General features: G+C 70.1%; 46 protein-coding genes and 1 tRNA gene (2 of these 47 only partly in view). 19 read left to right on the top strand and 28 right to left on the bottom strand.

Annotation, left to right across the window (positions count from 1 at the left end; translation table 11 throughout):
* From ACIBKX_RS05765 to ACIBKX_RS05750, 4 genes are all read left to right on the top strand, one after another.
* On the top strand, positions 1-290 hold the 3' portion of the coding sequence (locus tag ACIBKX_RS05765; protein WP_363271873.1) for a response regulator transcription factor. The gene continues 415 nt to the left of window position 1, outside the view; only the last 290 of its 705 coding nucleotides appear in the window; the start codon falls outside the window, past its left edge; its stop codon occupies positions 288-290.
* Positions 287-1,681, top strand: a complete 1,395-nt coding sequence (locus tag ACIBKX_RS05760; RefSeq protein WP_363271872.1) for a HAMP domain-containing sensor histidine kinase — start codon at positions 287-289, stop codon at positions 1,679-1,681. Before ACIBKX_RS05765 ends, ACIBKX_RS05760 begins: the two co-directional genes overlap by 4 nt.
* A 392-nt stretch (positions 1,682-2,073) precedes the next feature.
* Positions 2,074-3,120, top strand: a complete 1,047-nt coding sequence (locus tag ACIBKX_RS05755; protein ID WP_363271871.1) for a chitinase — start codon at positions 2,074-2,076, stop codon at positions 3,118-3,120.
* Between the two features lie 377 nt (positions 3,121-3,497).
* A complete protein-coding gene (locus ACIBKX_RS05750; RefSeq protein WP_363271870.1) occupies positions 3,498-4,049 on the top strand; it encodes a hypothetical protein in 552 nt (183 codons plus the stop codon).
* 150 nt (positions 4,050-4,199) lie between these two features.
* On the opposite strand, the gene ACIBKX_RS05745 is transcribed toward ACIBKX_RS05750, so the two are convergent.
* The 7 genes from ACIBKX_RS05745 to ACIBKX_RS05715 all read right to left on the bottom strand — a co-directional run bounded on the left by ACIBKX_RS05745 (position 4,200) and on the right by ACIBKX_RS05715 (position 14,207).
* Positions 4,200-5,849 carry a bifunctional aspartate transaminase/aspartate 4-decarboxylase gene (locus tag ACIBKX_RS05745; protein ID WP_363271869.1) on the bottom strand — a complete coding sequence of 550 codons (1,650 nt, stop codon included), beginning with the start codon at positions 5,847-5,849 and terminating at the stop codon, positions 4,200-4,202.
* 37 nt (positions 5,850-5,886) lie between these two features.
* On the bottom strand, positions 5,887-7,590 hold the full coding sequence (aspT, locus tag ACIBKX_RS05740; protein WP_363271868.1) for an aspartate-alanine antiporter: 1,704 nt from the start codon (positions 7,588-7,590) through the stop codon (positions 5,887-5,889).
* Between the two features lie 21 nt (positions 7,591-7,611).
* Positions 7,612-9,291, bottom strand: coding sequence for an aspartate-alanine antiporter (aspT, locus tag ACIBKX_RS05735; protein WP_363271867.1), 1,680 nt, complete (start codon positions 9,289-9,291; stop codon positions 7,612-7,614).
* 100 nt (positions 9,292-9,391) lie between these two features.
* Entirely contained in the window at positions 9,392-10,846 is a 1,455-nt protein-coding gene (locus tag ACIBKX_RS05730) for a GH1 family beta-glucosidase (RefSeq protein ID WP_363271866.1), read from the bottom strand.
* A gap of 124 nt (positions 10,847-10,970) precedes the next feature.
* Entirely contained in the window at positions 10,971-11,840 is an 870-nt protein-coding gene (locus ACIBKX_RS05725; protein WP_363271865.1) for a carbohydrate ABC transporter permease, read from the bottom strand.
* A gap of 9 nt (positions 11,841-11,849) precedes the next feature.
* A complete protein-coding gene (locus tag ACIBKX_RS05720; protein WP_363271864.1) occupies positions 11,850-12,866 on the bottom strand; it encodes a sugar ABC transporter permease in 1,017 nt (338 codons plus the stop codon).
* 6 nt (positions 12,867-12,872) lie between these two features.
* Positions 12,873-14,207 carry an ABC transporter substrate-binding protein gene (locus ACIBKX_RS05715; RefSeq protein ID WP_363271863.1) on the bottom strand — a complete coding sequence of 445 codons (1,335 nt, stop codon included), beginning with the start codon at positions 14,205-14,207 and terminating at the stop codon, positions 12,873-12,875.
* A 266-nt stretch (positions 14,208-14,473) separates the two neighbouring features.
* Between ACIBKX_RS05715 and ACIBKX_RS05710 the strand changes: the two genes are divergently transcribed.
* Positions 14,474-15,529: a LacI family DNA-binding transcriptional regulator gene (locus ACIBKX_RS05710; protein WP_363271862.1), complete on the top strand. Its 1,056-nt coding sequence runs from the start codon at positions 14,474-14,476 to the stop codon at positions 15,527-15,529.
* A 40-nt stretch (positions 15,530-15,569) separates the two neighbouring features.
* Positions 15,570-15,758: a hypothetical protein gene (locus ACIBKX_RS05705; protein WP_363271861.1), complete on the top strand. Its 189-nt coding sequence runs from the start codon at positions 15,570-15,572 to the stop codon at positions 15,756-15,758.
* 21 nt (positions 15,759-15,779) lie between these two features.
* Here the strand turns inward: ACIBKX_RS05705 and ACIBKX_RS05700 are convergent, their stop codons facing one another.
* The 5 genes from ACIBKX_RS05700 to ACIBKX_RS05680 form a co-directional block, all read right to left on the bottom strand.
* Positions 15,780-16,037 (bottom strand): chaplin, encoded by a 258-nt coding sequence (locus ACIBKX_RS05700; protein ID WP_363271860.1) that lies wholly within the window; start codon positions 16,035-16,037, stop codon positions 15,780-15,782.
* A gap of 192 nt (positions 16,038-16,229) precedes the next feature.
* Positions 16,230-16,302: transfer RNA gene (locus ACIBKX_RS05695), tRNA-His, on the bottom strand.
* A 133-nt stretch (positions 16,303-16,435) separates the two neighbouring features.
* The gene (gene orn / locus ACIBKX_RS05690; protein ID WP_363271859.1) at positions 16,436-17,038 is read right to left on the bottom strand and encodes an oligoribonuclease; all 603 of its coding nucleotides are present in this window, start codon (positions 17,036-17,038) and stop codon (positions 16,436-16,438) included.
* A gap of 10 nt (positions 17,039-17,048) precedes the next feature.
* Positions 17,049-18,293: a helix-turn-helix domain-containing protein gene (locus tag ACIBKX_RS05685; protein WP_363271858.1), complete on the bottom strand. Its 1,245-nt coding sequence runs from the start codon at positions 18,291-18,293 to the stop codon at positions 17,049-17,051.
* A 432-nt stretch (positions 18,294-18,725) separates the two neighbouring features.
* Positions 18,726-18,998, bottom strand: coding sequence for a hypothetical protein (locus ACIBKX_RS05680; RefSeq protein ID WP_363272048.1), 273 nt, complete (start codon positions 18,996-18,998; stop codon positions 18,726-18,728).
* 533 nt (positions 18,999-19,531) lie between these two features.
* Here ACIBKX_RS05680 and ACIBKX_RS05675 point away from each other — a divergent pair.
* Both ACIBKX_RS05675 and ACIBKX_RS05670 read left to right on the top strand, forming a co-directional pair.
* Positions 19,532-20,056 carry a universal stress protein gene (locus ACIBKX_RS05675; protein ID WP_363271857.1) on the top strand — a complete coding sequence of 175 codons (525 nt, stop codon included), beginning with the start codon at positions 19,532-19,534 and terminating at the stop codon, positions 20,054-20,056.
* A 164-nt stretch (positions 20,057-20,220) separates the two neighbouring features.
* Entirely contained in the window at positions 20,221-20,796 is a 576-nt protein-coding gene (locus tag ACIBKX_RS05670; RefSeq protein ID WP_363271856.1) for a GPR1/FUN34/YaaH family transporter, read from the top strand.
* 107 nt (positions 20,797-20,903) lie between these two features.
* Here ACIBKX_RS05670 and glmS read toward each other — a convergent pair whose 3' ends face one another.
* From glmS to ACIBKX_RS05655, 3 genes are all read right to left on the bottom strand, one after another.
* Positions 20,904-22,721 (bottom strand): glutamine--fructose-6-phosphate transaminase (isomerizing), encoded by a 1,818-nt coding sequence (gene glmS, locus ACIBKX_RS05665; RefSeq protein ID WP_363271855.1) that lies wholly within the window; start codon positions 22,719-22,721, stop codon positions 20,904-20,906.
* A gap of 65 nt (positions 22,722-22,786) precedes the next feature.
* Complete coding sequence (locus ACIBKX_RS05660; protein WP_363271854.1) at positions 22,787-23,044, bottom strand: hypothetical protein; 258 nt, start codon at positions 23,042-23,044, stop codon at positions 22,787-22,789.
* A 151-nt stretch (positions 23,045-23,195) separates the two neighbouring features.
* Positions 23,196-24,095 (bottom strand): DUF4429 domain-containing protein, encoded by a 900-nt coding sequence (locus ACIBKX_RS05655; protein ID WP_363271853.1) that lies wholly within the window; start codon positions 24,093-24,095, stop codon positions 23,196-23,198.
* 92 nt (positions 24,096-24,187) lie between these two features.
* On the opposite strand from ACIBKX_RS05655, the gene ACIBKX_RS05650 reads away from it, so the two are divergent.
* On the top strand, positions 24,188-25,837 hold the full coding sequence (locus ACIBKX_RS05650) for a beta-N-acetylhexosaminidase (protein ID WP_363271852.1): 1,650 nt from the start codon (positions 24,188-24,190) through the stop codon (positions 25,835-25,837).
* A 73-nt stretch (positions 25,838-25,910) separates the two neighbouring features.
* Here the strand turns inward: ACIBKX_RS05650 and ACIBKX_RS05645 are convergent, their stop codons facing one another.
* The 9 genes from ACIBKX_RS05645 to ACIBKX_RS05605 form a co-directional block, all read right to left on the bottom strand.
* Entirely contained in the window at positions 25,911-27,677 is a 1,767-nt protein-coding gene (locus tag ACIBKX_RS05645) for an IucA/IucC family siderophore biosynthesis protein (RefSeq protein WP_363271851.1), read from the bottom strand.
* A complete protein-coding gene (locus ACIBKX_RS05640; protein WP_363271850.1) occupies positions 27,674-28,243 on the bottom strand; it encodes a GNAT family N-acetyltransferase in 570 nt (189 codons plus the stop codon). The genes ACIBKX_RS05645 and ACIBKX_RS05640 overlap by 4 nt, the downstream gene beginning before the upstream one ends.
* Complete coding sequence (locus tag ACIBKX_RS05635; RefSeq protein WP_399375646.1) at positions 28,240-29,529, bottom strand: lysine N(6)-hydroxylase/L-ornithine N(5)-oxygenase family protein; 1,290 nt, start codon at positions 29,527-29,529, stop codon at positions 28,240-28,242. Before ACIBKX_RS05635 ends, ACIBKX_RS05640 begins: the two co-directional genes overlap by 4 nt.
* Positions 29,513-30,961: an aspartate aminotransferase family protein gene (locus tag ACIBKX_RS05630; RefSeq protein ID WP_363271849.1), complete on the bottom strand. Its 1,449-nt coding sequence runs from the start codon at positions 30,959-30,961 to the stop codon at positions 29,513-29,515. The genes ACIBKX_RS05635 and ACIBKX_RS05630 overlap by 17 nt, the downstream gene beginning before the upstream one ends.
* 187 nt (positions 30,962-31,148) lie before the next feature.
* Positions 31,149-32,183 (bottom strand): ABC transporter substrate-binding protein, encoded by a 1,035-nt coding sequence (locus ACIBKX_RS05625; RefSeq protein WP_363271848.1) that lies wholly within the window; start codon positions 32,181-32,183, stop codon positions 31,149-31,151.
* A 118-nt stretch (positions 32,184-32,301) separates the two neighbouring features.
* Positions 32,302-33,456: an acyl-CoA dehydrogenase family protein gene (locus tag ACIBKX_RS05620; protein WP_363271847.1), complete on the bottom strand. Its 1,155-nt coding sequence runs from the start codon at positions 33,454-33,456 to the stop codon at positions 32,302-32,304.
* A gap of 5 nt (positions 33,457-33,461) precedes the next feature.
* Positions 33,462-34,397 carry a hydroxymethylglutaryl-CoA lyase gene (locus ACIBKX_RS05615; protein WP_363272046.1) on the bottom strand — a complete coding sequence of 312 codons (936 nt, stop codon included), beginning with the start codon at positions 34,395-34,397 and terminating at the stop codon, positions 33,462-33,464.
* A 68-nt stretch (positions 34,398-34,465) separates the two neighbouring features.
* Positions 34,466-36,412, bottom strand: a complete 1,947-nt coding sequence (locus ACIBKX_RS05610; RefSeq protein ID WP_363271846.1) for an acetyl/propionyl/methylcrotonyl-CoA carboxylase subunit alpha — start codon at positions 36,410-36,412, stop codon at positions 34,466-34,468.
* A gap of 82 nt (positions 36,413-36,494) precedes the next feature.
* A complete protein-coding gene (locus tag ACIBKX_RS05605) occupies positions 36,495-38,111 on the bottom strand; it encodes a carboxyl transferase domain-containing protein (protein ID WP_363271845.1) in 1,617 nt (538 codons plus the stop codon).
* Positions 38,112-38,198: 87 nt separating this feature from the next.
* Between ACIBKX_RS05605 and ACIBKX_RS05600 the strand changes: the two genes are divergently transcribed.
* The 4 genes from ACIBKX_RS05600 to ACIBKX_RS05585 all read left to right on the top strand — a co-directional run bounded on the left by ACIBKX_RS05600 (position 38,199) and on the right by ACIBKX_RS05585 (position 42,103).
* Positions 38,199-38,789, top strand: coding sequence for a TetR/AcrR family transcriptional regulator (locus ACIBKX_RS05600; protein WP_363271844.1), 591 nt, complete (start codon positions 38,199-38,201; stop codon positions 38,787-38,789).
* A gap of 156 nt (positions 38,790-38,945) precedes the next feature.
* Positions 38,946-40,103, top strand: a complete 1,158-nt coding sequence (locus tag ACIBKX_RS05595; RefSeq protein WP_363271843.1) for an acyl-CoA dehydrogenase family protein — start codon at positions 38,946-38,948, stop codon at positions 40,101-40,103.
* A 54-nt stretch (positions 40,104-40,157) separates the two neighbouring features.
* Complete coding sequence (locus ACIBKX_RS05590; protein ID WP_363271842.1) at positions 40,158-41,057, top strand: acyl-CoA thioesterase II; 900 nt, start codon at positions 40,158-40,160, stop codon at positions 41,055-41,057.
* A 74-nt stretch (positions 41,058-41,131) separates the two neighbouring features.
* Positions 41,132-42,103 (top strand): cation diffusion facilitator family transporter, encoded by a 972-nt coding sequence (locus ACIBKX_RS05585; protein ID WP_363271841.1) that lies wholly within the window; start codon positions 41,132-41,134, stop codon positions 42,101-42,103.
* Here the strand turns inward: ACIBKX_RS05585 and ACIBKX_RS05580 are convergent.
* Complete coding sequence (locus ACIBKX_RS05580) at positions 42,064-42,852, bottom strand: phosphatase (protein WP_363271840.1); 789 nt, start codon at positions 42,850-42,852, stop codon at positions 42,064-42,066. The genes ACIBKX_RS05585 and ACIBKX_RS05580 overlap by 40 nt on opposite strands.
* 80 nt (positions 42,853-42,932) lie before the next feature.
* Positions 42,933-44,390, bottom strand: a complete 1,458-nt coding sequence (locus tag ACIBKX_RS05575) for a PucR family transcriptional regulator (RefSeq protein WP_363271839.1) — start codon at positions 44,388-44,390, stop codon at positions 42,933-42,935.
* A 230-nt stretch (positions 44,391-44,620) separates the two neighbouring features.
* On the opposite strand from ACIBKX_RS05575, the gene ACIBKX_RS05570 reads away from it, so the two are divergent.
* The 6 genes from ACIBKX_RS05570 to ACIBKX_RS05545 all read left to right on the top strand — a co-directional run bounded on the left by ACIBKX_RS05570 (position 44,621) and on the right by ACIBKX_RS05545 (position 55,209).
* Positions 44,621-46,090 (top strand): sodium:solute symporter, encoded by a 1,470-nt coding sequence (locus ACIBKX_RS05570; protein WP_363271838.1) that lies wholly within the window; start codon positions 44,621-44,623, stop codon positions 46,088-46,090.
* Positions 46,091-46,189: 99 nt separating this feature from the next.
* On the top strand, positions 46,190-47,188 hold the full coding sequence (gene speB, locus ACIBKX_RS05565) for an agmatinase (RefSeq protein WP_363271837.1): 999 nt from the start codon (positions 46,190-46,192) through the stop codon (positions 47,186-47,188).
* Positions 47,189-47,260: 72 nt separating this feature from the next.
* Entirely contained in the window at positions 47,261-48,946 is a 1,686-nt protein-coding gene (locus ACIBKX_RS05560; RefSeq protein WP_363271836.1) for a thiamine pyrophosphate-binding protein, read from the top strand.
* A gap of 380 nt (positions 48,947-49,326) precedes the next feature.
* The gene (locus tag ACIBKX_RS05555; protein ID WP_363271835.1) at positions 49,327-53,064 is read left to right on the top strand and encodes an ABC transporter ATP-binding protein; all 3,738 of its coding nucleotides are present in this window, start codon (positions 49,327-49,329) and stop codon (positions 53,062-53,064) included.
* 118 nt (positions 53,065-53,182) lie between these two features.
* Positions 53,183-53,578, top strand: a complete 396-nt coding sequence (locus tag ACIBKX_RS05550; protein ID WP_363271834.1) for a hypothetical protein — start codon at positions 53,183-53,185, stop codon at positions 53,576-53,578.
* Positions 53,579-53,763: 185 nt separating this feature from the next.
* Positions 53,764-55,209, top strand: a complete 1,446-nt coding sequence (locus ACIBKX_RS05545; protein WP_363271833.1) for a S28 family serine protease — start codon at positions 53,764-53,766, stop codon at positions 55,207-55,209.
* Positions 55,210-55,337: 128 nt separating this feature from the next.
* On the opposite strand, the gene ACIBKX_RS05540 is transcribed toward ACIBKX_RS05545, so the two are convergent.
* Together ACIBKX_RS05540 and ACIBKX_RS05535 are read right to left on the bottom strand one after the other, a co-directional pair.
* A complete protein-coding gene (locus ACIBKX_RS05540) occupies positions 55,338-55,973 on the bottom strand; it encodes a hypothetical protein (RefSeq protein ID WP_363271832.1) in 636 nt (211 codons plus the stop codon).
* Between the two features lie 138 nt (positions 55,974-56,111).
* Positions 56,112-57,671: the 3' portion of a glycoside hydrolase family 3 protein gene (locus tag ACIBKX_RS05535; RefSeq protein WP_363271831.1), read on the bottom strand. The gene runs 276 nt beyond the window's last position; 1,560 of the gene's 1,836 nt are visible here — the last part of the coding sequence; the start codon falls outside the window, past its right edge; it ends in the stop codon at positions 56,112-56,114.

Here is a 57,671-nt window from a genome sequence, read left to right as displayed (position 1 = left end):
TCGATCCGCTGCGCCGCCAGGCCGAGCTGGACGGCGCGCGGCTCGATCTGACCCGCCGCGAGTTCGACCTGCTCGCGTTCCTCGCCGGGCGGCCCGGTGTCGTCGTACCGCGCAAGGAGCTGCTCGCCGAGGTGTGGCAGCAGAGTTATGGCGACGACCAGACCATCGACGTCCATCTGTCGTGGCTGCGACGGAAGTTGGGCGAGACGGCGGCGCGGCCGCGCTATCTGCACACGCTGCGGGGCGTCGGCGTCAAGCTGGAGCCGCCGGTGACGGAGCCTCCGCAGTGAGATGGGCCCTGGTCAAGGTGTGCCTGGCCGTCACGACGATGGTCGTGGTGGCCTTCGCGGTTCCGCTCGGGCTCGTCATCCAGGAGATGGCACGGGACCGGGCCTTCTCGAACGCGGAGCGGCACGCGGCCGGCCTCGGCCCCACGCTCTCCATCACCACCGACCGCGACCAGCTGACGCGGGCCGTCGCCACGTCCGAGGCGGGCGGCGAGGGCCGGATGGCCGTCTATGTGCCGCCCGTCGACGAGGCGCCCGCGCTGGAGATCGGCGACGGCCGCGCGGACGCGGTGGCGGTGGAGACCACCCGCAGGGAGGGCCGGGCCCGGACGGCCACGGTCGACGGCGGCTACGCGCTGCTCCAGCCGACGGCGCTCAGCTCCGGCAAGATCGCGGTCGTCGAGATCTTCGTGCCGGAGGGTGCGGTCAGCAACGGCGTGACCACGGCGTGGCTGGTGCTCGCGGGCGTCGGCGTCGCGCTGATCATCGGGTCCGTGGCGGTCGCGGACCGCCTTGGCGTACGTATGGTGCAGCCCGCCAAGCGCCTGGTGGGCGCAGCTCATGACCTCGGCGAGGGAAAGCTCGGCGCGAGGGTGGTGGAGGAGGGCCCGACGGAACTGCGCCTGGCAGCCGTGGCGTTCAACTCCATGGCGGATCAGGTGGTCCAACTCCTCGCGAACGAGCGGGAGTTGGCGGCAGATCTCTCCCACCGCCTGCGCACCCCGCTGACGGTGCTGCGGCTCAACGCGGCGTCGCTCGGCGACGGTCCGGCGGCCGAGCAGACCCGTATCGCGGTGGAGAAGCTGGAGCGCGAGGTCGACACGATCATCCGCACGGCGCGGGACGCCAAGCCGCAGACCGCCACCGTCGGCCCCGGCGCGGGCTGCGACGCCTCCGAGGTGATCCGGGAGCGGATGGCCTTCTGGTCGGCGCTCGCGGAGGACGAGGGGCGCGAGGTGCGCGTCGCCGGGGTGGAGCGGCCGGTGCGGATACCGGTGGCGCGCCCCGAACTGGTCGCCGCGCTCGACGCGTTGCTCGGCAACGTCTTCCGGCACACGCGCGAGGGCGCGGCGTTCGCGGTGGACGTACACAGCGGCGAGGACGCGGTGATCGTCCTCGTCTCGGACGCGGGCGGCGGCATCGCCGACCCCGAGGCGGCGCTGGCCCGCGGCGGCGGCTCCGGCGAGGACGGGTCGACGGGCCTCGGCCTGGACATCGTGCGGCAACTGGCGGAGTCGACGGGCGGGGACGTCCGCATCGGCCGCTCGGTGCTGGGCGGCACGGAGGTCCGCATCTGGATTCAGCTGGACGGCCGACGGGCGTCGGGCGGGGGCCGGGGCCGGGGCCATCGGGGACCGGTACGCCGCCGCAAGCGGACTCCGAGCGTGCGCTAGCGCTGCGCAGGTACTCCCCTCACCTGATCGATGCCGGGCAGACGGGCGGGTGGCTGGGGAAACCCGCGCGGAGCGCGGAAATCCACCCACGACCCGCATCCGCGAGCGAACGCGCGGAAATCCACCCACGACCCGCACCCGCGAGCGAACCCGCGGAAACCCACCCACGACCCGCACCCGCGAGCGAACCCGCGGAAACCCACCCACGACCCGCACGCGGGACCTGCACCCCCCCAGCGAACCCGACGGCAACAATTAACCGCCCCCGATCGCCCCCTTAAGCGCACCCTAAGATCCAGCCGCCCACCCGCTATGCCCCAAATGCCGCGCCCCCACGGGGCTAACGTTCCTGCCGCACCCCAACCCCCCGCACCCCTTAAGGCAGGCACGCCATGAGCACCACACACCGGCGCACGGTCAGCACCAAGGCCAAGGTCATAGGCGGGCTCACGGCCGCCGCCCTGGTCGGCGGCGGCGCCTTCGCCTTCTCCGGTACGGCACTGGCGAGCAAGACCCCCGCGGAGACCACCCCCAGGGCCGAGGCCGCCGCCGGTAAATTCGCCCCCTTCGTCGACACCTCCCTCGCCCCCGCGTACGACCTCGTGGACACGGCGGACAAGACCGGCGTGAAGGAGTTCACCCTCGCGTTCATCACCTCCGGCGGCGGCTGCGAGCCCCTGTGGGGCGGCACCACGGGACTCGACGACGACAAGGTCGCCTCGCAGATCGGCGCCCTGCGGGACAAGGGCGGCGACGTACGCGTGTCCTTCGGCGGCGCGGCGGGCTCGGAGCTGGGCCTCAAGTGCGACACCGCCGACGCGCTGGCGAAGGCGTACGGCAAGGTCATCGACAAGTACAAGCTGACGAAGGTCGACTTCGACATCGAGGGCGCGGCGCTGCCCGACACCGCCGCCAACACCCGCCGCGCACAGGCGATTTCACAGCTCCAGAAGGAACACGAGGGCCTGGACGTCTCGTTCACGCTGCCCGTGATGCCGGAGGGGCTGACGCAGCCGGGCGTGGACCTCGTCGCCGACGCGAAGAAGAACGGCGTACAGATCTCCGCGGTGAACATCATGGCGATGGACTACGGGCCGGCCTACAGCGGCGACATGGGCCAGTACGCCATCGACGCCGCCACGGCCACGCAGAAGCAGATCAAGGGCGCGCTCGACCTGTCCGACGAGGAGGCGTGGAAGACCGTGGCGGTCACGCCGATGATCGGCGTCAACGACGTGACGACCGAGATCTTCAAGGTGGACGACGCCACGCAGCTGGTGAAGTTCGCCGAGGAGAAGGGCATCGGCTGGCTCGCCATGTGGTCCTCGACCCGCGACAAGGCGTGCGAGGGAGGCGCCAACAACGGTGCGCAGCCGACCTGTTCGTCGATAGAGCAGGAGCCGCTGGCCTTCACGAAGGCGTTCGGTACGTACAAGTAGCGCAGCCCCTCGGCCAACCACCACCCCCCACACGGCGCCCCGACCGGCATCCCCCCACCCGGCCGGGGCGCCCGTACGTATGCCCAGGGGCGAGGGGATCTTTCCGACGATCAGTGGGCCGTGCTGTACTGGCGCGGTGGCGGATGTGCCGGGCGCGGACTTCGATGACGGCGGAGAAGCGCGTGCCCCGGTCGACGTCCAGCTGGCTCGGCTCGGCGCCTGCTGGATGCGCGCCTCGACGACCGAATCCACCGACCCCGAACGTGCGGCGGAGGACTGGTCGACGGCCGCGCGGGTACCGTCTCGTCGGCGATCTCGACTCGTTGGACGACACCGTGTCGGCGCTGGCCCGTGGCTTGGCCGCCTCCGTGGACCCCGTGGAATCCGATCACCGGCTGCAGAACCTCGTCAGCTCGCTGGGGGAACGAGTACGCGTAGGCGGCTATGCGCATGAGCTGCTGAACCACATCGTCCTCGTGGAATCGCGCCTCACGCCGTACTCGCTGCCCAAGCTCGCCGGCCGGCTGCTCCTCGACCTGGCGCTCATGGCCTGCCGCCGCGCCCTCAAGAGCGGCTCGGTGTACGACTACCTCCTGGCCGTAGTGCTCCTCGGCCGGTGCGCCCGATTGATCCCGGACGGCACAACGACATTCGACGGCCTGAAGACCCCTTCGGGCAACGCCGTAATCAGCGACGAGTCCGTGCGCTTCGGCTGGACGCTCGACGGTCTCAAAGAAGCCTTCGCCACGACGGGCGCACATGACTCCTACTCCGATGTCCTGAACGGCATCGCCGAGGGCATCGGGGAATATCTGACAAGGGGCACGGCTTCGGTGTCTCGGAGATCGTCACCATCGCCCTCTCCATCGCGGGCAGCGTCGCCTCGGACGCCGTCGCCGCCTCGCTCAAGTCGGCCACCCGCGGCGTGATCCGCCGCGTCCGCTCACGACGGTCGCGCAGCGACGGGAGCACCGACGGAATCGCCGGGCTCATCGACAGGGAACGCCGGGAAGCACCGGAGACCGACTCGGAGTGAGACCCGCGCCGGCCCCAGCGCAACAGCAACCTTTAAAACACCCCTACGCCCTGGACGCCTGCCACTCCGTCGCATAGTCGTTGAAGATCGCCCGCAGATGATGCCCGATCTTCAGGTAGTCGAGATCGTCGAGGTTGGCCAGGGACACCCGTACCGACCACTCGGGGCCCTCGAAGCCGCCGCCGTTCAGGAGTACCACGTGGGTCTGCTCGGCCAGGCGGAACAGTGGGTCGACCGGCTCGTAGTTCTTCTCCAGGAAGTCCGCGAAGTCCTTGCCGTGGACGCGTTCCGCCTCGGCGAGCAGATCTAGCTCGATGTAGTAGCCGGCCCGCTTCGGATCGTCGGCGATCTTCATCTCGGCTCCCTCCAGGAGGAGTTCGAGCCGCTGCCGGACGATCGCGCGGATCCGCCGCTTGTACGCCTGGCCCTCCTCCAGCATGTCGAAGAGCGAGAACAGGACCATGATCACCTGCTGGGGGAGCGAGAGCCCCGAGGTGTGGTTCAGGGCCACCTGGCGCGAGTCCGCGACCAGGCGGTCGATGAACCTGATCTTCTCCGGTTCGAGCGACAACGTCCCGTACCGCCTGGCCAGCCGGTCCTTCTCGGCCTGCGGGAGCGCCGCGATCAGCTCGTCGATGACGTTGTCGTCGTGCAGCCCGATGACGCCGAGCCGCCAGCCGGTGGCGCCGTAGTGCTTGGAGTACGAGTACACGAGCAGCGTGTTGCGCGGCAGGTCGGCGGCGATCGACCGGAAGCCCTCCACGAACGTGCCGTACACGTCGTCCGTGACGATCAGGAGGTTCGGGTTGGACGTGGCGACGATGTCCTTGATCTGGTCCGCGACCCGCTGACTCAGCGCGAGCGAGGGCGGGTTGGAGGGATTGACCAGGCACACCATCTTGATGTCGGGGTCCGCGAGCTTGGCCACCTCCTCCTCCGGGTAGCGCCACTCCCGCACGCCCGCCTCGGCGAACTTGCCGGCCTCGACGTACGTGACGTCGAACTCGTACGTGTCGAGCTCGGGAATCTCGATGTACGGCGTGAACACCGGAACCATCAGGGCGATCTTGTCGCCCTTGTGCAGGACCCCGTTCTTCATGAGCGAGTCGAAGATGTAGCACATCGCGGCCGTGCCGCCCTCGGTGGCGAAGAGGCTCAGGTTGTCGGCGGGGGGCCGGTGGTCGAACATCTCGTCGGCGACGTAGCCGCGCACGATCTGCTCGGCGTGCCTCAACATCCGGTCGGGCACGGGGTAGTTGTCGCCGACCGAGCTGTCCGCCAGCTCATGGACGAAGTCGTCCTTGTCGAAGCCGAACCGCTCGACGGCGTACTCGACGCACCGCTGGAGCAGTTCGATGCCGGGCAGATCGGGGTGCTGTCGTACGAACATGTCGAAGCGGTCGCCCGAGCCGGTCTTCTCCGGCATGCCGCCGAGGTTGTCGGCGGTCCACACCCTTCTCGACTCCGACAGGGCGAAGTAGCCGAGCGCGTAGAACGCCTCGCGGGGTCCGGTGGCGACCCAATTGGGGTTGCCGCGGCCCGCGTTGAGCATCTGGGTGCTCGACTTCTCCTTCTGGCCCGGCTTGTCGGCCTGCACCGCCTGGGCGATCCGGATGAACTTGTCCTTCAGCTCGAAGGGGCTGAGCTGGGCGAACGACTGGATTTCCTCGCGGGTGAAGCTGGTCTTGGGCACGGCTCGTTCCTCACATGGGGATGGGGAGTGGCGGGGTTCAGTGGTGGAGCAGGACGATGACGGCTCCCCAGATGGTCAGGAGCACGTTTCCGACGGCGTACGGAATCGTGTAACCGAGCGTGGGGATCTGGGACTTGGACGATTCGTTGATCGCGCCGATCGCCGCGGTGGTGGTCTGGCCGCCCGCGAGCACGCCCATCAGGATCGGGAAGCGGATCTTCTGGACGTAGTGCCCGAAGACGAAGCCCACGATGAGGGGGATCACCGTGGCGACCGCGCCGAACACGAGCAGACCCCAGCCGGCCGTCGACAGGCCGGAGGTGAAGCTCGGCCCCGCGTTGATGCCGACGACCGCCACGAAGAGGCAGAGCCCGAGCGTGTCCATGAACCACTGGGCGCCGGGCGGCACATTGCCGTACGTCGGGTACTTGCCGCGGATCCAGCCGAAGACCAGGCCCATGATCAGCGCCCCGCCGGACGTGGAGAGCGAGATCGGGACGCCGCCCGCCGTCAGCGCGGGGATGCCGATGCAGCCGCCGAGGAAGATGCCGAGGCCCACCCAGAGCATGTCGGTGGCGAACGACGTCGGGACGGGCTTGCCCAGCTCCTTGCCCGCCGGGTCCACCAGGCGTCTGGGGCCGGTGAGGATCAGGGTGTCGCCGCGCTCCAGTTGCGTGGAGAGCCGGTAGGGGAACTCGGCGCCGGAGCGGTACAGCTTGTCCACGTAGACGCCGACCATGAACGGCTCGCGGCGCAATTCGCCGATGGACTTGCCCAGTTGGGCCTTCTCCGAGACGACGACGTGCAGTGACTCCGTCTGGTAGCCGAGGAGTTCGACGTCGTCGGTCTCGGACCCGATGTGCGTACGGGCGTCGAAGGCGACGAGCGAGTCGCGCAGCGCGCTCAGCGCGACGACATCGCCCTCGCGCAGAGTGGTGCGCTGGTCGTGGTCGAGGATGTTGCCGTCCCTGCGTACGCGGGTGATGTAGACGCGGCGGTCCAGCGTGCGCTGCTGGTTCTCGAAGTCCTCGATGGTGCGGCCCACGAGGTCGGGGCGCTGGATGGTGTAGGCGCGCAGCACGACCTCGTAGTAGCCCTCGGCGAGGTCGGGATTGTCGCCCGGCGTGTCCAACTCCCGTGCGAGGGCAGCCGATTCGGCGGCCAGGTCGCGGCGGTACAGCTTGGGCAGGACATTGGCGAGCAGCATCGCGCAGAGGATGGTGCCGAGCGGGTAGGTCACGGCGTACCCGATGGCGACCAGGTTCGACTCGCTCTTGACCTGCGCGGAGCTGAGCCCCGGAAGGTTGGAGATCGCGTCCCCGGCGACGCCGATGACGGCGGACTGGGTGAGCGCCCCGCCGAGCAGTCCGGCCGAGAGGCCGGGACCGTAGCCGAGCATCGCGGCGAATCCCCAGCAGACGAGCAGCCCGGTCACACAGACCACGACCGCGTTGAGGACCTGCGGAAGGCCGTCCTTCTTCAGGCCGCGGAAGAACTGCGGGCCGACCTTGTAGCCGAGCGCGAAGAGGAACATCGTGAAGAAGAGGTTCTTCACCGTCCCGTCGATCTCGACCTTGAACTGCGCGCCGAGCAGCAGCCCCGCGATGAGACAGCCGGTGACGGCGCCGAGCGCGATGGCCTTGTAGCGGAGCTTTCCGAAGAGGAACCCGATCGCCACGGTGATGAAGACGAGCAGCTCGGGGTGCGGCTGGAAGATGTTCCGGTTCAGGAAATCGATCATGTGCTGGTCTCCGGCCCTTCGCTATGCGCCGAGTACGCCGACGAGGATCGGTCCGGTGAGGGGGAGCAGGAAGTTGGAGAGGGCGTACGTGATCGTGTAGCCGAGCATCGGCACCGAGCTCTGGGCCACTTGGGTGACGGAGGTGATCGCGGGGGTCGAGCACTGCTGTCCGGCGATGGCGCCGATGAGCAGTGGTTTCTCGATCTTCAGGAGCTTGCGGCCGACGACGAGCGAGATCGTCGCGGGTACGAGGACCATCGCGATCCCGGCGAACGGGAGCAGCGCCCCGTACTCCTTGATCAGCGGCCAGGCCTGGGGCCCGGAGACCAGGCCCGTACAGGCGATGAAGACCGCGAGGCCCATGTCCTTGATCGTCCCGGCGGCCTGGGGCGGAAAGGCCCCGAAGGTCTGCTTCCGGGAGCGGAACCAGCCGAAGAGCAGCCCGGAGATCAGACAGCCGCCGCCGGTGCCCAGCGACATCGGGACGTCGCCGAAATTGATGACGACCTGCCCGAGGAGAGAGCCCGCGGCGATGCCGAGACCCAGATAGATGAAGTCGGTGGCGTCGTTCTTGACGACGGCGCCGATCTTCGCGACCACCTTGTTGAGGCCGGAGCGCGCGCCCACGAGCGTGAGCACGTCACCCCGGTGCAGGGTCGTGTCGCCGGTCGCGGGCACGGACTGATCACCGCGGAGTACGTCGGTGACGTACACCCCGTCCTTGACGAACTCGGGGTGGGCCTGCTGCAACTGGTCCACCGTGAGCCCCTCGGAGGACTTCTCGGTGACGGCGACCTGGGTGGTGGCCAGGGGAGTGTCGACGCCGGGGATGCCGGGGGTCTCGGGGCCGAGCAGCCGGCCCGCCTCGATGACATTGGCCCGCCTGCCGACGACCAGGGCCAGGTCGGAGAGGGTCAGGGTGAGGCCGGGCGCGGGCGTGAGGAGCTTGCTGCCGCGTTTGACGGCCTCGACGGTGATCCGGCCGCCCAGCTCGGACTCCAGGTCGCCGACGGTCCTGCCGTCGCCCGCCGTCACCAGGAAGGTGCGGCCGACCATGCCGGGCAGCGCCGCGCGCTCGTCGGACTCCAGGCCGCCGCCACCGCCGCGCATCTTCTCCCACAGCTCGCGCGAGGCGTCCCGCAGATTGATGCGGAGCAGCATCGGCATGATCTGGCTGGTGTAGATCACGATGGTGACCAGGCCGAAGAGGTAGCAGACGGTGTACGCGGTGGCGACGTGCCCCTGGTACTGGGTGATCTGCTCCTGGGTGAGATCGCTGAGCTTGCCGATCGACTCGGTGGCGGTGCCCACGACGGCGGACTCGGTGGCGGCGCCTGCGAGGATGCCGGAGGCCGTGCCGACGTCCAGGTCGAAGGCCTTCGCGAGACCGAAGGCGATGGACAGGACGCAGACCAGCTCGATCCCGCAGAGCGCGAAGAAGCGCAGGCTCTTGCGGTTGAGGTTGGCGAAGAACTGGGGGCCCGCCATATAGCCGAGGGCGAAGATGAACAGGGCGAAGAAGATCGTCTTTACGTCGTCGGAGACGGTGACCTTGGCCCAGGCGCCGAGCAGCAGCGAGACGATCAGGGTGCCGCAGATGCCGCCGAGGGTGATGGGGCCGACGCGCAGCTTGCCCAGGAGGTAGCCGAGGGCGAGGCAGATGAACAGCGCGAATTCGGGGTGATCACGGAGTACGCCCACCGGCGTTCACCGTGCCTTTTCTATGACGTAATGCGCAATAGAGGGCATAGCGGCAACCTAAGGAGCCGAGTGGTGGGGTGCCACTCGGCTCCGGCTGCTCTTAGTCGGCCCGGTACTCGCGCGGTAGCTCGCCGGTCGAGGCGATGCCCGCGTACCAGTGGGCGCTGGACTTCGGGGTGCGGGCCTGCGTCTCGTAGTCGACGTGCACCGCGCCGAACCGCTTGCTGTAGCCGTACGCCCATTCGAAATTGTCGAGCAGCGACCAGAGGAAGTAGCCGCGCACGTCCGCGCCGGCGAGCAGCGCGTGGTGCACGGCCGCGAGGTGGGAGTGCAGATAGCGGATCCGGTCGGGGTCGTGGACCTCGCCGTTCTCGCCGGGCTTGTCGTCGTACGCGGCGCCATTTTCCGTCACGTAGAGCGGAACCCCGGGGGCTTGAGCGGTGTACTCAAGGAGAAGGTCCGTGAGGCCGGTCGGATCCACCGGCCAGTCCATCGCGGTGAGTTCACCGGGCGCCCGATGGAAGGAGACGTGCTGGTCGGCGCCCGGCCAGGGGGAGTGCTCGCTGGCCCCGTGGCCGTCCCTGCGCGGCCCGGCGGCGGTGTCCTCGGTGGCGGCCGAGACGACGGCGGGGGAGTAGTAGTTGATGCCGAGATAGTCGAGGGGGTGGTGGGCGATGCGCAGATCGTCGTCCTGGACGAAGGACCAGTCGGTGAGGTGCGCGGTGTCGGCGATCAGATCGTCGTCGTACGTTCCTCGGAGCATCGGCCCGGTGAAGACGCGGTTGGCCAGCGCGTCGATCCGGCGCCGAGCGTCGAGATCCGCGGCGGACGCGGTGAGCGGGCGCACCGCGCTCGGGTTGAGGCTGACGCCGACGCGCGCGCGGGCCGGCAGCGCCTCGCGCAGCGCCTGGGCGCCGAGGCCGTGCGCGAGGTTGAGGTGGTGAGCCGCGCGCAGGGCGGCCACGGGATCGGTGCGGCCCGGCGCGTGCACCCCCGAGCCGTAGCCGAGAAAGGCGCTGCACCAGGGCTCGTTGAGCGTCGACCACATCTCCACGCGGTCACCGAGCGCCTCGCCCACGATCCCCGCGTACTCGGCGAAGCGGTACGCGGTGTCGCGCTCCGGCCAGCCGCCGCCCGCCGTGGATCCGCTGGGGAAGGCGTCCTCCAGCTCCTGCGGCAGGTCCCAGTGGTAGAGGGTGGCCATCGGGCGGATGCCGTGGCCGAGCAGTTCGTCGACGAGCGCGCGGTAGAAGTCGAGCCCGCGCTGGACGGCGGGCCCGCGCCCGGTGGGCTGCACCCGCGGCCAGGACACCGAGAAGCGGTACGAGGTCAGGCCCAGGTCCGCCATGAGGCGTACGTCGTCGCGCCACCGGTGGTAGTGGTCGACGGCGATGTCGCCGGTGTCCCCGCCGAGCACCTTGCCCGGCGTATGGCTGAACGTGTCCCAGATGGAGGGGGTGCGGCCGTCCTCCCGCGCGGCCCCCTCGATCTGGTACGCGGCGGTCGCGGCGCCCCACAGAAAGCCGGGCGGAAAGCGCAGGGTCTCAAGTGCCATAGGAGCGCTCCCAAGGTTCGTACGGAAAGGGGGAGTTGAGAGGGAGAGTTGAAAGGGAGAGTTGAGAGGGGGAGTCGAGCGGGGCGGTGATGGGCGGGGCGCGAGGGCGGTCGCCCCGGGGTGTTCAACCCTTGACCGCGCCCTGCATGATTCCGCCCACGATCTGCTTGCCGAACAGCACGAAGGCGATCAGCAGCGGCAGCGTGCCGAGCAGGGCGCCCGCCATGATCACGGACTGGTCGGGGATCTGCCCGCGGCCGAGCCCGGCCAGGGCGACCTGGACGGTGGGCTGGCCCTCCTGGGTCAGCGCGATGATCGGCCAGAAGAAGTCGTTCCAGGCCATGACGAACGTCAGCATGCCCAGGACCGCCATCGCCGGGCGCGCTGCCGGGAAGACGACGTGCCAGATGACGCGCAGGCTGCTCGCCCCGTCCACCCGGGCGGCCTCGACGAGTTCGGTGGGCAGCGCCTCCTTGAGGTACTGCCGCATGAAGAACACACCGAAGGCGCTGACGAGCGTGGGAAGGATGACGGACTGCAGCTGGTCGGTCCAGCCGAGATCGGCCACGACCATGAAGAGGGGGACGACGCTGAGCTGGGGCGGCACCATCATCGTGCCGATCACGAGCAGCAGCAGCGTGTTGCGGAACCGGAAGCGGAGCTTGGCGAAGGCGAAGCCCGCCAGGGTGGCGAAGAGCACCGTGCCGATCGTGATGGTGCCCGCCACCACCAGGGTGTTGAGCAGGGCCGTGCCCATGTTGGCGTCGGTCCAGGCGATCTCCAGGTTCTTGAAGAGATTGCCGCCGAACCAGAAGGGAGGTGGGGTCTCGGCGAGCCGGGTGTTGTTGCGGGAGGCCGCGACGGCCGTCCACACCAGGGGGAAGAGCGAGCCGACGGTGAAGAGGATCAGCACGGCGTACGTCAGCTTGCCGCCGTGCAGATGGCGTCCGGCGCCCCGCTTCTTCGTGCCCTTCGCGGGCAGAGTGGTCGTCACGTCATCCCCTCACGCGCTCTTGCGGAGCCGGCGGCTGATGGCCCAGTTGACGAGGCCGATCAGCACAAGAATCAGGAACATGGTCCAGGCGATGGCCGACGATCGGCCCAGGTGCTGGTTGAACCAGCCCTGCTCATAGAGATAGAGGCCAAGGGTCTGGAACTGGTGGTCGGAGCCGCCGGTGGGGCTCGCGCCCTGGCTGAACAGCAGCGGTTCACCGAAGAGTTGGGTCGCCCCGATGGTCGAGACGACACAGGTGAACAGGATCGTGGGCCGCAGCGAGGGGATGGTGACGTGCAGGAACTGCTGCCAGCGGCTCGCGCCGTCCAGCGCCGCCGACTCGTACAGATCGTTCGGGATGGCCTGCATCGCGGCGAGATAGATCAGCGCGTTGTAGCCGGTCCAGCGCCAGATGACGATGGAAGAGACCGCCAACTGGGCCGTCCAGTCACCGTTCTGCCAGTCGACGGCATCGACCCCCACCAGCCCGAGCGCCCAGTTGATCATGCCGTGGTCGGTGCGGCTGAACATCAGGACGAAGACCAGCGTCGCGGCCGCCACCGATGTGGCGTACGGGGTGAGGATCGCGACGCGGAAGAACATGGAGCCGCGCAGGCGGTAGTTGAGGAGGTGGGCGAGGCCAAGCGCCATGAGCAGCTGCGGCACGGTCGAGATGAGGCCGATGGTGAAGGTGTTGCGCAGCGCGTTCCAGAAGAACTCGTCGTCGATGAGGCGCGAGAAGTTGCGCAGCCCCACCCACTCCATGTCGGTGGGCGTCCCCAGCTCCACCCGGTGCAGCGAGGCCCACCCCGTATAGAGCAGCGGGAAGAGCCCGAAGGCGATGAAGAACAGGAAGAACGGGGCGATCAGCGCGTAGGGACTCCACTTGACGTCCCAGCGGTAGCGGCGGCTGCGCCGCGCCCTGCGGCGCTCTTCGGAGGGGTCGGTCAGCGCGACGGCCCGTGCGCGGGGTGCCGCGCCCTCCTCCCGCTCCGAGGGCGCGGCGGCATGTGCGTCACTGGTCATTCCGGCTCACTGGTCCAGTGCGTTGTCGATCGTCTTCACGGCCTTGTCCCAGGCCTTGTCGGGAGAGGTTCCCTTCTGGTCGATGCCGAGCATCCCGGTGTCGGCCAGGTACTGGGAGATGATTCCGTCCTTGGGGCCGATGGGCTGGACCGGCACGCCCTCGGCGGCCTTGGAGAAGATCTGGCCCACGGGGGCGTTGTCGAAGTACGGGTTCTTGGCGTCCTTCACCTCGGGCAGGCTGTACGCAGCCTCGGCGCTGGGGAAGCTGGCGCGCTCGTCGAAGAGCTTGGCGAGCTGCTTGGGCTCGGTCAGCCAGGCGGCGAGCTTGGCCGCCTCCTCCTTGTTCTTGCCCGCCTCGGGCACGGTCAGGAAGGAGCCGCCCCAGTTGCCGGGCTTCGGCGACGCGGCGACGTCCCACTTGTCCTCGCCCTTGGGGCCCGCCTTGTCCTTGATGTAGCCGAGCATCCACGGCGGGCAGGTGATGGTGGCGAAGGCGCCGTTGGAGATCGCCTGGTCCCAACTGGGCTGGAACTGCTGGAGCTTGCTGGTCAGACCGGCCTCGGCGAATTCGGCCGCGATGTCCCAGCCCTCCTTCACCGTCGCGCTGTCCTTGTAGATCAACTCCCCGTCCTTGTCGTAGAACTTCTCCGTGCCGGAGGCGTGCACGGCGGCCATCACACCGGTCGCCCCGTCCACGAAGGACGTCCCCTCGGGGGCCTTCTTCTGGTACCGCTTGCCGACGTCGAGGTACTTGTTCCAGTCGCCCGCCCAGAGCTTGCCCACCGCCTCGCGGTCGCTGGGGAGGCCGGCCTTCTCGAAGAGGTCCTTGCGGTAGCAGATGCCGGTCGGGCCGACGTCGGTGCCGAGGCCGATCGTCTTGCCGTCGTCGGTGGTGCCCTGCTGCCACTTCCAGTCCAGGAAGTCGTTCTTGTCCACACCGGAGACCTTGCCGAGGTCCATCAGCTTGTCGGCGTGGGTGCCGGTCAGCTCGGCGATGTTGCCGACCTCGACGGCCTGGATGTCGGAGAGGCCGCTGCCGCTGCTGAGGTGGGTGAGCAGCGCGGGCCAGTAGTTCTCGTTGCGCTGCACGGAGTTCTGCTTGATCTTGATGTCGGGGTGGAGCTCCTCGTACTCCTTGTAGAGCCCGGCCTCCTGCAGGCCGAAGGCCCCGAACACGCCGACGGTGAGCGTGGTCTTGCCCTCGCCCCCTCCGCCGCCTCCGCCCGAGGAGCCGCCCGGCTCCTCCTTGTCCTCCGCGCAGCCGGCCAGCAGGCCGGCTCCCAGTGCGGTGACGGCCGCGAGGACCACCACTCTGCGGGACGTGCGGGGTGAAAAGCGCATTGCGTCCTCCTCGTGCCCCGACGTGCGGCCGCCCATGGTCAACTGCGCGGTATGGAGAGTGAATCGGGGCGGGGTACGTGCGGGTCGTGTAAGAGCCGGGTACGGTGGGAGCGCTCCCATATGTGATGTCTTGAAGAGTCGCGGCTCGGCCGGGGGGTGTCAAGGCACCGGACGGCGGGAGTTGGCCCGTCCGTGGCGCAACTCGTAGATGTGTGCGACCCGCAACGATGTCCGGCTGTTAGATTGCGCGAGGTGGGGAGGCATTGATGGGGAGTCGTCAGCCCAAGAACCGCAGCGGGGGACGTCCGACACTCGAAGAGGTGGCCGCACGCGCCGGCGTCGGCCGCGGCACGGTGTCCCGCGTCATCAACGGTTCGCCGAGGGTCAGCGAGCAGACGCGCGCCGCCGTCGAGGAGGCGGTCGCCGAGCTGGGCTATGTGCCGAACACGGCGGCCCGAGCGCTCGCCGCCAACCGCACGGACTCGATCGCCGTGGTCGTCCCCGAGCCCGAGTCCCGCTTCTTCGCCGAGCCCTACTTCTCGGACATCATCCACGGAGTGGGCGCGGCCCTCGCCGACACGGAGATGCAGCTCCTGCTGACCTTCGCGAGCGGCGACCGGGAGCGCAGACGCCTGGCCCAGTACCTGGCCGCGCACCGAGTGGACGGCGTACTCCTGGTCTCCGTCCACGCCGACGACCCGCTCCCCGACCTCCTCGAACAACTGGAGATCCCGGCCGTGATCAGCGGCCGCCGCTCGGCCGACGAGACACTGGCCTCGGTCGACTCCGACAACTTCGCGGGCGCCCGCGAGGCGGTGAACCACCTCCTGTCCCGCGGCCGCCGCACCATCGCGACGATCACGGGCCGCCTCGACGTGTACGGCGCCCAGCGCCGCCTCGACGGCTACCGCGACGCCCTGACGGAGGCGGGCCACCCGCCGGACGAGGATCTGATCGCCCCCGCCGACTTCACCGAGGAGGGCGGCCGCCGCGCGATGACCGAGCTGCTCGACCGCAGGCCCGACCTGGACGCGGTCTTCGCGGGCTCTGACGTGATGGCGGCGGGCGCCCGCCAGATCCTGCGCACGGCGGGCCGCCGCATCCCCCAGGACGTGTCCCTGGTGGGCTTCGACGACTCGGCGATCGCCCGGCACATGGACCCGCCGCTGACCAGCGTCCGCCAGCCGATCTCGGAGATGGGCCGCACGATGACGGACGTACTCCTCGCGGAGATATCCGACCGCCGCCCCGCGGCGTCCCGCCGTCTGGACCGCCCCCAGATCATCCTGCCCACGGAACTGGTGCCGCGCGCATCGTCCTGAGGCCGCTTCACGGAAACGTACGGAAAGAGAGACGGGGATCATGACTGTTGTGACGTTGCTCGGCATTCTGGCGCTCGCTGTCGGAGGCTGTGTCTGTGTGGTGTGGGCGGAGCGCGGCGGGCCCCGCTGGGTCCGCGTGGTGGCGGCGCTGACACGCGGCGCGGGCGAGCTGGTGAGCCGCGCTGGGAAGAGCAGCGGCTCCAGCCGGAACAGCGGGGGCGGCGACTAGCCGCGGCCGCGGCTCACGCGGTCACTTGTTCACGCAGAGATTGCCCTCGGCGGGGTTGAGCGCGCCGACGACGGAGACGGTGTTGCCGCAGGCGTGGACCTCGGCGTGCACGGGAGCCTGCACGAGGTTCCCGGTACCGACGCCTGGCTCGTCCGACACGTACCCCTCGGCGAAGGCGCCGTCACCCCCGGGCCCCGGACCGGCGACGGCGGAGGCGGCACCCCCGACGAGGGCGACGGCGGTGAACGCCGCGGCGGCGAAGATCCTGAGCTTGTTCATGGAAGGCCTCCGGGATGGGGGAGAAGGGCGTACACCCCGAAGATTCACCGGTGACCCGCACGACGAAAGATCAGGTAGCCCGGAAGCAGTAACGGAACTGCCCGTTCGGAGCCAGTCCCGGCGGAACCCCGGCCCCGACGGCAACACGAAGAAGGCCCGACCCGCTTTCGCGGATCGGGCCTTCCCCTTCAGGGTGAGTGACGGGACTTGAACCCGCGGCCACCTGGACCACAACCAGGTGCTCTACCAACTGAGCTACACCCACCATGTCCGGTCTTTTGTCGTTCTTCTGACCGGCCGAGAAAAAGTGTACAGGGTCCGAAGGGGTGCTCGCGCACACGTTTTGCGGACGCTCGGGGGAAGCGGCCCGGACCCCGTACACGGGACCCCTGTGCGGGCTACTCCGCAGGCAGCACGTGCTTGGCCGCGATCGACTTCGCGGTGTCCGAGTCCGGGCCGGGCTGGGGCACGAAGATCGCCTCGCGGTAGTAGCGCAGCTCGGCGATGGACTCGCGGATGTCGGCGAGCGCCCGGTGGTTGCCGTTCTTGTCCGGGCTGTTGAAGTACGCCCGGGGGTACCAGCGCCGGGCCAGCTCCTTGATCGAGGAGACGTCCACGATGCGGTAGTGGAGGAACTCCTCCAGCGTCTGCATGTCGCGGAGCAGGAAGCCGCGGTCGGTGCCGACCGAGTTTCCGCAGAGCGGCGCCTTGCGCGGCTCCTTGACGTGCTCACGTACGTACGCCAGGACCTGCTCCTCGGCGTCGGCCAGCGTGGTGCCGCCGGCCAGCTCGTCGAGGAGCCCCGAGGTGGTGTGCATCTTGCGCACCACCTCGGGCATGGTCTCCAGCGCCGCGTCCGGCGGGCGGATCACGATGTCCACACCTTCGCCGAGCACGTTCAGTTCCGAGTCGGTGACCAGCGCGGCCACCTCGATAAGTGCGTCATCCGTCAGCGAGAGCCCGGTCATCTCGCAGTCGATCCACACCATGCGATCGTTCATGCGTCTTACCCTACGGCGCACTCCTCTGGCCGGGCAGAGGTGGACGTCCTGGCGCGTATACATCCGAACTCGGCTTTCCGGGGTCCGCCGACAGCGAGGCCGAGGGACCGAGCGCGCTCGCCGCCGCCGTACGCCGAGTCTGCGACGGGACCGGACCCCCGGTCTCCGGCGCGACCACCGGCGCCGCCTGTACGGGCGGCGGGGTGGCCGCCGCCGCTTCCAGGGACCGGTCGCCCTGCGGCCTGCGGGCGCGGTAGGCGGCCCGGTAGGCGGCGGGGGACGAGCCCAGCTGGCGCCGGAAGTGGCCGCGCAGGGCCACCGGCGAGCGGAAGCCGCAGCGGCCCGCGACCTCGTCGACGGAGTAGTCGGAGGTCTCGAGCAGCCGCTGTGCCTGCAGTACGCGCTGAGTGATCAGCCACTGCAGGGGAGCGCTCCCGGTGAGCGAGCGGAACCTGCGGTCGAAGGTTCGCCTGCTCATGTACGCGCGCGCGGCGAGCGTCTCCACGTCGAACTGTTCGTGTAAATGCTCCAGCGCCCAGGCCACGACCTCGGCCAGCGGATCCGCGCCGATCTCCTCGGGCAGCGACCGGTCGAGGTACCGCTCCTGGCCGCCCGCCCTGCGCGGGGGCACGACGAGCCTGCGGGCGAGCGCGCCCGCCGCCTCGTTGCCGTGGTCCGTGCGCACGATGTGCAGACACAGATCGATTCCGGCTGCGGTTCCGGCGCTCGTCAGGACGTCTCCGTCGTCTACGAACAGTTCACGCGGATCCACATGTACGGACGGATATCGCTTCGCCAGCGTCGGCGCGTACATCCAGTGCGTGGTCGCCGGACGGCCGTCCAGCAGACCGGCCGCCGCGAGCACGAACGCGCCGGTGCACAGGCCCACGATGCGTGCGCCCTCTTCGTGCGCGCGGCGCAGTGCGTCCAGCGCCTCCGGCGGCGGCGGTGATGTGATCGACCGCCAGGCCGGAACGACGACGGTGCCTGCCCGCCCTATCGCTTCCAGGCCGTGCGGTGCGGTGAGTTCGAGCCCGCCGGTCGTACGCAGCGGCCCCTCTTCACCGGCGCAGACCAGCAGCCGGTAACGGGGGACCCCGGCGTCCTGCCGGTCGATGCCGAACACGGAGAGCGGTATGGAGCTCTCGAAGATGGGGCCACCGCTGAACAGCAGCACCGCGACGATCTCCCGGCGCCGCCGTCCGGAGAGTTTCCGAGCTGCGGCTTCTTGCACGGCAGTGGAGTCGTGGCTCATGGCGCTAAGCCCCCCTCGGTCGTCGCGGCTCCCTGTTCTTGGCGCGCTCTGTTTGTTCTACGCGTTCTGCGTTCTCGGCGCTCTTGTCGGACCTGTCGCTCCTGCACGTTTCCCCTCGGTCCTCCACCAGTCCCCCGCCGTAATACAGTCATGATCGAATCTACTGCGTCCCGTGGTGCCGGGGTGACCAGTTAAGGACCCGGCACTATGTCGACATGGCAACTTGGCGTGAAGCATTCGATCACGAAGCGTCGCACTCACGGGCGTTGCTGGGAAGTGCGCCTCGGCTCCGTGGCCGGTCCCCATAGGGTGTTGGCGCCCTTTTCTGGCCTTTCAGCCCTGGTGGGACCGGGGTTGGGTACCCGTTCGGCCAAGGAATGCGTGCTCGCCGGAAGTTGGCTGAAAAGATACGGGAGCGTGTGCGCGAATCAGTCAGTCGCCCGGCGCAGACCCACCAGCATGCCGACCGCCCCTGTGCGCCCCCGCGCCCGTCCGCCCGTGCCGTCCCCGGTGGGCACACCCCTGCTCCGCGAGCACCCGCGCCGCCCCCCGCTCGGACTGCCGGAGCAGCACCCGGCAGACACCCGTCACGGCGGCGAGACCGACGGCCGATCCGGCGGCTCCGGCCAGCGACGTCCCGTACCCGACGAGGACGACGGGCACCAGGACGCAGCTGAACGCCGCCCAGCGGACGACATCGCTCACCGAGTCCTGCGCCGGAGCGGGCGGCGTCTCCTGGGCGCGTGGCGCGGGGACCCCGCCCCGCCGGCGCTCGTGCGCCCCCTCGGATGTGCGGCGGCGGCTCTGTGCGGCGGGCGGGGACGCGGTGGGCGGTCGTGACACGGCGTGCTCCCTGTGGCGGTGGCGTACCGAGGTTCAACGCGTGGTCGCGCGGCCGGTCACTGGCGTGGACCCGGTGGCCGGCGGCGGCCCACACGGGTGGGTGCGCAAACCAGCTGTACGAGGCAGCAACCATTGCCATCCGGGCGCCGCTCATGCATGCTCCGGTGAACGCCGTGAGGCTCCCGCAGGGCCTGTCCCCATCCGTGGACAGGACCTGGGCAGGAGAGGAGTGTCGCCGTACCCTTGGGGGTATGGGGTTGGGAAGATGATTCCCGGACACAGCTCCGGTTTTCGTCGCCGCTCTCTCCAGTCCCTGCCCGTTCTTGCCCCATACAGCGTCGTACGACCCGAACAAAGCCGACCCTCCCACAGAGGACTCCTTCGCCGAGACACCCATGGCCGGTCACGAATTCTTCGAACCCGCGGACCGCAAGCGGCAGGTCGCCGATCCCACAGCGACCCCCCAGGCGGCGGAAGAACCGCGTCACTCCTGCGATCCAGCCTTCCGGCACGGGGTCGTCGTCGGTTTCGACGGCTCGACCTCCAGTGAGCGCGCTCTCTCGTACGCCATCGGGATGGCCCACCGCTCCGGCTCCGGCCTGATCATCGTCCACGTCGCCAACAGACTCCCCACCACGGTGTGGGCGGGCTGTGAGCCGCCGGTCTTCGTCGACGTACCGGACCACCGCACGGAAGTGCTCGGCCTGGAGCTGGCCTGCGCGGACTATCTCTCCGAAGTGCCGTGGATCCTCGTGGAGCGCGGCGGCGACATCTGCCACGAACTCGAAGAGGTGGGCCGCGAGTACTCCGCGGACGCGATCGTCGTCGGATCGACGCACGGGATCGTGGGGCGCATCTTCGGTTCGGTCGCGGGCCGGCTCGCGCGCCGTGCGCAACGGCCCGTCGTTGTCATTCCGTAACGTCCCGTCGTCCCAGGTGAGATGAGGGCGCCGCGGTGCCAACTTCCTCCGGGAATCCCGCCGTTGTAGATAAATCTACTCGTGCGTACAGGTGGTTTGTGCCCTTGTGAAGGGTACGTACAGGTGGCACAACAACTGCACACCGCACCTGAAGGGAGCCCGCCGTGGACAAAGACGTCTCTGCGGGAAGCACCACCTCGACTCTCGGCCATCTCGCCCTGGGGCTCACGCTGTTGGCCTTCGGCATCGGTCACACCGAAGTGATCGACTCGGTGACGGCGGCGGACGCCGCCGCCCTCGCCACGTTCGTCGGCGGCATCGCGCTCTTCGTCGCCGGTCTCTTCGCGTTCCGCGACAGCGACGCGTTCACCGGTACGGCCTTCACCGCGCTCGGCGCGCTCTGGTTCACCTGGGGCGTCTCCGCGGAGGCCGAGGTCTCCGCCAACGCCGCGGGCCTCTTCCTGCTCCTCTTCGCGCTGGTCACGCTCAGCCTGACCCTGGGGGCGTCCGGCGGCGGGACGCTCGCGCGCGGGACGTACGGGCTGCTCTTCGTCGGCCTCGTCCTGATCGCCGTGGCGCTGTTCGGCGACAGCGCGGGGCTCGCGAAGGCGGGCGGCTGGTTCGCCGCGGTCTCTGGCCTACTGGCCTGGTACGGGGCGACGGCGGCCCTGGCCAACTGGCCGACGGCCCTTCCGGGGCGCGGGCGGCCTGCCGGCCAGGGAGTGACGGCTACCGGCTGAGGCAGGCGCGGGTCAGAGGAATGGGCGCCTCTGGCCCCTGAAGAACGACTCCCTGTGCGCTTGGTGGCACGCGCAGGGAGTCGTTCACTTGTTGATGTACGGGGGAACTACTCCACCGTCACCGACTTCGCCAGGTTGCGGGGCTTGTCGATGTCCCGGCCCAGCGCCAACGCCGTGTGGTAGGCGAGAAGTTGGAGCGGGATGCCCATCAGGATCGGGTCCAGCTCGTTCTCGTTCTTCGGGACGACGATCGTCTGGTCGGCCTTCTCCTGCTCCTGGTGCGCGACCGCGAGGATCTTGCCGCTGCGGGCCTTGATCTCCTCCAGGGCGGCGCGGTTCTTCTCCAGGAGGTCGTCGTCCGGGACGATCGCGACCGTGGGGAGCGCGGGCTCGATGAGCGCGAGCGGGCCGTGCTTCAGCTCGGAGGCCGGGTAGGCCTCGGCGTGGATGTACGAGACCTCCTTGAGCTTGAGGGAGGCCTCGCGGGCGACGGGGTAGCCGCGTACGCGACCGATGAAGAGCATCGAGCGGGCGTCCGCGTACTGCTTGGCGATCTTCTTGATCTCGTCCTCCTGCTTGAGGATCTCCGAGATCTGGCCGGGCAGCTTGCGCAGGCCCTCGATGATCCGCTTGCCGTCGGAGACCGACAGGTCACGGATGCGGCCCAGGTGCAGGGCGAGCAGGCCGAAGGCGACCGTGGTGTTCGTGAAGCACTTGGTGGACACGACGCAGACCTCCGGGCCCGCGTGCACGTACACGCCCGCGTCCGCCTCACGGGCGATCGCCGAGCCGACCACGTTCACGACGCCGAGGACGCGGGCGCCCTTGCGCTTCAGCTCCTGGACGGCGGCGAGCACGTCGTACGTCTCACCGGACTGGGAGACGGCGATGTAGAGGGTGTCGGGGTCCACGACCGCGTTGCGGTAGCGGAACTCGGAGGCCGGCTCCGCGTCGGCGGGGATGCGGGCCAGCTCCTCGATCATCTGGGCGCCGATCATGCCCGCGTGGTACGAGGTGCCGCAGCCGAGGATCTTGACGCGGCGCACCTTGCGGGCGTCGTGCGCGTCCAGGTTCAGGCCGCCGAGGTGCACGGTGGAGAAGCGGTCGTCGATGCGGCCGCGCAGCACGCGGTCCACCGCGTCGGGCTGCTCGAAGATCTCCTTGTGCATGTACGTGTCGTGGCCACCCATGTCGTACGACTCGGCCTCCCACTCGACGGTGGTGGGCGAGGCCGTCGTACGCGAGCCCTCGGTCGTGTACGTGCGGTAGTCGTCGGCCTTGATGGTGGCCATCTCGCCGTCGTCGAGCGTGACGACCTGGCGGGTGTGCGAGACGAGCGCGGCGACGTCGGAGGCGACCAGCATCTCCTTCTCGCCGATGCCGAGGACGACGGGGGAGCCGTTGCGGGCGACCACGATGCGGTCGTTGAAGTCGGCGTGCAGGACGGCGATGCCGTACGTGCCCTCGATGTGCCGCAGGGCCTCGCGGACCTTCTCCTCCAGCGTGTCGGCCTGGGAGCGGGCGACGAGGTGGGTGAGGACCTCGGTGTCCGTCTCGGAGAGGAACTCGACGCCGTCGGCGATCAGCTTGGTGCGCAGCTCGGAGGCGTTGTCGATGATGCCGTTGTGTACGACGGCGACTTTGTCGTCACCCGACATGTGCGGGTGGGCGTTCTCGTCGGACGGGGCGCCGTGGGTGGCCCAGCGGGTGTGGGCGATGCCGGTCGTGCCCTTGAAGCGGGCCGGGACCTTGGCCTCCAGGTCGCGGACGCGGCCCTTGGCCTTGACCATCTTCAGGCCGCTGGCCTTGGGGCCGGTGATGACGACGCCCGCGGAGTCGTAGCCGCGGTACTCCAGGCGCTGCAGGCCTTCGAGGAGGAGGGGCGCGACGTCACGCTTGCCGATATAACCGACGATTCCGCACATAGAGGGTGTCCTAGCCGTAGAGGGTTCTGGTACTTCTGGCTTTGGTGCTTCCGGCTTCGGTGCTTCTAGCCGTAGATCATGCGGCGCAGCTGTCTGAGGCTCAGCTCGGGTGGCGCGACCGCGCGGTATTCCAGATCCGCCGAGATCCGTTCGAAGATCGCCGCGTTCAGCAGGCCCTGGCCCTGCAGCTCGCGGTGGCGGCGACGGACGAACTCTTCGGTCGTCTCGTCGAAATAGGCGAGCACGTCCTGGATCACCCGCAGGGCTTCGCCGCGCTGGAGCGGCGTGCTGCGGGTCAGGTGGTCCACCAGGTCGTCGTGCATTCGTTGATCCTGTAGGAAGAGCACCCCGTACGCAACAATCCTGCCCGATTCCGGGCAGGGTCGCGTCGAAAACGAGCCCCGACGGCCAGATGGCAGGGCTCGGACGGCCAGATCGCGGGGCCCGGACGGCCAGATCGCGGGGCCCGGACGGCTACATCCGCTTCAGTACGGCCTGCTTGGCGAGGGAGAACTCCTCGTCCGTGAGTATCCCGCTCTGGTGCAGTTCCCCCAGCTCGCGCAGGCGTCGCAGCAGCGCGTCATGATCGTCCCCGGCCGGTTCGGGCGCCGCCGTGGCCGCGGGCGCGAGGGCCGCCGCCGCGGGCCCGTCCGGGACCCCGGCCGGGACGGGCCCGGACGGATGCGGGAGCCGCACCTGCACGGCGGCGGCCACCAACGCCATCAGCGGGTCCTTCTTGAAACCCCACAGCTCGACCGAGTTCGGGTCGTACTTCGGCGGGGCCTTCGTCGGCGAGTGCCGCACGGTGAAGCGGAGGTAGCCGTTCTCCAGGCCGACGGCAGGCTGCCACTCCACGGCGGCGACATCCGCGAGCGCCAGGGACCGGGTGCCCGAGGCGGACTTCGCCTCCTCCGTCTTCCAGTTCCACTCCAGGCGGATGTGCTCCCCGTCGAAGCTGGCGGTGCCGTCCCCCGCCGAGACCGACAGCGGAACGGAGGGCCCCGGCAGCAGATAGCTCTCGCAGGACGCGGCCGGCACCTGTTCGATGAGCAGCGCGTTGCGCACCTCGTCCACGACGTACTCCGCGACCCCGTAGCGGTCCGGCTCCACCGTCAGCTGATAGGGGTCCGCCGACTCCGCCAGCTTGCCGCCGGTCGCCTGCAGCAGCGGGTCCGCGCCGTCCCGCAGACGCAGCCGGAGACGGCCCGACTTCTTGCCCTGCTCGAACGCGATGCCCGCCAACGCCCGGAGCGGAACGGCCAGTTCGCCCAGCGTCTTGCGCAGCAGCGACACGTTCTTGTCGTGCCCCGGCACAAGGCGCAGCGTCTCTCCGTCGAAGGTCCAGGTTCCGTCGCGCTGGATGATTTCCGCCATGGGACGATTCTTTCATCGGCGGGCCCCAGAAGTGGTCTACACCCTTGACCCGCCACGGGGCGCAAGGTACCCATGGTGACCGTTCGATTGCGATGCACCACAGGGAAGGCCCGTCGAAGGGACCGCTTGTGAGAGAGCACCACAGATCGACCCGTCTGTTCGGCTCGCTGCTGCTCGTCGCGGCGGCCGGCTTCTCGTCGGTGGCCGCCGCGCCGGCCGGTCAGGAGGCAGCCACGAACCCCGCCCCGACCCCGCTCGGCCAGGTGATCCCGGCACCCGCGTCGGCCGTACCGGGCGGACCGGCGTACGAGATCAACGCCAAGACCCGCATCCGGGTCGACGACGACTCCCGCGAGGCACGCAGGATCGGCGGCTATCTGGCGGACGTCCTGCGCCCCTCGACCGGCTTCCCGCTCAAGGTGACCGACGACGAGGGCCGCGACGGCATCCGCCTCAGGCTCACGTCCAAGGACAAGTCGCTCGGCGACGAGGGCTACCGCCTGGAGTCGAGGAGCGGTTCCGTCACCATCACGGCCCGTAAGGCCGCCGGACTCTTCTACGGCGTACAGACGCTGCGTCAGCAACTGCCCGTGGCCGTCGAGAAGAAGACGAAGCAGCCGGGCCCCTGGCTGGTCGCGGGCGGCACCATCGAGGACGAGCCGCGCTATGCCTACCGCAGCGCGATGCTCGACGTGTCGCGGCACTTCTTCTCCGTCGACAAGGTCAAGCGCTACATCGACCAGATGTCGCTCTACAAGGTCAACAAGCTGCATCTGCACCTGAGCGACGACCAGGGCTGGCGCATCGCCATCGACTCCTGGCCCCGGCTCGCCGAGTACGGCGGCTCCACGCAGGTCGGCGGCGGCAAGGGCGGCTACTACACGAAGGCCCAGTACAAGGAGATCGTCGAGTACGCCTCCTCGCGTCAGCTGGAGGTGGTCCCCGAGATCGACATGCCGGGCCACACGAACGCCGCGCTCGCCTCGTACGCCGAGCTGAACTGCAACGGTGTCGCGCCCCCGCTCTACACCGGCACCGAGGTCGGCTTCAGCTCGCTGTGCGTGAAGAAGGACGTGACGTACGACTTCGTGGACGACGTGATCCGTGAGCTCGCCGCCATGACACCCGGCAAGTACATCCACATCGGCGGCGACGAGGCGCACTCCACCAGCCACGAGGACTATGTGGCGTTCATGAACAAGGTGCAGCCGGTGGTCGCCAAGTACGGCAAGACCGTGGTCGGCTGGCACCAGCTCACCGGCGCGACCCCCGCCAAGGGCGCCATCGCGCAGTACTGGGGCTACGACGCCACCAGCGCCGCCGAGCGCGAGCAGGTCGCGAACGCGGCGAAGAACGGCACGAAGCTGGTCCTCTCACCCGCCGACCGCTCCTACCTCGACATGAAGTACAACAAGGACACCCCGCTGGGCCTGGCCTGGGCGGGCTATGTCGAGGTGCAGCGCAGCTACGACTGGGACCCGGGGACGTACCTGGCGGGCGCGCCCGCGGACTCGATCGCGGGTGTCGAGGCGCCGCTGTGGTCGGAGACGATCTGGGAGTCCCAGCACGTCGAGTACATGGCGTTCCCGCGCCTTCCCGGCATCGCCGAGCTCGGCTGGTCGCCCGCGTCGACGCACGACTGGGAGAAGTACAAGGTGCGGCTCGCCGCGCAGGCGCCGCGCTGGGACGCGCTGGGCATGGACTACTACAAGTCGCCTCAGGTGCCTTGGCCCAGCAAGTAGTTTCCCGCGTACGCACATGAGTGGGCTCCTGGGGACCGTCCCAGGAGCCCACTCGGCTTGTGTGCGAACCCGCCTACGCGATCGGGTTCTTCAACGTCCCGACCAGCTGCAGCGCGCCCGCCGGGTCGGCGAGGTCCACCATCTGCTCGTTGTCCCGCAGCTGGAGCCGGTTCAGGCAGGACAGCGCGAACTCGGGGGCGAACAGGTCGTACTGCTTGAACTTGTCGGCCAGTTGGGGCGTGGCCTCCTGGTAGGTGGTCACGCACTCGGCGACCGCCGCCCAGAAGCCCTCCTCGTCGATGAGTCCTTCCGTGACGAGGTTCGCCGACAGGAAGCGGAAGAAGCAGTCGAAGACGTCCGTGAAGATCGACAGGAGCTTCTGGCCCTCGGGGACCTCGACGCGCAGCCGCTCGACCGTCGGCGGGAGCACCGCGTCCGGGTCCATGACGGCGATCTCCTCGGCGATGTCCTTGAAGATCGCCCGCTGGACGACGCCGTCCTTCAGGACCAGGATCACGTTCTCGCCGTGCGGCATGAAGACGAGGTCGTACGCGTAGAAGCTGTGCAGCAGCGGCGTCAGGTACGCGTGCAGATAGCCGCGCAGCCACTCGGCCGGGGTGAGCCCGGAGCGCTCGATCAGGGCGCCCGCGAAGGAGCCGCCGTCCCGGTCGGTGTGCAGCAGCGAGGCCATGGTCGCCAGCTGCTCGCCCTCGGCGAGGGACGGCACGGGGCTCTCGCGCCAGAGGGCGGCGAGCATCTTGCGGTAGGCGGAGTAGCGGTCGGTCGCGGCCTCGTACTCCAGGTGGCGATAGCCGACGGCGGCGCGCTCGCGGATGATCGTCAGGCCGGTGGACTTCAGGGTCTCGTCGGTGTCGATGAGGTTCGCGAGCCAGTCGTTGATCGCCGGGGTCGCCTCCATGTACGCGGCCGAGAGTCCGCGCATGAAGCCCATGTTGATGACGGACAGGGCCGTCTTCACATAGTGCTTGGCGGGCTCGGTGGTGTTGAAGAACGTACGGATCGACTGCTGGGCCAGATACTCGTCGCCGCCCTCGCCCAGGCAGACCAGGCGCCGCTGGGCGACCTCCGCCGCGAACGTCACCGACAGCTTGTTCCACCACTGCCAGGGGTGGGCCGGGATGAGGAGATAGTCGTCCGGGTCCAGGCCCTGGTCACGGAGTTTGCGGTCGAAGCGGGCCAGCGTCTCCTCGCCCAGCTCGGCCCGCAGGAACGACTCGTACTCCAGCCCTGCGCCCGCCGTGAAGGCCGCGCGCTCCTTGCTCGCCGCGAGCCACACCAGGCGCACCGGGCTCGCCGTCTCGGGAGCGTACGAGAGGTACTCGTGCACGCCGAAGCCGAGCCGGCCGTTGTTGGCGACGAAGCAGGGGTGGCCCTCGGTCATGCCCGTCTCGATCTCCTGGAAGCCGGAGCGGGTCAGCTCGGCGGAGGGGATCGCGGGCTTGGTCAGTTTGTAGCAGGTGCCGGAGAGGGTGGAGGAGATCTCCTCCAGGTAGACCGGCAGGATCTCGTCGCTCAGGCCGAGCGCCGTGCGCAGCTCGACGAAGAAGTCGAGCGCGTCCAGCGGGAGTTCGGCGCCGTCGCGGTGCCGGGTGATCGAGTCGGCGTCGACATGCCAGTGGTCGAGGCGGAGCCTGCGCGCGCTGAACCGGTAGCGGGTCAGGGCGTCGTCGCTGCGTACGACGTATTTGTCGTCGCCGAGCGGTTCCGGGGTGAGCAGCCGCTCGTGCGAGAACTCGGCGAGCGCCTTGCGGATGAGGAGACGGCCCGCCTGCTCCCAGCGCTCGGGGGTCAGGTGCGCCACGGCGTCGGACAGGGTCATATCGCCAGTTCCCCTTCGGTACGGCTGTTTCGCTGTGACATCTCAAAGAACTGCTCGCGGGTGCAGAAGCTCAGGAGTGCTTCCTTCTCCGGCTTCTGGATGACGCCGTCGGGGCGGAACCCGACGGCTTCGTTGAGGGCGTGGACCGCCTTGTTGCGTACGTCCGGTTCGACGACGACCCGGTGTGTGGCGGGGTCCGCGAAGAGCGTCGCCATCACCTTGGTGATCACGGCGCGGGTGAAGCCGGGGACGCGGACGTCGGACGGCGCGGTGAGGAAGTGCATGCCCACGTCGCCGGGTTCGGGTTCATAGAGCCCGACGAGTTCGACGTACCGGGGGTCGTAGCGCTCCATCAGGAACGCGGGCTCGCCGTCGCGCAGGCCGAGGAACGCGTCGTGGTGCTCGGCGGCGGCGATGGCCATGTACTCGCGCTCGACGTCGGGCAGCGTGGCGTCCTGCATCATCCAGAACGCGGCTTTGGGGTGGGTGACCCAGCCGTGCAGCAGCTCGGCGTCGGTCAGCGGGTCGAGGGGGCGGAGCGTCAGCTCGCCCGTGGCGGGGGTCATGCGGCGAACTCCTGGAAGGCGATGGACTTCTCGACGGGGTAGTACTCGGAGCCGAGCAGCTCGCCGATGATGTACGCGTTGCGGTAGGGGCCCATGCCCAGGTCCGGGCTGGTGAGCGAGTGGGCGTGCACGGCGCCGTTCTGCAGGAAGATGCCGCGCCCCGTGGTGTCGATGGAGTAGTTGCGGGCGACTTCGTAGCGGCCGCGGCCGTCCCAGCGGATGCGGTCGCGCACCGGCTCCAGGAAGTCCGGGGTGACGTACTGGTAGCCGGTCGCGAGGATCAGTCCCTCGGAGCTCAGCTCGAAGTCCTTGCCCTGCTCGTCCTGGCGCAGCCCGAGCGTGTACGTGCCGTTCTCGTGGCGGGCGCTCTGGAGCGAGGAGTTGGTGAGCAGACGGGTGGGGACCGGGCCGCCGAGGTTCTTCTGGTAGAGCAGGTCGAAGATCTCGTTGATCAGGTCGCCGTCGATGCCCTTGAAAAGGGTCTTCTGCTGGTCCTGGAGGCGGTAGCGGGTCTCTTCGGGGAGGGCGTGGAAGTAGTCGACGTACTCCGGAGACGTCATCTCCAGCGTCAGCTTGGTGTATTCGAGCGGGAAGAAACGCGGGGAGCGCGTGACCCAGTTGAGCTTGTAGCCGTGTACGTCGATCTCGCTCAGCAGGTCGTAGTAGATCTCGGCGGCGGACTGGCCGCTGCCGACGAGCGTGATCGACTCCTTCTTCTGAAGCTCCTGCTTGGACTGCAGATAGCGGGAGTTGTGGATGAAGTCACCGCCGAGGTCCGCGCAGGAGGCGGGGATGTGCGGCGGGGTGCCGGTGCCGAGCACGAGGTGGCGGGCGCGGAAGGTGTCGCCGGCGGTGGTGCGCACTACGTAGAGGTCGTCTTCGTACGTCACCTCGCCCACCGTCGTACCGAAGCGGATGGAGGTGAGTTTCGCGGCGGCCCAGCGGCAGTAGTCGTTGTACTCGACGCGCAGCGGATAGAAGTTCTCGCGGATGTAGAAGGAGTACAGCCGCCCCGACTCCTTCAGGTAGTTGAGGAAGGAGTAGGGGGATGTGGGGTCGGCGAGGGTGACCAGGTCGGACATGAACGGTGTCTGGAGGTGGGCGCCGTCGAGGAACATGCCCGAGTGCCACTCGAAGTCCGGCTTGGACTCCAGGAAGAGGCCGTTCAACTCGTCGATGGGCTCGGTCAGACAGGCGAGGCCGAGGTTGAAGGGGCCGAGCCCGATGCCGATGAAGTCCAGTGCTTCCCGGTGATCGGGAAGCGCGTTTTCAGGAAGCGCGGTCAAGGGTCTCTCCCAGGTACTGCTCGGCGTGGCCGGCGATCAGATCGAGTACGGCGGTGATGTCGTCGGCCGTCGTCTCGGGGTTGAGCAGGGTGAACTTCAGGTACTGGCGGTCGCCCACCTTGGTGCCCGCGACGACGGCGTCACCGGAGGCGAACAGGGCCTTGCGGGCGTACAGGTTGGCCCGGTCGATGGCGGCCGGGTCGCAGATCGCCTCGGGGATGTAGCGGAAGACGAGCGTCGACAGCTGCGGCTCGACGACCACGTCGTAGCGCGGGTCGGCGGCGAGCAGCTTCCAGCCCTCGTCCGCGAGCGCGCAGACCTCGTCGAAGAGGTCGCCGATCGCGTCGGCGCCCATCACGCGCAGCGTCATCCACAGCTTCAGGGCGTCGAAGCGCCGGGTCGTCTGGAGGGACTTGTCGACCTGGTTGGGGATGCGCTCCTGCACCATGCGGCGCGGGTTGAGGTACTCCGCGTGGTACGTGGCGTGGCTCAGCGTCGCGGCGTCCCGGACCAGCACGGCGGAGGAACTCACCGGCTGGAAGAAGGACTTGTGGTAGTCGACCGTGACGGAGTCGGCGCGCTCGATGCCGTCGATGAGGTGCCGGTTCTTGCGTGACGCGAGCAGTCCGCAGCCGTACGCCGCGTCGACGTGCAGCCAGGTCCCGTACTGCTCGCACAGTCCGGCGATCTCGGGCAGCGGGTCGATGGAACCGAAGTCGGTGGTTCCGGCGGTGGCGACGACCGCCATGGGGGAGAGGTCGTCGCGTCGGCAGCGCTCCAGCTCGCGGGCGAGTGCCACGGTCTGCATGCGCTTGTTCTGGTCGGTGGGGATGCAGACGACCGCGTCCTCGCCGAGGCCGAGCAGCGTCGCGGCTTTCTGGACGCTGAAGTGGCCGACCTCGGAGGCGAAGATGCGCAGCCGGTCGAGCGGCTTTCCGGACTTGGCGGCCTCCTCGCGGGCGAGCAGCAGGGCCTGCAGATTGGACTGCGTGCCGCCGCTGGTGAACACGCCGTCCGCGGCCGGGCCGAGCCCGATGCGGTCGGTGGTCCAGTCGATGAGGCGGCGCTCGATGAGCGTGCCGCCCACGGACTGGTCCCAGGTGTCCAGCGAGGAGTTGACCGCGGAGAGCACGGCTTCGCCCAGGACGGCGGGGATGACGACCGGGCAGTTGAGGTGCGCGAGGTAGCGCGGGTGGTGGAAGTACACGGCGTCGCGCAGGTAGAGCTCGTCGAGCTCGTCCAGGGCGGCGATCGTGTCGTGCAGGGGCTCGTCCAGGTCGACGGCCTCGATGCGGGGAGCGAGGTCGTCGACGGAGATCCCGGTGAACGGGCGGGAGGTGGTGGCGATTCTGGCCGCCACCCGCTCGACTCCTTCGGTCACGGAGCTGCGGTAACGCTCCGCGGTGGTGTCGTTGAGCAGGTGCGAGCGCATGAACGGTCCTCTGGGTGAGGGGACTTGGGGAAGTGAGGTAAGCCTAACCTAACTTTCTATGTGGTTGAACCCAGGGGGCCGAAAAAACGGAACTGCCCCCTCCGGTGGGCGGAGGGGGCAGCTCTGGGTGGAACTCCGGGTGTGGGGCGCGGAGTTCAGGGGTGTGGACGTCGATGGGCCGCGGGGGTCAGCTGACCTTCTTGGCCTTCTCCAGCGCGTCGGCGAGGTCCTCGAGGATCGGGGCGCACTTGTCGTACGAGTAGATGGGCTCGGTGACCCGCGGGATGACCTGGCCGGCCTTGACGGCGGGCAGCTTCTTCCAGGTCGGCTTGTCCAGCGTGGCGGGCTGAAGGGCCGAGGTGCGGTTGTCCATCATGATCAGGTCCGCGCCGTGCTTGTCGACGTTCTCCCAGCTCAGGTTCTCGAACCAGCCGCCGCTCTCCTTCTTGGCGGCCTCGGTCGGCTCGACGAAGTTCACGCCGAGGGACTTGAAGTACTCCAGGTCGGCGGAGAGGTTCGTGCCGGAGACGTAGAACAGGTCCTGGCTCGCCGAGCCGACGAGGACCTTGATGTCCTTCTTCTCCTTGGCGACCTTGCGCAGCCGCTCGGCGGCGGCCTCGAAGCGCTTCTTCGCCTTGACGACCTTCTCGGCCTTCACGTCCGCGCCGAGCGACTCGGCGAGCGCGAGCAGACGCTGCAGGGGCTCGGTCATCTTGCGGTCGTAGACGCTGATGCCGACGCTCGGGGCGAGCTTGAGGATCTTGTCCTTGCTCTCGTCCGGGACGTACCAGAGGGTGCCCGCGTCGTCGAACATCGTGGAGATGAGCAGGTCGGGGGCGAGCCCGGCGTACTTCTCGATGTTGAACTTGCCCCACTCGTTGCCGAGGATCGTCAGCTTGCTGATGTCCATGTCGCCGGCCTGGACGTCCGGCTTGTCACCGGCCTTCGTCGGACCGAAGACACCCTTGACCTCGATGCCGTAGTCGAACAGGGCGGCGGCGGCACCGGTGAACGCGACGATGTTCTTCGGCGTGGCCTTGGTCTTGGCCGTCGTGCCGCGGTCGTCCTTGAAGCTCCAGGGGCCGGAGTCCGAAGCGTCGGCCTTGCCCGACCCGCCCTTTTTCTCGTCACCGCAGGCTGCCAGCAGGGCCGTGAGGCCGAGGGCGCCGCCGGCGGCGAGGATGCCGCGACGGGAAGGCTGAGGGAGGCGGGCGTGGGACATGTGGGTCTCTGCTTTCGTGAGGACGACGGCGGGCCACTGGCCGGAACTAGCGCTTAGGTTAACCTAACCTAAGGTTCTGTCCAGTGGCCCCCGGTATCGGTCCTCGCGGCCGCGGGGGTTACCCGGCGAAACCCAGCTCCCGGGCGATCAGCATCCGCTGCACCTCGCTCGTGCCCTCCCCGATCTCCAGGATCTTGGAGTCGCGCCACATCCTGGCCACCGGGTACTCGTTCATGAAGCCGTACCCGCCGTGGATCTGCGTGGCCTCGCGCGCGTTGTCCACCGCGACCGTCGACGAGTACAGCTTCGCGATCGCCGCCTCCTTCTTGAACGGCTCCCCGCTGACCAGCCGCGACGCCGCGTCCCGCCAGCCGATCCGCGCCATGTGCGCCCGCGTCTCCATGTCCGCGATCTTGAACTGGATGGCCTGGTTCGCGCCGATCGGCTTCCCGAAGGCGTGCCGCTCCTTGGCGTACTTCACGGACTCGTCGACACAGCCCTGCGCGAGGCCCGTGGCGAGCGCGGAGATCGCGACCCGGCCCTCGTCCAGGATCCGCAGGAACTGGGCGTAGCCCCGGCCCTCCTCGCCCAGCAGGTTCGCCGCCGGGACCCGGACGTCGGAGAACGACAGCTCACGCGTGTCCGACGCGTTCCAGCCGACCTTCGAGTACGGGGCCGCCACCGTGAACCCGGGCGTACCGGACGGGACGATGATCGCGGAGATCAGCGGGCGGCCGTCCGGCTTCCGGCCGGTGACGGCGGTGACCGTGACCAGACCCGTGATGTCCGTACCGGAGTTGGTGATGAAGCACTTGGAGCCGTTGATCACCCACTCGTCGCCCTCGCGCACCGCCGTGGTCCGCGTGCCGCCCGCGTCCGAACCGCCGTCCGGCTCGGTCAGGCCGAAGGCGCCCAGGAGTTCACCGGAGCAGAGCCGGGGCAGCCACTCCCGCTTCTGCTCCTCCGTACCGAAGAGATGGATCGGCATCGCGCCCAGCGAGACTCCGGCCTCCAGGGTGATCGCCACGGAGGAGTCGACGCGCGCCAGCTCCTCCAGGGCGATACCGAGGGCGAGATAGTCGCCGCCCATCCCGCCGTACTCCTCGGGGAAGGGCAGTCCGAACAGGCCCATGCGGCCCATCTCGCGGACGATCTCGTACGGGAACTCGTGCCGCTCGTAGAGGTCGCCGATCTTCGGGGCGACCACGTCGTGCGCGAACTCCTCTACGGTGCGGCGGAGTTCCTCGTGCTCGGGGGACAGACGGTGGTCCATCGTTTTCACTGCTCCTGGTCGGGCTCTGTCGCTTTCGCGAGTGCGCGGACAGTGCGGGAGGGGCTGGGTCGGCCCAGTTGTGCGGCCATCCACGCGCTGGTGGCGGTGAGACGGCCGAGATCGACGCCGGTCTCGATGCCGAGGCCGTCGAGCATCCACACGAGGTCCTCGGTGGCGAGATTGCCGGTGGCGCTCTTCGCGTACGGGCAGCCGCCCAGGCCGCCCGCCGACGCGTCCACCGTGCGCACCCCGTGCTGGAGGGCGGCGAGGGTGTTGGAGAGCGCCTGGCCGTACGTGTCGTGGAAGTGCACGCCGATGCGGTCGGTCGGCACGCCCTCCTCGTTCAGCTCGGCCAGCAGTGCGAGGACATGGCCGGGGGTGGCCACGCCGATCGTGTCGCCGAGGCTCAGCTCGTCGCAGCCCATGTCGAGCAGCTCCTTGGCCGTGCGGACCACCTGGGCGATCGGCACGGCGCCCTCCCAGGGGTCGCCGAAGCACATGGAGAGATAGCCCCGGACGCGCACCTTCTGCTCGCGGGCGCGGGCCACCACCGGCTCCGACATCGCGAGGGCCTCGGCCATCGTGCGGTTGAGGTTGGCCTTGGCGAAGGACTCCGTGGCGCTCACGAAGACGGCCACGTCACGGGCGCCGAGGTCCAGGGCGCGGTCCAGGCCCCGGTCGTTCGGCACGAGGACCGGGAGCCTGGCGTCGAGGTCGCTCACGAGAGGGAACAGCCGCTCGGCGTCCGCCAGTTGGGGCACCCACTTGGGGTGGACGAAGCTGGTCGCCTCGATGGTGGTGAGCCCCGCGTCCGCGAGGCGGCGGATGAACTCCGCCTTGATCTCCGTGGGGACGACCGACTTCTCGTTCTGCAGGCCGTCGCGGGCGCCGACCTCGTAGACACGGACGCGGGGCGGGAGGTCCTGGGTGGGGACGACCATGGGGAGGCCGCCGGGCTGCCGTGCTTCGGCGGTCACGTCTGCCTCGGTGGTCACCTCTGCTTCGGTGGTCATTTCTCGTCCTCTTCCGCATCGTCGGGGATGACCACGGCAAGGACCTGGTCCATGGCGACGGTCGAGCCCGGGGTGACGTCCAGTTCGGCCACGGTGCCGGCGTGCGGGGCGGAGATGACGTGTTCCATCTTCATGGCCTCCACGACCAGCAGGCTCTGGCCGGCGGTCACCTGGTCGCCGGTGGACACCTTCACGACCGTGACCGTGCCGGGCATGGGGGCGGTGAGTGCGTCGGCCCCGCTGTGCGCGCTGCCGCTGAGGTTCGCCTCCACCGGGTCGTGGTCCTGGACGTGCCAGGCGTGGCCGTCCCGGCCCAGCCAGTCGCCCGCCCGGTGGAAGGTGTGGGTGAGGCCGTCCAGATGGACCGTGACGCGGCCGGGCTCCACGGTGCGCGGGCCCTCGGCGGCCACGCGCGCGACGGGCTCTTGTCCCGGCACGCGCAGCCAGTGCGTCAGCGGCGCCGGGGTGCCGCCCATGCGCCAGTTGCTCGGCACCGAGAACGGGTCCCGCCAGCCTTCACCGCTCGGCTCCAGGGCGGCGGTGCGCACCGCCGCCGCGGCCTCGTAGACCTCGTCCGGCACCCCGTCGGGCACCAGGTCCTCCGCCTCGCGCTCGACGAGCCCCGTGTCCAACTCCCCGGAGACGACCGCCGGGTGGGCGAGGAGATCCCGCAGGAAGCCGGCGTTCGTCGGCACTCCCAGGGTGACCGTCTCGGCGAGGGCCGCCCGCAGCTTGCGCAGGGCGGTCGGCCGGTCCGGGCCGTACGCGATGACCTTCGACAGCATCGGGTCGTACAGGCTCCCGACCTCCGTGCCCTCGCTCAGCCCGGAGTCGGTGCGCACGCCGTCGCCCTGCGGCTCGCGCAGCGCGAGGACCGTGCCGCCGGACGGCAGGAAGCCCCGCGAGGGGTCCTCCGCGCAGATGCGGGCCTCGATCGCGTGACCGGTGAGGCTGATGTCCTTCTGCCCGAAGGGCAGTGGCTCGCCCGCCGCCACCCGCAGCTGCCACTCCACCAGATCCAGGCCCGTGATCAGCTCCGTCACGGGATGCTCCACCTGGAGCCGGGTGTTCATCTCCATGAAGTAGTACGACGACGGGTCCTTGCCCGGGACGATGAACTCCACCGTGCCCGCGCCCGCGTACCCGCAGGAGCGGGCCGCCTGGACGGCCGCCTCGCCCATCGACGCGCGCGTGGCCTCGTCCAGGAGGACGCTCGGCGCCTCTTCGATGATCTTCTGGTGGCGGCGCTGGAGGGAGCACTCGCGCTCGCCGAGGTGGATCACGTTCCCCTGGCCGTCCGCGAGGACCTGGATCTCGATGTGCCGGGGGCGGTCGATCCACCGCTCCACGAGCAGCGTGTCGTCACCGAAGGAGGCGAGGGCCTCGCGGCGGGCGGCCGCGATCTCGTCGGCGAGCAGTGCCTCGTCCCGCACCAGGCGCATGCCCTTGCCGCCGCCGCCCGCGCTCGGCTTGAGCAGCACGGGGGTGCCGATCTCCCGTGCGGCGGCGGCCAGTTGCTCGTCGGTCAGGCCGCTGCCGGAGGAGCCGGGGACGACCGGGACGCCGGCCGCCTGCACCGTCTCCTTGGCGCGGATCTTGTCGCCCATGAGGTCGATCGCCGCCGCGGGCGGGCCGATGAAGGCGAGGCCCGCGTCCGTGCAGGCCCGCGCGAACTCCGCGTTCTCCGCGAGGAATCCATAGCCGGGGTGCACCGCCTGGGCGCCCGTGCGCAGGGCCGCCTCGATCAGCCGCTCGGCCGACAGATAGCTCTCCGCGGCCGGCGCCGGGCCGATCCGCACGGCCGTGTCCGCCTCGCGCACATGCCGCGCGTCCGCGTCCGCGTCGCTGAAGACGGCGACCGAGCGGACGCCGAGCGCGCGCAGCGTACGGATGACGCGGACCGCGATCTCGCCCCGGTTGGCGACGAGCACGGTGTCGAACATGGTCCCTCTCCCCGGTGTGGTCCCTCGCGTGGTCCCCTGCTGGAAGTCACTCATCTGCTGGAAGTCGCCCATCGTCGGCCCCTCACATCCGGAAGACGCCGAAGCCGGGCTCGCCCAACGGGGCCTCGGCGCAGGCGGTCAGGGCGAGTCCGAGGACCTGCCGGGTCTCCATGGGGTCGATCACGCCGTCGTCCCACAGGCGTGCCGTCGCGTAGTAGGCGTTGCCCTGCTGCTCGTACTGCGCGCGGATCGGGTCCTTGAAGGACTCCTCGTCCGCCGCCGACCACTCCTCGCCGCGCGCCTCCAGCTGGTCGCGCTTGACCGTCGCGAGGACGGAGGCGGCCTGCTCGCCGCCCATCACGGAGATCTTGGCGTTCGGCCACATCCACAGGAAGCGGGGGCTGTAGGCACGGCCGCACATCGAGTAGTTCCCCGCGCCGTACGAACCGCCGACCACCACCGTCAGCTTCGGTACGCGCGTGCAGGCGACGGCCGTCACCATCTTCGCGCCGTGCTTGGCGATGCCGCCCGCCTCGTAGTCCCTGCCGACCATGAAGCCGGAGATGTTCTGCAGGAAGACCAGGGGGATGCCGCGCTGGTCGCACAGCTCGATGAAGTGGGCGCCCTTCTGGGCGGATTCGGAGAACAGGATTCCGTTGTTCGCGACGATGCCGACCGGGTGGCCGTGGATATGGGCGAAGCCCGTCACCAGCGTCTGGCCGTACTCCGCCTTGAACTCGGCGAAGCGCGAGCCGTCGACCACGCGCGCGATGACTTCCCGTACGTCATAGGGGGTGCGGGAGTCCGTCGGCACCGCTCCGTAGAGCCCCAGCGGGTCGACCTTGGGCTCTTCCACCGGCTGCACGGACCAGGGCGGTTCGGTGCGCTCGGGGAGCGTGGAGACGATCGTGCGGACGATCCGCAGCGCGTGGGCGTCGTCCTCCGCGAGGTGGTCGGTGACTCCGGAGACGCGGGAGTGGACCTCGCCGCCGCCCAGCTCCTCGGCCGTCACGACCTCGCCGGTCGCGGCCTTCACCAGGGGCGGGCCGCCGAGGAAGATCGTGCCCTGATTGCGGACGATCACCGCCTCGTCGCTCATCGCCGGGACGTACGCGCCGCCCGCCGTGCAGGAGCCGAGGACGGCGGCGATCTGCGGGATCTTCGCCCCCGACATCCGCGCCTGGTTGTAGAAGATCCGCCCGAAGTGCTCGCGGTCCGGGAAGACGTCGTCCTGCATGGGCAGGAAGGCGCCGCCCGAGTCGACGAGGTAGAGGCATGGCAGGCGGTTCTCCAGGGCCACCTCCTGGGCCCGCAGATGCTTCTTCACCGTCATCGGGTAGTACGTCCCGCCCTTGACGGTGGCGTCATTGGCGACGATCACGCATGTGCGCCCGGAGACCCTGCCGATGCCGGCGATGACACCGGCGGCCGGGGCGTCCCCGCCGTAGAGCCCCTCGGCCGCCAGCGGTGCCAGCTCCAGGAAGGGCGAGCCGGGGTCGAGCAGTGCGTCCACCCGGTCGCGGGGCAGCAGCTTGCCGCGCGCCACATGGCGGGCCCGCGCCCGCTCGCCGCCGCCGAGCCTGGCCGCCGCGAGCCTGTCCCGCAGCTCTTCGGCGAGGGCGGTGTGCGCCGCCTCGTTCGCCCGCCATGCCTCGGACGCGGGATCGGCCGCGCTCCCAAGGACTGGTGCCTGCTGCATCCGTCGAGCCCCCTTGCTCGGTTAATGAGCGTTAACGCGTTTCCTTCAGGTTAACGAGCGCTAACCGGGCTGTCTAGAATTAATTCCATGGCCACGAGAACCGACGCCCCCACCCGTCGCGAGCAGATCCTCAAGGAGGCCGCCCGGCTCTTCGCCGAGCGCGGCTTCCATGGAGTCGGAGTGGACGAGATAGGAGCCGCGGTCGGCATCAGCGGCCCCGGTCTCTACCGGCACTTCGCGGGCAAGGACGCGATGCTCGCCGAGTTGCTCGTCGGCATCAGCGGTCAGCTCCTGACGGGCGGCAAGCGGTGCGTGGCCGAGACGGACGGCGAGCCGGAGCGGGTCCTGGACTCGCTCATCGAGGGGCACATCGACTTCGCCCTCGACGACCGCTCCCTCATCACCCTGCACGACCGCGAGCTGGATCGCCTGCGGGACAGCGACCGCAAGCTGGTCCGCCAGCTCCAGCGGCAGTACGTGGAGATCTGGGTCGACGTCGTGCGCAAGGTCTACGCGGACCTCGACGAGAACGCGGCGCGGGTCGCCGTGCACGCCGTCTTCGGGCTGCTGAACTCCACCCCGCACCTGAGCCGCCGCGACGCGCTGCCCAGCCGGACGGCCATGGCGGAGCTGCTGCACCGGCTCGCGCGCGGGGCGTTCGCGTCCGCCGTAGCCTGACGCACGGGGCCCCGGGGCGTGACGGGAGCTACAGCCGTCATCTCTGGACGGTCCGGTGACCGGCGGGTAACGTTGCTCTGAGCAAGCGCTTAGTCGTAGGCAGGCGCTTGGTCACATCGCTTGGCAGAGCCCGGTGCCGTACCGAAGGAGCCCCCTGTGCGCCGTACCGTTTTCAATGAGGACCACGAGGCGTTCCGGGAGACCCTGCGCGCCTTCATCGAGGCCGAGGTCGTCCCGGTCCACGACGAGTGGTTCGCCGCGGGTCAGGTGCCGCGCGAGTTCTACTACAAGCTCGCCGAGCTGGGCCTGTTCGGCATCAACGTGCCCGAGGAGTTCGGCGGCGCCGGCCTGGACACGCACAAGTTCGAGGCCATCCAGTACGAGGAGACCGCCCGCGCGGGCGTCACCTTCGGCGGCTCCGGCGTGCACGTGCTGCTCGCCCTGCCGTACATCAAGATGCTCGCCACCGACGAGCAGAAGAAGCGCTACCTGGAGAAGTTCGTCTCCGCCGAGGAGATGTGGGCCCTCGCGATGACCGAGCCGGGCACCGGCTCCGACCTCGCGGGCATGAAGACCACCGCCAAGCTCTCCGAGGACGGCACCCACTACGTCCTCAACGGCTCCAAGACCTTCATCACCGGCGGCGTGCACGCCGACCGCGTGATCGTCTGCGCCCGCACCGCCGCGCCGACCGCCGAGGACCGCCGCTTCGGCATCTCCCTCTTCGCCGTCGACACCAAGTCCGAGGGCTACTCCATCGGCCGCAAGCTCGACAAGCTCGGCCTGAAGACCTCCGACACCGCCGAGCTGGCGTTCGTCGACGTGAAGGTCCCCGTGGAGGACCTCCTCGGCGAGGAGAACAAGGGCTTCTACTACCTCGGCTCCAACCTGCCCTCCGAGCGCTGGGGCATCGCCTACGGCGCCTACGCGCAGGCCAAGGCCGCCGTCCGGTTCGCCAAGGAGTACGTCCAGGACCGCACGGTCTTCGGCAAGACGGTCGCCTCCTTCCAGAACACCAAGTTCGAGCTGGCCGCCTGCCAGGCCGAGGTGGACGCCGCCGAGGCCGTCGCCGACCGCGCCCTGGAGGCCCTCGACAAGGGCGAGCTGACCGCCGCCGAGGCCGCGTCCGCGAAGCTCTTCAACACCGAGGTCGCGCACCGCGTCATCGACAAGTGCCTCCAGCTGCACGGCGGCTACGGCTTCATGAACGAGTACCCGATCGCCCGCCTGTACGCGGACAACCGCGTCAACCGCATCTACGGCGGCACCAGCGAGATCATGAAGTCGATCATCGCCAAGGACATGGGCCTCTAAAGGGATCTCTAAAGGGACACGGGCCCGTAAAGAGCGCCCTGTAGAACTTGATTCATGAACCAACCACTTGAAGGCCTCCTCGATCTGCTCGACCTGGAGCAGATCGAGGAGGACATCTTCCGGGGCATGAGCCGCTCGGCGCTCGTGCCCCGCGTCTTCGGCGGGCAGGTCGCCGCACAGGCCCTGGTCGCCGCCGGACGCACCGTCCCCGACGACCGTTCCCCAAGCTCTCGGCTCCGCTCGAGCAGGGGAGGCTCCACTGCGCACTCCCTGCACGCGTACTTCCTGCGCGTGGGCGACCCCGGAGCGCCGATCGTCTACACCGTCGACCGGATCCGTGACGGCCGCTCCTTCACCACGCGCCGCGTCGTCGCCGTCCAGCACGGGCAGCCGATCTTCCACCTCTCCGCGTCCTTCCAGACGTACGAGGAGGGCCTGGAGCACCAGTACGGGATGCCGGACGCCCCGGACCCGGAGACGCTGCCCACCGCCGCCGAGATGCTGCCCCGCCATCTGCCGTCGCAGGTCGCCGAGCGGCTCATCGACGCCCGCGCGGCCGTCGACCTGCGGTACGTGGACGCGCCGCCGTGGGCCAGCGTCGGGCAGCCGCGCGAACCGCGCTCCCAGGTGTGGTTCCGCACCAACGGCAAGCTGGTGGACGACCCGCTGCTGCACGTCTGCCTCGCCACGTACGTCTCCGACATGACGCTCCTCGACTCGGTGCTGCTCGCGCACGGCCGGGGCGGCTGGGCCGTCGGCGACGTCGTGGGCGCCTCCCTCGACCACGCCATGTGGTTCCACCGCCCCTTCAGGGCGGACGAATGGCTCCTGTACGACCAGGAGTCGCCCTCCGCGTCCGGCGGGCGCGGTCTCGGCCAGGCGCGGATCTGGACACGGGACGGGCAGCTGGCGGTGACGGTGATTCAGGAAGGCGTGGTCCGGGTTCCGCGCTAGGCGGGCTCTACGGAGAGCGTGCTTTCGCGGTCCGCGTCGAGCGGTCCGGGGCGATCGGACATACCGTCCGATACATGAGTGAGCAGCCGTCGGCGGGCGGCGGCGAGAGCACCTTCACCGTTCTCGTCGCCGCCGTCGCCAACCTCGGGATCGCCCTCGCCAAGGCCGTGGCCGGTGTCATCAGCGGCTCCAGCGCGATGCTCTCCGAAGCCGCGCACTCGGTGGCCGACACGGTCACCGAACTGATGCTGCTCGTCTCCCTCAAGGCCGGCACACGCCCCGCCGACGAGGACCATCCGCTCGGCTACGGAGGGGCCCGCTACATCTGGGCGCTGCTCGCCTCCGTCGCCACCTTCGTCGGCGGCGGCGTCTTCGCCGTCTATGACGGCATCCACGCCCTGACGCACGCCGAGGACCCCGGCGACCCGCTCATCTCTTACATCGTCCTGGGTATCGCCTTCCTCCTGGAGGGCTACTCGCTGCGGACCGGCCTCAAGCAGGCGCGCGGCGAGGCCGACCGCTTCGGAGTGCCCGTCAAGCGCTATCTGCGGCACACGCCCGACACCGCGGTGAAGGCCGTCGTCCTGGAGGACTCGGCGGCGCTGACCGGCCTGCTGCTCGCCGCCGCGGGCCTCCTCGGCGGCCAGCTCACCGGATCGGGCGTGTGGGACGGCGTCGCCTCGCTCTGCATCGGCGTCCTTCTCGTGTACATCGCCTGGGTGCTAGGCCACGCCAACTCGGAACTGCTCATCGGGCGACCGCTCCCCGCGCAGACGCGCGCCGCGGTGCGGGCGGAACTCCTCGCCGACCCGCACGTCGTCGACGTACTGGAACTGACCACGCTGCTCCAGGGCCCCGAGGAGGCCCTGGTCGCCGCCAAGGTCGACTTCCGGGACATGGCGACGGCCGGGGACATCGAGCGGGCCTGCGACCGGATGGCGCACCGCCTCCAGGAGCGCTTCCCCGTCGTCACGCGCGTCTACCTGGACCCGACGCCGGGCCCGGCTCAGGACTCCGGAGTGAGCCCCGCCGAGTCCAGCAGGTAGGCCGTCATCGGGTCGTAGAAGCGGGGGCTCGTCACGTGGTCGTCCAGCGGGACCGTCACCTGGAGGGTGCCCTCGGCCTCGCCGATGAACAGCGCCGGGTCGTTGCAGTCCGCGTACCCCACGGAGTCGATGCCGCGCTGGCCCGCGCGTCCCGCCCAGCCGTGGTCGGCGACGACCAGGTCGGGCCGCGGGCGGCCCTCGCGCTCCAGGCCGTCCAGGATCGCGTTCATCGGCTCGGGGGAGTGCGTGTGCCACAGCGTCGCGCCGCGCTCCAGCATCGCCACGTCGGCGAACTGGAAGACCATCCCCTCGTCGGCGGTGAGGCCCTCCGGGATCACGACGATCTCGCAGCCGGCCGCGCGCAGGGCGGCCGCCGTCGCGCGGTGCACGTCGAGCATCCCTCCGGGGTGGCCCGTCGCGAAGAGCACCCTCTCCTTGCCGGCGGCCGCCTTACGGAGGCGGGCCGCCATCCGCTCCAGCGCGTCGACCGTCAGCTCCGGGTCGATCGTGTCCTGCCCCTGCCGGTACTCCGCGTCGTCGATGACACCGCACCGCTCGGCCATCACCGCGAGGACGTCCTGCTCGTCGCTCCAGCGGTCGCCGAGCTCCAGGCCGAGCCAGTAGTGCCGGTCGCCGTTCGCGAGCTTCCGGTAGTGGCTGAGGTTGTTCTCACGGGGGGTGGCGACATCGCCCGCGATGCGGGTGCGGACGAGATGGTCGACGAGCGCGGCACGGCTGGGTATCGGCATACGGCCCATTGTGCCGTCCGTGACCGCGCGGTGGCTGGCAGTCCCGAGGCCTGGACCATGTGATGTGCGCCCCTCGGCGATCATCCCCTGCCCAGCGCGAACCACAGCTCCATCCGTACGTCCGGATCGTCCAGGTCCGCGTCCAGGAGCGCCGCGCACCGCGCGATCCGCTGCCGCACCGTGTTCCGGTGCACCCCCAGCGCCGACGCCGTGCGGTCCCAACTGCCGTGCAGGGAGAGCCAGGTGCGCAGGGTCTCGGTGAGCGCCGGGCTGCCGCCGAGCGGGGTGAGCAGCACGCGCGCGTGGGCATCGGCCTCGGTGGGCGCCACCAGGGCGGCGATGCCCGCCTCCCGGTGCCGGACCAGCGGCGCGCGGGTCGCCTCGGCGCGGCGCAGGGCGCGGGCCGCCTGGGCGTCGGCGGCGGGCAGGTCGCCGGTCGCGGCGGGCGCGGAGACGCCGAGGGTCCAGCCGTTCGGCGGGGCGATCTCGCGGTCCGCGGGGACGAGCAGCCGTACGACGTCGTCGCTCGGGTCGACCAGACCGCTGCCCAGCGCCGCACCGAGCGCGGTCGCGGCCAGCGGGGTGTGCTCCTCCCCGCGCGCGTGCACCACGATCCAGCGGTCGCCGCCCAGGAGAGGGCCGATTTCCTCGGTGGAGGCACCGAGGAGCAGCCGTACCAGGGCGGAGGAGCGGGCCGCCTCGGAGGCGCCCTGGTGCTCCCCGGTGAGCAGCGAGAGCAGCACGACGGCGGCGCCCGCGATGATGTGGTCGCCCGGCTCGCGGCGCTCCGTGGCGAGGCCGAGCGCGAAGCCCCGGCCGCCGCCCAGCGCGTACGCGGCGAGGTGGACGCCCCCTGCCGTGTCGGCGGCGGACGCCGGTGCGGCTGTCGTGCCCCGGCGTACGACCCCGGTCAGCTCCCGCAGGGAGTCCCGCGCCGCGTCCTGTGACTGTCCCGCGGCCTGCAGCTCCGTCCCCTCCGGCCCGTACAGCGCCGCGAGGCCGCCGAGCCGGGACGCCAGCTGCCGCAGCACGGCGGGCACCGGGTCGGACCGCGCCGCCGCCGTGGCGAGGGCCTGCTGGGCCTGGGTCACCCGGCGCAGCTCCGCGTGTCTGGCCTCGGCCATGAGCCGCCAGACCGCGCGGGCGACCCCGCTGAACGTGGTGCGCGGCGGCACCTCGAGGAGCGGAAGACCGTAGTGGTCGCAGGCCTCCACGAGGGCGCGCGGCACGGTGTCGTGCATGGGGGCGACCCCGAAGCCGAGCGCCGCGCCGCCCGCCTCGACGATGCGGGCCACGTAGTCGTCGAGATACCCCCCGGAGCCCGCCGGGTCGGTGATGTGGACGCCCGCCGTCAGGAGCAGCTCGCCCCCGAGCAGATACGGGTACGGGTCCGCCATCTCCGAGGTGTGCACCCACTGCACGGCCGTACCCGCCGCCCGCGCGTCCGGGCCCGCGATCTGCCGCAGCCCGAGGTCCTCGCGGGCGAGCAGCGCGGCGAGGGGGACCGGCGGGGTGCCGGGGACTGCTGGGTCGGCCATAGTGGATGTTCCATCCATCTCGGTCGCGAGGAGTGGATGAAACGTACACTTCAGCGTTGCTTTCCGGCCACTTAGGGTCGTGCCGACCACAGGCCGCGGGTACGGGCGGATGTCCCCACGGCCGGTCATCACCCCCATCCGCGGACCTCCGGAAAGGCCGAGACCTCCGGGAAGGCCGCGGACCCCCATCTGCACGACACGCCACCGAGGTGCGTGAAGGAGGCCCCCTTATGGCCGTCGACTACACAGTGATCGTCGTCTATCTCGCCGGAATGCTCGCCATGGGCTGGTGGGGCATGCGCCGCGCCAAGTCCAAGAGCGAGTTCCTGGTCGCGGGTCGCCGCCTCGGGCCGTGGATGTACTCCGGGACGATGGCCGCCATCGTCCTCGGCGGCGCGTCCACCATCGGTGGCGTCGGCCTCGGCTACCAGTACGGGCTCTCCGGCGCCTGGATGGTCGTCACGATCGGCCTCGGGCTGCTCGCCCTGTCGGTCTTCTTCTCGGCGCGCATCGCCCGCCTGAAGGTCTACACCGTCTCCGAGATGCTCGACCTCCGCTACGGCGGCCGCGCGGGCGTCATCTCCGGAGTCGTCATGTGGGCGTACACGCTGATGCTCGCGGTCACCTCGACCATCGCGTACGCCACGATCTTCGACGTCATCTTCAGCATGGACCGCACGCTGGCGATCATCCTCGGCGGCTCCATCGTCGTCGCGTACTCGACGCTCGGCGGCATGTGGTCGATCACGCTCACCGACATGGTGCAGTTCGTGGTGAAGACCATCGGCGTGCTGCTCCTGCTGCTGCCCATCGCGGTCGTCAAGGCCGGCGGCTTCAGCGAGATGAAGGCCAAGCTGCCCACCGAGTACTTCGACCCGCTGGGCATCGGCGGCGAGACGATCTTCACGTACGTGCTGATCTATACGTTCGGCATGCTCATCGGGCAGGACATCTGGCAGCGCGTCTTCACCGCGCGCAGCGACAAGGTCGCCCGCTACGGAGGCACCGTCGCCGGAACGTACTGCCTGGTCTACGCGATCGCGGGCGCCGTGATCGGTACGGCGGCCAAGGTCATGTACCCGAAGCTGCCGAGCGCGGACGCGGCCTTCGCGACCATCGTCAAGGACGAACTGCCCATGGGCGTACGAGGACTGGTGCTCGCCGCCGCGCTCGCCGCGGTGATGTCCACCTCGTCCGGAGCGCTCATCGCCTGCGCCACCGTCGCCAACAACGACATCTGGTCGCGGCTGCGGGGCGTCGTGAAGTCCGAGGGCACGGGCGACGAGCCGCACGACGAGGTGAAGGGCAACCGCCTCTTCATCCTGCTCATGGGCATCGCCGTCGTCTGTATCGCCATCGCGCTCAACGACGTCGTCCAGGCGCTGACCGTCGCCTACAACCTGCTCGTCGCCGGTCTTCTCGTGCCGATCCTCGGCGGGCTGCTGTGGCGGCGCGGCACGGCGACCGGCGCGCTCGCGGCCATCGTCGCCGGCGGTCTCTCGGTCATCGGGCTCATGTGGGGGTACGGAATCCTCGCCAACGAGCCCATCTACTACGGCCTGCTGACCTCGCTCGCCGTGTACGTCGTCGTCTCCCTCGCCACCACGCCGACCGACGCCGCGGTGCTCGCCGCCTGGCGCGAGCGGCTGGCGGGGCGGGGCACGGAGGAGGCGGAGCCGGAGACTCCGGTAGCCGTCTAGCTTTCCGCGCGGCCCGCTGCCGGTGCTCACTGTCAGTGGGCCGCGCGACACTTGTCCCAGCAGTACCGCAGCACACGCATCAGCAGGAGGAAACCGACCATGACCAGCGCCGAGACCCCGACCCCCCGCGGCCCCGTCGACTCCTCCCGCATCCCCCGGTACGCGGGCCCGGCGACCTACGCCCGCCTGCCCCGCCTCGACGAGGTCGGCGGCAAGACGGACATCGCCGTGGTCGGCGTGCCCTTCGACACGGGCGTCTCGTACCGCCCCGGCGCCCGCTTCGGCGGCAACGCGATCCGCGAGGCCTCGCGCCTCCTCCGTCCGTACAACCCGGCGCAGGACGCGTCCCCCTTCGCGCTCGCGCAGGTCGCGGACGCGGGCGACATCGCCGCCAACCCGTTCAACATCAACGAGGCCGTCGAGACGATCGAGGCCGCGGCGGACGACCTGCTCGGCTCGGGCGCCCGCATGATGACGCTGGGCGGCGACCACACGATCGCGCTGCCGCTGCTGCGCTCGGTCGCCAAGAAGCACGGCCCGGTCGCCCTCCTCCACTTCGACGCCCACCTGGACACCTGGGACACGTACTTCGGCGCCGAGTACACCCACGGCACGCCGTTCCGCCGCGCCGTCGAGGAGGGCATCCTCGACACCGAGGCGCTCTCCCACGTCGGCACGCGCGGCCCGCTGTACGGCAAGCAGGACCTCACGGACGACGAGAAGATGGGCTTCGGCATCGTCACCTCGGCGGACATCTACCGCCGCGGCGCCGACGAGGTCGCCGACCAGCTCCGCCAGCGCATCGGCGACCGCCCGCTGTACATCTCCATCGACATCGACTGCCTCGACCCGGCGCACGCCCCCGGCACCGGCACCCCCGAGGCCGGTGGCATGACGTCGCGCGAGCTCCTGGAGATCCTGCGCGGCCTGTCCTCCTGCAACCTGGTCTCGGCGGACGTCGTCGAGGTCGCCCCCGCGTACGACCACGCGGAGATCACCGCGGTCGCCGCCTCGCACACGGCGTACGAACTGACGACGATCATGAGCCGGCAGATAGCCGCAGGCCGCGCCTCCGGTGCGGACCAGAACGCGAAGTGACCACGCCCGCGAGGCCGTAGGACACCAGGGCACGCCGGGCCGGAGCCCCGGTCGAGAAGGAGAAGACGCCGCATGACCCACGACCACGACCTGGTACTGCGCCCCACGCCGCGCCAGACCGAGGCCGCCCTGAACCCGCCCGCCGGGCGCAACGGCGGCGACCTCGTCGTCGAGACCCTCCAGGGCCTCGGCGCGACCACCGTCTTCGGCCTCCCCGGCCAGCACGCGCTCGGCATGTTCGACGCCCTGCGCCGCTCTTCCCTGTCGTACGTCGGACTGCGCGTCGAGAACAACACGGGCTTCGCGGCGGACGCGTACGGCCGGATCACCGGAGAGGTCGCCCCGCTGCTCCTGTCCACCGGTCCGGGCGCACTGACCTCGCTCGCCGCGCTCCAGGAGGCGGCGGCGGGCTCCTCGCCGGTCCTGGCGATCGGCAGCCAGGTCCCGGTGGCGGGACTCGGCGGCGGCCGGCACGGCTACCTCCACGAACTGCGCGACCAGCAGGCGTCCTTCCGCGACATCGTGAAGTCCGTCCACACGGTCCGCACGGCCTCGCAGATCCCGTCCGCCATCGCCGCGGCCTGGGAGTCGGCGCTGACCGCCCCGCACGGCCCGGTCTGGGTGGAGATCCCGCAGGACGTGCTGCTCGCGGAGACGACGCTGCCCGTGGTCACGGCCATGGACGCGACCCCGGACGAGGTCGTCCCGCGCCCCGAGCTGACCGCGGTCGCGGCCGACCTGCTGTCGCGCGCCGAGCGCCCGGCGATCATCGCGGGCGGCGGAGTCGTCCGCTCGGACGCGAGCGGCAAGCTGCTGGCGCTGGCCGAGCTGGTCAACGCCCCCGTGGTCACCACCTTCGGCGGCAAGGGCGCCTTCCCCTGGGAGCACCCGCTCTCGCTCCAGTCATGGCTGGAGGACCGCTACACCACGGACTTCCTGGAGGACGCGGACGTCCTCCTGGTGATCGGCTCCGGCCTGGGCGAGCTGTCCTCGAACTACCACACGTTCAAGCCGCGCGGCCGGGTCATCCAGATCGAGGCGGACGCGGGGAAGCTGGAGTCCAACCACCCGGCGCTCGGCATCCACGCGGACGCGCGGCTGGCCCTGTCGGCGCTGTTGGAGACGATCGACGCGCCGCGTGAGGACCCCTCGGCCCCCGAGCGGGTCAGGGCGGTCCTCACCCAGGTCAGGGACCGTATCGCCGCCCAGGACCTCACCCTGGAGCAGCAGGTCCTGGCGTCCGTCCGCGCGGCGCTCCCCGACACCTCCCCGTCCTTCTGGGACATGACGATCCTGGCGTACTGGGCGTGGTCCGCCTTCGACGCCCGTCACCCCAACACGATGCACTCGGCCCAGGGCGCGGGCGGCCTCGGGTACGGCTTCCCGGCGGCCATCGGCGCGGCCGCCGCGGACCCCTCCAAGCCGGTGCTCGCCGTCTCGGGCGACGGCGGCGCGATGTACTCCATCGCGGAACTGGCCTCGGCCAAGCAGCACGACCTGCCGGTGACCTGGCTGATCGTGGACGACGGGGGCTACGGAATCCTCCGGGAGTACATGTCCGACGCCTTCGGCGAGGCCACGGCCACGGAGCTCTCCCGCCCCGACTTCGTAGCCCTCGCGGAGTCCTTCGGTGTCCCGGCACTCCGGACGACCCCGGAGTCCCTCCGGGAGGACCTGTCAAAGGCGCTGGCGACACCGGGCCCCTCAGTGGTCGTGCTTCCGGCAGTCCTGCGGATGTTCGAGCCGACGCACCTCTGAGGGGACCCAGTACGCACAGCCGTCCCGCATGTCCGTGGACGATGGGCGGCGGGCGCGTGCAGTGCCAGTGCCAGGACGGCGCCGTACGCGTCCGCGAGCCCGGTCAGGCTCACCACCAGGACGGTCCGCGTCCCCTTGCCCGTGTCGACGTCCCAGACATCCCCCCTGGCGATCGTCACAGGGCGTCGCCCTCCCCGTCGAGGTCGAGCGGCCGGTCGAGGGCAGCGAGCTTGCGGGCCGCGTCCAGCGGGGTGTGCCGCCCGTCATCCGCTGTGCGCCGCTGGTCCTAGGTCCATAGCCCCCTCTTTGTTGCGGCGGGATGAAATCCGCACTCCACCCGGTTGTGCCTCTCGGCAGGTCAGGTCGACGGGAGGCAGCACGTGAGCGAGCAACGGGGCGGGGTTCAGCCGGAGGGATCCGGGTGGGCGAAACGGCTCACCGGGTACGCATGGCGCTACCCGAAGGACGTGCTGCTCGCGCTCGGGTCCTCGCTCGCCGGTATGGCCGTCATGGCGCTCGTCCCGCTGATCACCAAGGTGATCATCGATGACGTGGTCGAGGACCGGACCCGGTCCATGGGGCCCTGGGCCGCCGCCCTGCTCGGCGCCGCCGTCCTCGTCTACGTCCTCACCTACATACGCCGCTACTACGGCGGCCGCCTCGCCCTCGACGTCCAGCACGATCTGCGGACCGAGATGTACGGGACGATCACGCGGCTCGACGGACGGCGGCAGGACGAGCTGTCCACCGGGCAGGTCGTCGGCCGCGCCACCAGTGACCTGCAGCTCATCCAGGGACTGCTCTTCATGCTGCCGATGACCATCGGCAACCTGCTGCTCTTCCTGATCTCCCTGGTGATCATGGCGTGGCTCTCGCTGCCGCTCACCCTCGTCGCACTCGCCGTCGCCCCCGCCCTCTGGTTCATCGCCCGCCGCTCCCGCACCCGGCTGCACCCCGCCACGTGGTACGCGCAGGCCCAGGCCGCCGCCGTGGCCGGTGTCGTCGACGGCGCCGTCAGCGGCGTACGCGTGGTGAAGGGCTTCGGACAGGAGGAGCAGGAGACCGGGAAGCTCAGGGAAGTCGGGCGCAAGCTCTTCGCCGGGCGGCTGCGGACCATCCGGCTCAACTCCCGCTACACGCCCGCCCTGCAGGCCGTCCCCATGCTCGGCCAGGTCGCCATGCTGGCCCTCGGCGGCTGGCTCGCGGTCAAGGGCGAGATCACCCTCGGTACGTTCGTCGCCTTCTCCACCTATCTCGCGCAGCTCGTCGGGCCCGTGCGGATGCTCGCCATGGTGCTGACCGTGGGGCAGCAGGCCCGCGCGGGCGTGGAGCGCGTGCTCGAACTCATCGACACCGAGCCGAGCATGAAGGACGGCACCAAGGAACTGCCCGCCGACGCTCCCGCCACCGTCGAGTTCGACGACGTCGGCTTCGCCTACGAAGACGACCGGCCCGTCCTCGACGGGCTCTCCTTCGAGATACGTCCCGGCGAGACCCTCGCCGTCGTCGGCTCGTCCGGCAGCGGCAAGTCCACCGTCTCGCTGCTGCTTCCCCGCTTCTACGACGTGACCCACGGCGCCGTCCTCGTCGGCGGGCGCGACGTGCGCGAGCTGACCCTCGGCTCCCTGCGGTCCGCCATCGGGCTCGTGCCCGAGGACTCCTTCCTCTTCTCCGACACCGTCGGCGCGAACATCGCGTACGGCCACCCGGACGCGACCCAGGAGGAGATCGAGACCGCCGCGCGCGCCGCGCAGGCCGACCGGTTCATAGCCGAGCTGCCCGACGGATACGACACCAAGGTCGGCGAGCAGGGGCTCACGCTCTCCGGCGGTCAGCGCCAGCGCATCGCGCTCGCCCGCGCCATCCTCACCGACCCCCGCCTCCTCGTCCTCGACGACGCCACCTCCGCCGTGGACGCCCGCGTCGAGCACGAGATCCACGAGGCGCTGCGGGGCGTGATGGCGGGGCGGACCACGCTCCTCATCGCGCACCGGCGCTCCACCCTCGGCCTCGCCGACCGCATCGCCGTCCTCGACGGCGGCCGACTCGCCGCCATCGGCACGCACGCGGAGCTGGAGGAAGGGTCCGCGCTCTATCGGCGCCTCCTCACCGACCCCGACGAGCTCGGCGGCGTATCGCCCGGCCACACCGTTCCCGCCGACCTCCCCGAGGACACCTCCGTACGCGATGAGCTCGACGCCGAGTTCGACGCCGAGCGCGGCATCACGCCCACCCTGTGGACCGGTGACCGGGAGCCCAAGGACACCGCCCTGTCCGGGATGCCCTCGACGCCCGAACTCCTCGCCCAGGTCGACGCGCTGCCCCCGGCCACCGACACCCCCGGCATCGACGAGGCGCGGGCCGTCACGCCCGAGGAGTCGTACGGACTGCGCAGACTGCTCGCCGGGTTCGGCCTCCCGCTGCTCCTGAGCCTGCTCCTGGTGGCCGTCGACGCCGGCATGGGCCTGCTGCTTCCCGTCCTGATCCGGCACGGCATCGACGAGGGCGTCAACCAGCTCGCGCTCGGCGCGGTGTGGACCGCCTCCGCCATCGCGCTCGTCGCCGTCGCCGTCCAGTGGGTGGCGCAGACCGGCGAGACCCGGATGACCGGACGGACCGGCGAGCGGGTGCTCTACTCGCTGCGGCTGAAGATCTTCTCCCAGCTCCAGCGGCTCGGACTCGACTACTACGAGCGGGAGTTGACCGGGCGCATCATGACCCGGATGACCACGGACGTGGACGCGCTCTCCACCTTCCTGCAGACCGGGCTCGTCACGGCCTTCGTCTCCGTCGTCACCTTCTTCGGCATCATGGTCGCCCTGCTCGTCATCGACGTACAGCTGGCGCTGGTCGTCTTCGCGACGCTGCCGGTGCTCGTCATCGGCACGTTCTTCTTCCGCAGGTCCAGCGTGAAGGCGTACGAACTGGCGCGTGAGCGGGTCTCCGTGGTCAACGCCGACCTCCAGGAGTCCGTCGCGGGGCTGCGCATCGTGCAGGCCTTCCGGCGCGAGGGCGCGGGCCGCGAGCGGTTCGCCGAGAACAGCCACAGCTACCGCAAGGCCCGCATCCGGGGCCAGTGGCTGATCTCCGTGTACTTCCCGTTCGTGCAGCTCCTGTCGTCCGTCGCCGTCGTCGCCGTGCTGATCGTGGGCGCCGGGCGGGTCGAGGCGGGCACGCTGACGACCGGTGCGCTCGTCGCCTATCTGCTCTACATCGACCTGTTCTTCGCGCCCGTCCAGCAGCTCTCGCAGGTCTTCGACGGCTACCAGCAGGCCACCGTCTCGCTCGGCCGCATCCAGGAGCTCCTCCAGGAGCCGACCTCCACGAAGACCGCCGACGAGCCGCTCGACGTCCTGTCGCTGCGCGGCGAGGTCGCCTTCGAGGACGTCGACTTCGCGTACGGCGCCTCCGACGCACCGGAGGAGGCCCTGAGCGGCGTGCGGCTGCGGATACCCGCGGGGCAGACCGTCGCCTTCGTCGGTGAGACCGGCGCCGGCAAGTCGACGCTGGTCAAACTGGTCGCCCGGTTCTACGACCCGACCGGGGGCCGCGTCACCGTCGACGGCACCGATCTGCGCTCCCTGGACCTCACGGCGTACCGCCACCGCCTGGGAGTCGTCCCGCAGGAGGCCTACCTCTTCGCGGGCACGGTGCGCGACGCGATCGCCTACGGCCGCCCCGACGCCACGGACGCCGAGGTCGAGGCCGCGGCCCGCGCGGTCGGCGCGCACGACATGATCGCCACCCTGGACGGCGGCTACCTCCACGAGGTCTCCGAGCGCGGCCGCAACCTCTCGGCCGGCCAGCGCCAGCTGATCGCCCTCGCCCGCGCCGAACTCGTCGACCCGGACATCCTGCTCCTCGACGAGGCCACCGCCGCCCTTGACCTGGCCACCGAGGCGCAGGTCAACCAGGCCACGGACCGCATAGCGGGCCGGCGCACCACTCTGGTCGTCGCGCACCGCCTCACCACCGCAGCCCGCGCCGACCGCGTGATCCTCATGGACCACGGCCGGGTCGCCGAGGACGGCACGCACGAGGAACTGCTCGCTCTGGACGGCCGGTACGCGCGGCTGTGGCGCACCTTCGTGGGCGAGGCGGAACCGTCGGCGGCATGAGGTCGTGAAGGAAATGGCGTGATGTCGCGAAGGAATCGGGACACGTTCGCAACCGGGCCCCCTACGGCAAGCGTCCGTACATCAGTACGCTGATGCGGAAGTGGCGGGAGGGGAACCAGTGGGCAACGGACGAATACGGCGGCGCCTCGCGCTCGGTGTCGCCGTCCTCGCGGCTTCCTTCCTGGTCGGCCTCGTCGGCGCGGGCACCGCGCAGGCCCAGGTCGACGTGGCCCGCTGCGCCGGGCACAAGGCCCGCACGCTCACCTTCAGCACGGGCAAGGTCGTCATCTACAAGAAGCGCGGCTATGTCTGCGCCCTGACGATCGCCAAGCGTCCCGGCGCCCGCAAGACCATGTCCGTCAGCGTCCAGGCCCGCGGTAACCGCCCGGCCAGGGACATCGGCCAGTACACCCATCACGCGGGGCCGGTGACGGTGCACGCGGGGCGCCGGTGCGTGTGGGTGAAGGGGACGGTGGGGCAGGGGAGCACCAGCTCGGGCTGGATCCTCTGCTGAGGAGTGTGCCTGCGTCCCACTGCGGCGCGCGCCCGCTTCTGTTCGTAACGCAACCGATATTGACGCGAGGCAACCGATTCTCGTGTGACGCAACAGGTGCTTGTGCTCGGTAAGAGCCCCTAGTGGTAGCGGAGTTGCTCCGATAGGTTCCGGCGGACGCAAACCGCGAACCCAGGGGAGAGTGCATGCGCAAGGCGCTCAGATGGCTGCTGTCGCTGGTGGTGCTCATAGGCACCGTCGGCACGGCGAGCGCGGCAGGGGCGGCCACCGCCGCCGGACCGCGGGCCACCGACACCAAGGCAGTCGGCACCGAGGACACCGACATCAAGGACCGGCTCCTCGCGATACCGGGCATGAGCCTGATCGAGGAGAAGCCGTACGCCGGTTACCGCTACTTCGTCCTCAACTACACCCAGCCGGTCGATCACCGGCACCCCTCCAAGGGCACGTTCAAGCAGCGCCTGACGGTGCTGCACAAGGACACCGCCCGCCCCACCGCCTTCTTCACCAGCGGCTACGGAGTCTCCACCAACCCGAGCCGCAGCGAGCCCACGCGGATCATCGACGGCAACCAGGTCTCCATGGAGTACCGCTACTTCACGCCGTCCCGCCCCGAGCCCGCCGACTGGTCCAAGCTCGACATCTGGCAGGCCGCGAGCGACCAGCACCGCATCTTCAAGGCGCTGAAGCCCGTCTACGACAAGAAGTGGGTGGCGACCGGCGGTTCCAAGGGCGGCATGACCGCGACGTACTACGAGCGGTTCTACCCCAAGGACATGGACGGCGTCGTCGCGTACGTCGCCCCGAACGACGTCGTGAACAAGGAGGACTCGGCCTACGACGAGTTCTTCGAGACGGTCGGCACCAAGGAGTGCAGGACCGCGCTCGAGGCGGTGCAGCGCGAGGCGCTCGTGCGGCGTGAGCCGCTGGAGAAGAAGTACGCCGAGTTCGCCGAGAAGGGCAAGTACACCTTCAAGACCGTCGGGAACCTCGACAAGGCCTTCGAGGCGGTCGTCCTCGACATGGTCTGGGGCTTCTGGCAGTACCAGCCGGAGTCGGCCTGCGCGGACGTCCCGGACGCCAAGTCCTCCTCCGACCAGGCGATCTTCGACTACATCGACGAGGTGGGCGGCTGGTCGTCCTACACGGACCAGGGCCTGACCCCGTACACGCCGTACTACTACCAGGCCGGTACGCAGCTGGGCTCTCCCGACATCTCGCAGCCGTGGCTCGGTGACCTGAGCCGCTACGGCTACCAGCCGCCGCGGAACTTCGTGCCGCGCGAGATCCCGATGAAGTTCCAGCCGGGTGCCATGCGCGACGTGGACAGCTGGGTGAAGAAGAACGCGCACCGGATGATGTATGTCTACGGCGCGAACGACCCGTGGGGCGCCGAGCCGTTCCACCCCGCCACGGGCGGCAAGCACGACTCGTACGTCTTCACCGCGCCCGGCGCGAACCACGGCGCGAACGTGGCGGGCCTCGTCGCGGACGAGAAGGCGAAGGCGACGGAGCGGATCCAGGCCTGGGCGGGCGTCTCGTCCTCCGCGGCCACGGCGAAGCCCCTCGCCCCGTACGACGCGAAGCTGGACCGCAAGGACGTCCGGCGCGAGCAGACGCTGCGTCCGTAACGGCGGTTGCTCCGACGTGACGCCGGAGGGGCCGATCCGACCGGCCCCTCCGGCGCCCGAGGGCAGCTCAAAGAGAGCGGCTCAAAAAAGAGGGCGGCCCGAAGAAGGCAGCTCAGAGAAGCGGCAGCTCACACCCGTACCGCGCACCCCACCGGTTTCCCGCCCTCCAGCGACACATAGAGCTCGGTGACCGCGGGGCACTCGGCGCGATCGGTGACGGCCTGCGTCACCCGGTACTCCGGAGCCTTCGCCGCCGAGCCGTCGCACGCCGTCTCGCGGACCTCGCCGCGCCCCGCTCCGTACACGCAGTCGCCGACGACGGTCCGGGGACCGCCCCCGCCGCCGGGGTCTCCGGGATGCGGGGATTCCAGGTTCCGCATGCAGGCGTAGCCCCGCGGCACCGCCCCGTTGCCGTCCTCGTCGACCGCGGGCCGGTCCTCGCTGATGTGCAGGACGAAGTCGGTGCGGGCGGGGCAGGACGGGCCCTCCGCGACCTTTCCTTCGTAGCGGGCGATCACCCGGGCCGCCGCCCGCTCACTCCCGCACGACACCTCCGTGAACGACTCACGCCCCCGCGAACTGCACTCGTCCACGGCGAGGAACACCGCGCCGTACCCGGAAGACACCGACGAGGACGGCCGGTCGTCGAGCCGGCCCGATGAATCCGACGCCGGATCCGCGGACTTCTGGCAGCCGGTCGCGCCGACGGCAAGGACGAGCAACGCAAGCGACATCACCCACCGCGCCATGTTCCAGCCAAGCATGGCAAACCCCCCGATATGTGCACCCAGCGTGACCCGCCGGGGCGGGCGCACGCCAGGTGCGCGGGGTGCTTTGGGTCAGTTGGCGGTGGTGCGCCGGGAGCGCGGCGTACGTTCCGTACGCCAACTGCCGCGCGCGGCTCAGTACCGCAGGCCGTACCCCACCGGATACAGCTCCTGGCCCGGATCGTCCGCCCGCTGCACCGGCACCGGCAGCCGCCCCTGTGGCCCGGCGCGGCCCGCGATCACCCGTACCGCGGCCCGCAGTTCGACGTCCGTCCAGCAGTAGGCGGCGAGCGAGGCGCCCACCGTGCCGAGCCGTGCCACGTCGTACGGATTACGGATGGCCACGGCCACGACCGGTACGCCGGTCGCCACCAGCGCTTCCACCAGGGCGATCTGCGCGCTGCCCGCCCCCACGTTGTACGTCCCCACGAGCACCGCGTCCTTGCCCGCGGCCGCGGCCACCGCCTCCGCGATCTTCGCGGTGGAGGGCGCGGTGCCGGTGGGCAGCACGGTCGGCGTGTAGCCGAGGTCCGTCAACTCGCGGCCCAGTACGGAAGTCGGCGGTCCCGTGGTCCCGGAAGGCGATGCCGGGTCCGCGCCCACCACCAGGATCCCCTGGTGCGTACGCCGTGACAGCGGCAGCAGCCCGCCCTCGTTGATCAGCAGCGTCGTCGTCTCCTCGGCGATCCGGTCGGCCGCGGCGAGGTGTCCGCGGGTGCCGACCGCCCGGTCGACGCCGCGCGAGGTGACGTACGGATCGGAGAAGAGGTCCAGCTTCGCCTTGAGCCGCAGGATCCGCAGGATCGACGCGTCGAGGCGCGCCTCCGTCAACTCGCCGTCCCTGACGGCCTGGAGCACCGCGTTCCAGGCGATCTCCGGCTTCGGCGGGTTCAGGAGCTGGTCCACGCCCGCCTTCAGCGCGAGCACGGGGACGCGGTCGTCGCCGTACTTCGTGCGGACGCCCTGCATGCCGAGGGAGTCCGTCACCACCACGCCGTCGTAGCCGAGTTCCTCGCGCAGGATGCCGGTGAGGATGGGGCGGGAGAGCGTGGCGGGGTCCTCGGCGGGGTCGAGGGCCGGGACGACGATGTGCGCGGTCATGATCGAGTCGATGCCCGCGGCCACCGCCGCGCGGAACGGCGGGGCGTCGAGGGTCTCCCACTGCTCACGGGTGTGGTGGATGTACGGCAGCTTGGAGTGGCTGTCGTCCTTGGTGTCGCCGTGGCCGGGGAAGTGCTTGGACGTCGCCGCGATGTCCGTGCCCTGGTAGCCCTTGACCTGCGCGGCGACCAGACCGGCGACGGCTTCGGGGTCGGCGCCGAAGGAGCGTACGCCGATGACGGGGTTGGCGGGGTTGACGTTCACGTCGGCGACCGGGGCGTAGTTCTGCCGGATGCCCAGCGCGCGCAGCTCGGCGCCCGCGATGCGGGCGGCCTTGCGGGCGGTGGCCTGCGAACCGGCGGCGCCCAGGGCCATCGCGCCCGGCAGCAGCGTGGCGGGGATGCCGACGCGGGCCACGGCGCCGTGTTCCTGGTCGGTGGATATGAGCACGGGGATGCCGGAGGTGGGGGAGTTCTCGGGGGCTTCCGGGGTGAGCGCGGCCCGCTGGATGCCGTTGGAGAGGTCCGCGATCTGGTGCGGGGCACGGGTGTTGTGGGCCCAGCCGAAGTAGATGATGCCGCCGAGGTGGTACTT

The sequence above is a fragment of the Streptomyces sp. NPDC050658 genome (genome assembly GCF_044457025.1).
In the GTDB taxonomy this organism is placed as follows: domain Bacteria; phylum Actinomycetota; class Actinomycetes; order Streptomycetales; family Streptomycetaceae; genus Streptomyces.
The sequence above is the reverse complement of the archived record's forward strand: the minus strand, read 5'-3'. Positions and strand labels throughout refer to the sequence as shown.

What these genes read in the sequence shown, in the direction of transcription:
- ACIBKX_RS05685 (WP_363271858.1), bottom strand. Translation starts at nt 18,293, where the DNA reads ATGAGCCACGACTCCACTGCCGTGCAAGAAGCCGCAGCTCGGAAACTC.
- ACIBKX_RS05560 (WP_363271836.1), top strand. Translation starts at nt 47,261, where the DNA reads ATGACCCACGACCACGACCTGGTACTGCGCCCCACGCCGCGCCAGACC.
- ACIBKX_RS05615 (WP_363272046.1), bottom strand. Translation starts at nt 34,397, where the DNA reads ATGGTCGTCCCCACCCAGGACCTCCCGCCCCGCGTCCGTGTCTACGAG.
- ACIBKX_RS05715 (WP_363271863.1), bottom strand. Translation starts at nt 14,207, where the DNA reads ATGCGCTTTTCACCCCGCACGTCCCGCAGAGTGGTGGTCCTCGCGGCC.
- ACIBKX_RS05650 (WP_363271852.1), top strand. Translation starts at nt 24,188, where the DNA reads ATGCACCACAGGGAAGGCCCGTCGAAGGGACCGCTTGTGAGAGAGCAC.
- ACIBKX_RS05720 (WP_363271864.1), bottom strand. Translation starts at nt 12,866, where the DNA reads ATGACCAGTGACGCACATGCCGCCGCGCCCTCGGAGCGGGAGGAGGGC.
- ACIBKX_RS05575 (WP_363271839.1), bottom strand. Translation starts at nt 44,390, where the DNA reads ATGGCCGACCCAGCAGTCCCCGGCACCCCGCCGGTCCCCCTCGCCGCG.
- ACIBKX_RS05660 (WP_363271854.1), bottom strand. Translation starts at nt 23,044, where the DNA reads ATGCACGACGACCTGGTGGACCACCTGACCCGCAGCACGCCGCTCCAG.
- ACIBKX_RS05620 (WP_363271847.1), bottom strand. Translation starts at nt 33,456, where the DNA reads ATGGACCACCGTCTGTCCCCCGAGCACGAGGAACTCCGCCGCACCGTA.
- ACIBKX_RS05710 (WP_363271862.1), top strand. Translation starts at nt 14,474, where the DNA reads ATGGGGAGTCGTCAGCCCAAGAACCGCAGCGGGGGACGTCCGACACTC.
- orn (WP_363271859.1), bottom strand. Translation starts at nt 17,038, where the DNA reads ATGAACGATCGCATGGTGTGGATCGACTGCGAGATGACCGGGCTCTCG.
- ACIBKX_RS05610 (WP_363271846.1), bottom strand. Translation starts at nt 36,412, where the DNA reads ATGTTCGACACCGTGCTCGTCGCCAACCGGGGCGAGATCGCGGTCCGC.
- ACIBKX_RS05600 (WP_363271844.1), top strand. Translation starts at nt 38,199, where the DNA reads ATGGCCACGAGAACCGACGCCCCCACCCGTCGCGAGCAGATCCTCAAG.
- ACIBKX_RS05545 (WP_363271833.1), top strand. Translation starts at nt 53,764, where the DNA reads ATGCGCAAGGCGCTCAGATGGCTGCTGTCGCTGGTGGTGCTCATAGGC.
- ACIBKX_RS05700 (WP_363271860.1), bottom strand. Translation starts at nt 16,037, where the DNA reads ATGAACAAGCTCAGGATCTTCGCCGCCGCGGCGTTCACCGCCGTCGCC.
- ACIBKX_RS05540 (WP_363271832.1), bottom strand. Translation starts at nt 55,973, where the DNA reads ATGCTTGGCTGGAACATGGCGCGGTGGGTGATGTCGCTTGCGTTGCTC.
- ACIBKX_RS05640 (WP_363271850.1), bottom strand. Translation starts at nt 28,243, where the DNA reads ATGACCCCCGCCACGGGCGAGCTGACGCTCCGCCCCCTCGACCCGCTG.
- ACIBKX_RS05580 (WP_363271840.1), bottom strand. Translation starts at nt 42,852, where the DNA reads ATGCCGATACCCAGCCGTGCCGCGCTCGTCGACCATCTCGTCCGCACC.
- ACIBKX_RS05730 (WP_363271866.1), bottom strand. Translation starts at nt 10,846, where the DNA reads ATGGCACTTGAGACCCTGCGCTTTCCGCCCGGCTTTCTGTGGGGCGCC.
- ACIBKX_RS05625 (WP_363271848.1), bottom strand. Translation starts at nt 32,183, where the DNA reads ATGTCCCACGCCCGCCTCCCTCAGCCTTCCCGTCGCGGCATCCTCGCC.
- ACIBKX_RS05705 (WP_363271861.1), top strand. Translation starts at nt 15,570, where the DNA reads ATGACTGTTGTGACGTTGCTCGGCATTCTGGCGCTCGCTGTCGGAGGC.
- ACIBKX_RS05605 (WP_363271845.1), bottom strand. Translation starts at nt 38,111, where the DNA reads ATGCAGCAGGCACCAGTCCTTGGGAGCGCGGCCGATCCCGCGTCCGAG.
- ACIBKX_RS05675 (WP_363271857.1), top strand. Translation starts at nt 19,532, where the DNA reads ATGGCCGGTCACGAATTCTTCGAACCCGCGGACCGCAAGCGGCAGGTC.
- ACIBKX_RS05655 (WP_363271853.1), bottom strand. Translation starts at nt 24,095, where the DNA reads ATGGCGGAAATCATCCAGCGCGACGGAACCTGGACCTTCGACGGAGAG.
- ACIBKX_RS05755 (WP_363271871.1), top strand. Translation starts at nt 2,074, where the DNA reads ATGAGCACCACACACCGGCGCACGGTCAGCACCAAGGCCAAGGTCATA.
- ACIBKX_RS05570 (WP_363271838.1), top strand. Translation starts at nt 44,621, where the DNA reads ATGGCCGTCGACTACACAGTGATCGTCGTCTATCTCGCCGGAATGCTC.
- ACIBKX_RS05590 (WP_363271842.1), top strand. Translation starts at nt 40,158, where the DNA reads ATGAACCAACCACTTGAAGGCCTCCTCGATCTGCTCGACCTGGAGCAG.
- ACIBKX_RS05645 (WP_363271851.1), bottom strand. Translation starts at nt 27,677, where the DNA reads ATGACCCTGTCCGACGCCGTGGCGCACCTGACCCCCGAGCGCTGGGAG.
- glmS (WP_363271855.1), bottom strand. Translation starts at nt 22,721, where the DNA reads ATGTGCGGAATCGTCGGTTATATCGGCAAGCGTGACGTCGCGCCCCTC.
- ACIBKX_RS05585 (WP_363271841.1), top strand. Translation starts at nt 41,132, where the DNA reads ATGAGTGAGCAGCCGTCGGCGGGCGGCGGCGAGAGCACCTTCACCGTT.
- ACIBKX_RS05630 (WP_363271849.1), bottom strand. Translation starts at nt 30,961, where the DNA reads ATGCGCTCGCACCTGCTCAACGACACCACCGCGGAGCGTTACCGCAGC.
- aspT (WP_363271868.1), bottom strand. Translation starts at nt 7,590, where the DNA reads ATGATCGATTTCCTGAACCGGAACATCTTCCAGCCGCACCCCGAGCTG.
- speB (WP_363271837.1), top strand. Translation starts at nt 46,190, where the DNA reads ATGACCAGCGCCGAGACCCCGACCCCCCGCGGCCCCGTCGACTCCTCC.